The sequence below is a fragment of the Streptomyces sp. NPDC051136 genome (assembly GCF_044455745.1).
Taxonomy (GTDB): domain Bacteria; phylum Actinomycetota; class Actinomycetes; order Streptomycetales; family Streptomycetaceae; genus Streptomyces.
The window spans coordinates 434,293-491,963 of record NZ_JBITFE010000003.1; the positions used below are offsets into that span (position 1 = coordinate 434,293).

General features: G+C 71.2%; 50 protein-coding genes and 3 tRNA genes (2 of these 53 only partly in view). 30 read left to right on the forward strand and 23 right to left on the reverse strand.

Features of this window, described 5'->3' with window-relative positions:
* From ACIBCJ_RS11185 to ACIBCJ_RS11255, 15 genes are all read left to right on the forward strand, one after another.
* Nucleotides 1-133: the end of an FAD-dependent monooxygenase gene (locus tag ACIBCJ_RS11185; protein WP_362100441.1), read on the forward strand. It extends 1,334 nt beyond the left edge of the window; only the last 133 of its 1,467 coding nucleotides appear in the window; its start codon lies off the left edge, out of view; the stop codon is at nt 131-133.
* 42 nt (nt 134-175) lie between these two features.
* Nucleotides 176-505, forward strand: a complete 330-nt coding sequence (locus ACIBCJ_RS11190; RefSeq protein WP_362100438.1) for a TcmI family type II polyketide cyclase — start codon at nt 176-178, stop codon at nt 503-505.
* On the forward strand, nt 502-1,773 hold the full coding sequence (locus tag ACIBCJ_RS11195) for a beta-ketoacyl-[acyl-carrier-protein] synthase family protein (protein WP_362100435.1): 1,272 nt from the start codon (nt 502-504) through the stop codon (nt 1,771-1,773). Before ACIBCJ_RS11190 ends, ACIBCJ_RS11195 begins: the two co-directional genes overlap by 4 nt.
* Nucleotides 1,770-2,987, forward strand: a complete 1,218-nt coding sequence (locus ACIBCJ_RS11200) for a ketosynthase chain-length factor (protein ID WP_365979477.1) — start codon at nt 1,770-1,772, stop codon at nt 2,985-2,987. The genes ACIBCJ_RS11195 and ACIBCJ_RS11200 overlap by 4 nt, the downstream gene beginning before the upstream one ends.
* A gap of 295 nt (nt 2,988-3,282) precedes the next feature.
* Nucleotides 3,283-3,555: an acyl carrier protein gene (locus ACIBCJ_RS11205; protein WP_362511475.1), complete on the forward strand. Its 273-nt coding sequence runs from the start codon at nt 3,283-3,285 to the stop codon at nt 3,553-3,555.
* A 114-nt stretch (nt 3,556-3,669) separates the two neighbouring features.
* Nucleotides 3,670-4,455, forward strand: coding sequence for a 3-oxoacyl-ACP reductase FabG (fabG, locus tag ACIBCJ_RS11210; RefSeq protein ID WP_362100425.1), 786 nt, complete (start codon nt 3,670-3,672; stop codon nt 4,453-4,455).
* 39 nt (nt 4,456-4,494) lie between these two features.
* On the forward strand, nt 4,495-5,439 hold the full coding sequence (locus tag ACIBCJ_RS11215; protein ID WP_362100422.1) for an aromatase/cyclase: 945 nt from the start codon (nt 4,495-4,497) through the stop codon (nt 5,437-5,439).
* 75 nt (nt 5,440-5,514) lie between these two features.
* Nucleotides 5,515-7,806, forward strand: coding sequence for an SDR family oxidoreductase (locus ACIBCJ_RS11220; protein WP_399282346.1), 2,292 nt, complete (start codon nt 5,515-5,517; stop codon nt 7,804-7,806).
* Between the two features lie 4 nt (nt 7,807-7,810).
* Entirely contained in the window at nt 7,811-9,271 is a 1,461-nt protein-coding gene (locus ACIBCJ_RS11225) for an MFS transporter (RefSeq protein ID WP_365979479.1), read from the forward strand.
* Between the two features lie 36 nt (nt 9,272-9,307).
* The gene (locus tag ACIBCJ_RS11230; RefSeq protein WP_362100413.1) at nt 9,308-9,760 is read left to right on the forward strand and encodes an acyl carrier protein; all 453 of its coding nucleotides are present in this window, start codon (nt 9,308-9,310) and stop codon (nt 9,758-9,760) included.
* Nucleotides 9,757-10,566 carry a 4'-phosphopantetheinyl transferase superfamily protein gene (locus ACIBCJ_RS11235; RefSeq protein WP_365979480.1) on the forward strand — a complete coding sequence of 270 codons (810 nt, stop codon included), beginning with the start codon at nt 9,757-9,759 and terminating at the stop codon, nt 10,564-10,566. The genes ACIBCJ_RS11230 and ACIBCJ_RS11235 overlap by 4 nt, the downstream gene beginning before the upstream one ends.
* A gap of 7 nt (nt 10,567-10,573) precedes the next feature.
* Entirely contained in the window at nt 10,574-12,241 is a 1,668-nt protein-coding gene (locus ACIBCJ_RS11240) for an acyl-CoA carboxylase subunit beta (RefSeq protein ID WP_362100406.1), read from the forward strand.
* A 5-nt stretch (nt 12,242-12,246) separates the two neighbouring features.
* On the forward strand, nt 12,247-12,516 hold the full coding sequence (locus ACIBCJ_RS11245; RefSeq protein WP_365979642.1) for an acyl-CoA carboxylase epsilon subunit: 270 nt from the start codon (nt 12,247-12,249) through the stop codon (nt 12,514-12,516).
* Complete coding sequence (locus ACIBCJ_RS11250; protein WP_365979481.1) at nt 12,513-13,091, forward strand: nuclear transport factor 2 family protein; 579 nt, start codon at nt 12,513-12,515, stop codon at nt 13,089-13,091. Before ACIBCJ_RS11245 ends, ACIBCJ_RS11250 begins: the two co-directional genes overlap by 4 nt.
* A gap of 65 nt (nt 13,092-13,156) precedes the next feature.
* The gene (locus ACIBCJ_RS11255) at nt 13,157-13,483 is read left to right on the forward strand and encodes an acyl carrier protein (protein ID WP_365979482.1); all 327 of its coding nucleotides are present in this window, start codon (nt 13,157-13,159) and stop codon (nt 13,481-13,483) included.
* A gap of 149 nt (nt 13,484-13,632) precedes the next feature.
* Here the strand turns inward: ACIBCJ_RS11255 and ACIBCJ_RS11260 are convergent.
* Nucleotides 13,633-13,719: transfer RNA gene (locus ACIBCJ_RS11260), tRNA-Leu, on the reverse strand.
* 530 nt (nt 13,720-14,249) lie between these two features.
* Here ACIBCJ_RS11260 and fhaA point away from each other — a divergent pair.
* From fhaA to ACIBCJ_RS11295, 7 genes are all read left to right on the forward strand, one after another.
* Nucleotides 14,250-15,119: an antibiotic biosynthesis regulator FhaA gene (gene fhaA / locus ACIBCJ_RS11265; RefSeq protein ID WP_133890037.1), complete on the forward strand. Its 870-nt coding sequence runs from the start codon at nt 14,250-14,252 to the stop codon at nt 15,117-15,119.
* Between the two features lie 10 nt (nt 15,120-15,129).
* Complete coding sequence (fhaB, locus tag ACIBCJ_RS11270; RefSeq protein WP_003975090.1) at nt 15,130-15,648, forward strand: antibiotic biosynthesis regulator FhaB; 519 nt, start codon at nt 15,130-15,132, stop codon at nt 15,646-15,648.
* Between the two features lie 141 nt (nt 15,649-15,789).
* Nucleotides 15,790-17,328: a Stp1/IreP family PP2C-type Ser/Thr phosphatase gene (locus ACIBCJ_RS11275; protein WP_365979483.1), complete on the forward strand. Its 1,539-nt coding sequence runs from the start codon at nt 15,790-15,792 to the stop codon at nt 17,326-17,328.
* Nucleotides 17,329-17,355: 27 nt separating this feature from the next.
* A complete protein-coding gene (locus ACIBCJ_RS11280; RefSeq protein ID WP_362511490.1) occupies nt 17,356-18,792 on the forward strand; it encodes an FtsW/RodA/SpoVE family cell cycle protein in 1,437 nt (478 codons plus the stop codon).
* Nucleotides 18,789-20,261 (forward strand): penicillin-binding protein 2, encoded by a 1,473-nt coding sequence (locus tag ACIBCJ_RS11285; protein ID WP_362511494.1) that lies wholly within the window; start codon nt 18,789-18,791, stop codon nt 20,259-20,261. The genes ACIBCJ_RS11280 and ACIBCJ_RS11285 overlap by 4 nt, the downstream gene beginning before the upstream one ends.
* Before the next feature lie 189 nt (nt 20,262-20,450).
* Nucleotides 20,451-22,451 (forward strand): Stk1 family PASTA domain-containing Ser/Thr kinase, encoded by a 2,001-nt coding sequence (gene pknB, locus ACIBCJ_RS11290; protein ID WP_365979484.1) that lies wholly within the window; start codon nt 20,451-20,453, stop codon nt 22,449-22,451.
* Between the two features lie 1,438 nt (nt 22,452-23,889).
* The gene (locus ACIBCJ_RS11295; RefSeq protein ID WP_365979485.1) at nt 23,890-24,225 is read left to right on the forward strand and encodes a hypothetical protein; all 336 of its coding nucleotides are present in this window, start codon (nt 23,890-23,892) and stop codon (nt 24,223-24,225) included.
* A 289-nt stretch (nt 24,226-24,514) separates the two neighbouring features.
* Here ACIBCJ_RS11295 and ACIBCJ_RS11300 read toward each other — a convergent pair whose 3' ends face one another.
* Genes ACIBCJ_RS11300 through ACIBCJ_RS11320 form a run of 5 tightly spaced genes read right to left on the reverse strand, consistent with a single transcriptional unit; the run spans nt 24,515 to nt 28,020 of the window.
* Nucleotides 24,515-25,285 carry a class E sortase gene (locus tag ACIBCJ_RS11300; protein WP_365979486.1) on the reverse strand — a complete coding sequence of 257 codons (771 nt, stop codon included), beginning with the start codon at nt 25,283-25,285 and terminating at the stop codon, nt 24,515-24,517.
* A 13-nt stretch (nt 25,286-25,298) separates the two neighbouring features.
* On the reverse strand, nt 25,299-26,366 hold the full coding sequence (locus tag ACIBCJ_RS11305) for a class E sortase (RefSeq protein WP_365979487.1): 1,068 nt from the start codon (nt 26,364-26,366) through the stop codon (nt 25,299-25,301).
* A complete protein-coding gene (locus ACIBCJ_RS11310; protein WP_365979488.1) occupies nt 26,363-27,001 on the reverse strand; it encodes an aminodeoxychorismate/anthranilate synthase component II in 639 nt (212 codons plus the stop codon). The genes ACIBCJ_RS11305 and ACIBCJ_RS11310 overlap by 4 nt, the downstream gene beginning before the upstream one ends.
* Nucleotides 26,998-27,195 carry a hypothetical protein gene (locus ACIBCJ_RS11315; RefSeq protein ID WP_164883374.1) on the reverse strand — a complete coding sequence of 66 codons (198 nt, stop codon included), beginning with the start codon at nt 27,193-27,195 and terminating at the stop codon, nt 26,998-27,000. Before ACIBCJ_RS11315 ends, ACIBCJ_RS11310 begins: the two co-directional genes overlap by 4 nt.
* Before the next feature lie 45 nt (nt 27,196-27,240).
* Nucleotides 27,241-28,020: a DUF881 domain-containing protein gene (locus ACIBCJ_RS11320; protein WP_362100369.1), complete on the reverse strand. Its 780-nt coding sequence runs from the start codon at nt 28,018-28,020 to the stop codon at nt 27,241-27,243.
* A 154-nt stretch (nt 28,021-28,174) separates the two neighbouring features.
* Here ACIBCJ_RS11320 and crgA point away from each other — a divergent pair, with 154 nt between their 5' ends.
* Entirely contained in the window at nt 28,175-28,429 is a 255-nt protein-coding gene (crgA, locus tag ACIBCJ_RS11325) for a cell division protein CrgA (RefSeq protein ID WP_133890029.1), read from the forward strand.
* Nucleotides 28,430-28,691: 262 nt separating this feature from the next.
* Here crgA and ACIBCJ_RS11330 read toward each other — a convergent pair whose 3' ends face one another.
* Together ACIBCJ_RS11330 and ACIBCJ_RS11335 are read right to left on the reverse strand one after the other, a co-directional pair.
* Entirely contained in the window at nt 28,692-29,579 is an 888-nt protein-coding gene (locus ACIBCJ_RS11330) for a rhomboid family intramembrane serine protease (protein WP_362100365.1), read from the reverse strand.
* 103 nt (nt 29,580-29,682) lie between these two features.
* A complete protein-coding gene (locus ACIBCJ_RS11335) occupies nt 29,683-30,216 on the reverse strand; it encodes a peptidylprolyl isomerase (protein ID WP_362100363.1) in 534 nt (177 codons plus the stop codon).
* 319 nt (nt 30,217-30,535) lie between these two features.
* Between ACIBCJ_RS11335 and ACIBCJ_RS11340 the strand changes: the two genes are divergently transcribed.
* Complete coding sequence (locus tag ACIBCJ_RS11340) at nt 30,536-31,237, forward strand: DUF5324 family protein (RefSeq protein WP_362100361.1); 702 nt, start codon at nt 30,536-30,538, stop codon at nt 31,235-31,237.
* 107 nt (nt 31,238-31,344) lie between these two features.
* Here ACIBCJ_RS11340 and ACIBCJ_RS11345 read toward each other — a convergent pair whose 3' ends face one another.
* Both ACIBCJ_RS11345 and ACIBCJ_RS11350 read right to left on the reverse strand, forming a co-directional pair.
* Entirely contained in the window at nt 31,345-32,121 is a 777-nt protein-coding gene (locus tag ACIBCJ_RS11345; protein ID WP_133890025.1) for an isoprenyl transferase, read from the reverse strand.
* 405 nt (nt 32,122-32,526) lie between these two features.
* A tRNA-Ala gene (locus ACIBCJ_RS11350) sits at nt 32,527-32,599 on the reverse strand.
* 180 nt (nt 32,600-32,779) lie between these two features.
* On the opposite strand from ACIBCJ_RS11350, the gene ACIBCJ_RS11355 reads away from it, so the two are divergent.
* Together ACIBCJ_RS11355 and ACIBCJ_RS11360 are read left to right on the forward strand one after the other, a co-directional pair.
* Complete coding sequence (locus ACIBCJ_RS11355) at nt 32,780-33,328, forward strand: DNA-binding protein (protein ID WP_133890024.1); 549 nt, start codon at nt 32,780-32,782, stop codon at nt 33,326-33,328.
* A gap of 86 nt (nt 33,329-33,414) precedes the next feature.
* The gene (locus ACIBCJ_RS11360; protein WP_365979489.1) at nt 33,415-34,992 is read left to right on the forward strand and encodes a protein kinase; all 1,578 of its coding nucleotides are present in this window, start codon (nt 33,415-33,417) and stop codon (nt 34,990-34,992) included.
* A gap of 13 nt (nt 34,993-35,005) precedes the next feature.
* On the opposite strand, the gene ACIBCJ_RS11365 is transcribed toward ACIBCJ_RS11360, so the two are convergent.
* Nucleotides 35,006-36,355, reverse strand: a complete 1,350-nt coding sequence (locus ACIBCJ_RS11365) for a hypothetical protein (RefSeq protein ID WP_365979490.1) — start codon at nt 36,353-36,355, stop codon at nt 35,006-35,008.
* 216 nt (nt 36,356-36,571) lie between these two features.
* Nucleotides 36,572-36,700: a DLW-39 family protein gene (locus ACIBCJ_RS11370; RefSeq protein ID WP_003999697.1), complete on the reverse strand. Its 129-nt coding sequence runs from the start codon at nt 36,698-36,700 to the stop codon at nt 36,572-36,574.
* A gap of 338 nt (nt 36,701-37,038) precedes the next feature.
* On the opposite strand from ACIBCJ_RS11370, the gene ACIBCJ_RS11375 reads away from it, so the two are divergent.
* Together ACIBCJ_RS11375 and ACIBCJ_RS11380 are read left to right on the forward strand one after the other, a co-directional pair.
* Nucleotides 37,039-37,422 (forward strand): DUF6344 domain-containing protein, encoded by a 384-nt coding sequence (locus ACIBCJ_RS11375; RefSeq protein WP_362507930.1) that lies wholly within the window; start codon nt 37,039-37,041, stop codon nt 37,420-37,422.
* A 223-nt stretch (nt 37,423-37,645) separates the two neighbouring features.
* Nucleotides 37,646-38,434 (forward strand): glycosyltransferase family 2 protein, encoded by a 789-nt coding sequence (locus ACIBCJ_RS11380; protein ID WP_365979491.1) that lies wholly within the window; start codon nt 37,646-37,648, stop codon nt 38,432-38,434.
* A 25-nt stretch (nt 38,435-38,459) separates the two neighbouring features.
* Here ACIBCJ_RS11380 and ACIBCJ_RS11385 read toward each other — a convergent pair whose 3' ends face one another.
* The gene (locus ACIBCJ_RS11385; protein WP_362100344.1) at nt 38,460-39,335 is read right to left on the reverse strand and encodes an FkbM family methyltransferase; all 876 of its coding nucleotides are present in this window, start codon (nt 39,333-39,335) and stop codon (nt 38,460-38,462) included.
* Between the two features lie 62 nt (nt 39,336-39,397).
* Nucleotides 39,398-39,610, reverse strand: a complete 213-nt coding sequence (locus ACIBCJ_RS11390) for a ferredoxin (protein WP_362100340.1) — start codon at nt 39,608-39,610, stop codon at nt 39,398-39,400.
* 531 nt (nt 39,611-40,141) lie between these two features.
* On the opposite strand from ACIBCJ_RS11390, the gene ACIBCJ_RS11395 reads away from it, so the two are divergent.
* Nucleotides 40,142-44,266, forward strand: a complete 4,125-nt coding sequence (locus ACIBCJ_RS11395) for a hypothetical protein (RefSeq protein WP_365979492.1) — start codon at nt 40,142-40,144, stop codon at nt 44,264-44,266.
* Nucleotides 44,267-44,573: 307 nt separating this feature from the next.
* On the forward strand, nt 44,574-44,993 hold the full coding sequence (locus ACIBCJ_RS11400) for a hypothetical protein (protein WP_362507918.1): 420 nt from the start codon (nt 44,574-44,576) through the stop codon (nt 44,991-44,993).
* A gap of 68 nt (nt 44,994-45,061) precedes the next feature.
* On the opposite strand, the gene ACIBCJ_RS11405 is transcribed toward ACIBCJ_RS11400, so the two are convergent.
* From ACIBCJ_RS11405 to dnaA, 9 genes are all read right to left on the reverse strand, one after another.
* Nucleotides 45,062-45,138: transfer RNA gene (locus ACIBCJ_RS11405), tRNA-Ile, on the reverse strand.
* Between the two features lie 111 nt (nt 45,139-45,249).
* Entirely contained in the window at nt 45,250-45,975 is a 726-nt protein-coding gene (locus ACIBCJ_RS11410) for a DUF3566 domain-containing protein (protein WP_362100331.1), read from the reverse strand.
* Nucleotides 45,976-45,993: 18 nt separating this feature from the next.
* Nucleotides 45,994-48,588 carry a DNA gyrase subunit A gene (gyrA, locus tag ACIBCJ_RS11415; protein WP_362100328.1) on the reverse strand — a complete coding sequence of 865 codons (2,595 nt, stop codon included), beginning with the start codon at nt 48,586-48,588 and terminating at the stop codon, nt 45,994-45,996.
* A 42-nt stretch (nt 48,589-48,630) separates the two neighbouring features.
* Nucleotides 48,631-50,691, reverse strand: a complete 2,061-nt coding sequence (gyrB, locus tag ACIBCJ_RS11420; protein WP_362100325.1) for a DNA topoisomerase (ATP-hydrolyzing) subunit B — start codon at nt 50,689-50,691, stop codon at nt 48,631-48,633.
* A 434-nt stretch (nt 50,692-51,125) separates the two neighbouring features.
* The gene (locus ACIBCJ_RS11425; protein WP_365979493.1) at nt 51,126-51,716 is read right to left on the reverse strand and encodes a DUF721 domain-containing protein; all 591 of its coding nucleotides are present in this window, start codon (nt 51,714-51,716) and stop codon (nt 51,126-51,128) included.
* The gene (gene recF / locus ACIBCJ_RS11430) at nt 51,713-52,834 is read right to left on the reverse strand and encodes a DNA replication/repair protein RecF (protein WP_362100318.1); all 1,122 of its coding nucleotides are present in this window, start codon (nt 52,832-52,834) and stop codon (nt 51,713-51,715) included. The genes ACIBCJ_RS11425 and recF overlap by 4 nt, the downstream gene beginning before the upstream one ends.
* A 58-nt stretch (nt 52,835-52,892) precedes the next feature.
* A complete protein-coding gene (gnd, locus tag ACIBCJ_RS11435) occupies nt 52,893-53,768 on the reverse strand; it encodes a phosphogluconate dehydrogenase (NAD(+)-dependent, decarboxylating) (protein ID WP_133890011.1) in 876 nt (291 codons plus the stop codon).
* Nucleotides 53,769-53,976: 208 nt separating this feature from the next.
* The gene (dnaN, locus tag ACIBCJ_RS11440; protein ID WP_003975054.1) at nt 53,977-55,107 is read right to left on the reverse strand and encodes a DNA polymerase III subunit beta; all 1,131 of its coding nucleotides are present in this window, start codon (nt 55,105-55,107) and stop codon (nt 53,977-53,979) included.
* Between the two features lie 911 nt (nt 55,108-56,018).
* Nucleotides 56,019-57,671 carry the 3' portion of a chromosomal replication initiator protein DnaA gene (gene dnaA, locus ACIBCJ_RS11445; RefSeq protein WP_365979494.1) on the reverse strand. Its footprint extends 336 nt past the window's final position, so only the last 1,653 of its 1,989 coding nucleotides appear in the window; the start codon falls outside the window, past its right edge — the gene reads right to left on this strand; it ends in the stop codon at nt 56,019-56,021.

Genomic DNA, 57,671 nt, shown 5'->3' on the forward strand with positions numbered 1-57,671 from the left:
GCCCGGGGACAGCGCCCTGGCCCGCACCACCTCCGTACTCGTCCGCCCCGACGGCTACGTGGCCTGGGCGGCCCCCGGCAGCCACGCCGACCTGCCCATGGCCCTGGAGCGCTGGTTCGGACCGGCCCGCTGACCCGTCCGCCCGCACCCGCCCCACCCGCCCAGAGGAGAGACCATGCACAGCACGTTGATCGTCGCCCGGATGGACCCGGGCAGCAGCGCCGAGGTCGCCCGGCTCTTCGGCGAGTTCGACGGCACCGAGATGCCCCATCTGATGGGCACCCGGCGCCGTCAGCTCTTCGCCTACCGCGGCCTCTACTTCCACCTGCAGGACTTCGACGGCGACAACGGCGGCGAGCTGATCGAGCAGGCCAAGACCGACGACAGGTTCGTCCGGATCAGCGCGGACCTCAAGCCGTTCATCGAGGCGTACGACCCCGCGACCTGGCGTTCCCCCGCCGACGCGGTCGCCACCCGCTTCTACGACTGGGAGGGCCGGGCGTGAGCGCCAGACGAGTGGTCATCACGGGCGTCGGCGTCACCGCGCCCGGCGGGGTGGGCCGCAAGAACTTCTGGAGCCTGCTCAGCGAGGGCCGCACCGCCACCCGCGGGATCACCTTCTTCGACCCCTCCGCCTTCCGGTCCCGGGTCGCCGCCGAGATCGACTTCGATCCCGAGGAACACGGGCTGAGCCCCCAGGAGATCCGCCGGATGGACCGGGCGGCCCAGCTGGCGGTGGTCACCGCCCGCGAGGCACTCGCCGACAGCGGACTCGACCTGTCCGGCGCCGACCCGCACCGGGTCGGGGTCACCATCGGCAGCGCGGTCGGCGCGACCATGGGCCTCGACCAGGAGTACCGCGTCGTCAGCGACGGCGGCCGGCTCGACCTGGTGGACCACCGGTACGCGGTGCCGCACCTGTACAACTACCTCGTCCCCAGCTCCCTGGCCGCCGAGGTGGCGTGGGCGGCCGGCGCCGAGGGCCCGGCCACGGTCGTCTCCACCGGCTGCACCTCCGGGCTGGACTCCGTCGGCCACGCGGTGGAGCTGATCCGCGAGGGTTCGGCGTGCGCCATGGTGGCCGGCGCCACCGACGCGCCCATCTCACCGATCACCCTGGCCTGCTTCGACGCCATCAAGGCCACCACCCCCCGCAACGACGACCCGGAGCACGCCTCGCGGCCCTTCGACGGCACGCGCAACGGTTTCGTGCTCGGCGAGGGCTCGGCGGTGTTCGTGCTGGAGGAGCTGGAGGCCGCCCGGCGGCGCGGCGCGCACATCTACGCCGAGATCGCCGGCTACGCCTCGCGCTGCAACGCCTTCCACATGACGGGGCTGCGCCCGGACGGCGCCGAGATGGCCGAGGCCATCACGGTCGCGCTGGACGAGGCCCGGCTCAACCCGGAGGCCGTGGACTACGTCAACGCGCACGGTTCGGGCACGAAGCAGAACGACCGCCACGAGACCGCCGCCTTCAAGAAGAGCCTGGGGGAGCACGCCTACCGGACCCCGGTCTCCTCCATCAAGTCCATGGTCGGACACTCGCTCGGCGCGATCGGCTCGATCGAGATCGCCGCCTCGGTCCTCGCCATGGAGCACGGCGTGGTGCCGCCGACGGCCAACCTGCACACCCCCGACCCCGAGTGCGACCTCGACTACGTACCGCTGACGGCGCGCGAGCACCGCACCGACGCGGTGCTGACCGTCGGCAGCGGGTTCGGCGGCTTCCAGAGCGCGATGGTGCTCGCCCGACCGGAGAGGAGCGCCGCATGAGCACGGCCACCGCACGGACCGTGGTGACGGGGCTCGGCATCGCCGCGCCCAACGGCCTGGGCACGGCCGACTACTGGGCCGCCACCCGGGCCGGGAAGAGCGGCATCGCCCGCATCACCCGCTTCGACCCGTCGTCGTACCCGGCGCGGCTGGCCGGAGAGGTGCCCGGCTTCAACGCGGCCGACCATCTGCCCAACCGGCTGCTGGCGCAGACCGACCGGATGACCCGGCTCGCCCTGGTGGCGGCCGACTGGGCGCTGGCCGACGCCGGCACCGGACCGGCCGACCTGCCCGCCTACGACATGGGCGTGGTCACCGCGAGCTCCTCCGGCGGCTTCGAGTTCGGCCAGGGAGAGCTGCGCAACCTGTGGGGCCGGGGCAGTCAGTACGTGTCCGCCTACCAGTCCTTCGCGTGGTTCTACGCCGTCAACAGCGGTCAGATCTCCATCCGCAACGGCATGAAGGGACCGAGCGGCGTCCTCGTCTCCGACCAGGCGGGCGGGCTGGACGCGCTGGCGCACGCGCGGCGGCAGATCCGCAAGGGCACCCGGCTGATCATGTCCGGGTCGATCGACGCCTCGATCTGCCCCTGGGGCTGGGTGGCCCAGCTGGCCGGCGGCCGGCTGACCACCGAGCAGGAGCCCGAGCGCGCCTATCTGCCCTTCGACGCCGCGGCGAGCGGACACGTGCCCGCCGAGGGCGGCGCGCTGCTCGTCCTGGAGTCGGAACGGTCGGCGGCGGAGCGGGGCGTCCGGGTGTACGGCGAGATCGCGGGCTACGGAGCCACGTTCGACCCCGCTCCCGGCAGCGGCCGGCCTCCGGGCCTGCGCAAGGCGATCGAACTCGCCCTCGCTGACGCGGGCGTGGACGCGGGCGACGTCGACGTCGTCTTCGCGGACGCGGCCGCCGTGCCGGAGCTGGACCGGGCGGAGGCGGACGCGCTCAACGCCGTCTTCGGACCGCACGGCGTCCCGGTCACCGCGCCCAAGACGATGACCGGCCGCCTCTACTCGGGCGCCGCCCCGCTGGACGTGGCGACCGCCCTGCTCGCCGCCCGGGACGGCCTCGTACCCGCCACCACCAACGTCGACCCGGACACCTCCTACGACCTCGACCTGGTCACCGAGCCGCGCCCCGCGGACCTCCGCACCGCCCTGGTCCTCGCCCGGGGCGAGTGCGGCTTCAACTCGGCCCTGGTGGTCCGCACCCCCTGACGCCCCGCCCCACCGGCCTCCCGGGACGTCACCCCCCACCAGCACGGCAGGCCGCCGCCCCGGACGGGCGCCCCGGCGTCCCCCTCACCGGCCGGCATCCGTCCGCCCCGGCGCACGCCCCGCTCCGGCGGGGCCGGTCTCCCGTGCTCCCCCAGAACGCGCCCGCCCGCCCGGTCCACCATCCGTGTCCCCCACGCCGGACCGGGCGGGCGGGCGTCAGAGCTGCCCGCCCAAGCCCGTCCGCGTCCCCGGGGCCCGCCCGGGGACGCGGAGCACCGACAGAGAGGACCCACCCATGCCCACGCAGTCCTTCACCCTCGACGACCTCCGGCGCGTCCTGCTCGAGGCCGCCGGCGCCGACGAGAGCGTGGATCTCGACGGCGACATCCTCGACACCGACTTCGAGGAGCTCAGCTACGAGTCCCTGGCCATCCTCGAGACCTGCGGCCGCATAGAGCGGGAGTACGGCATCTCGCTGGACGACTCCGTGGTGACCGAGGCGAAGACGCCCCGCGCCCTGCTGAGCCTGGTCAACGCCCAGCTCGCCGGCGTGGCCGCCGCCGCCTGACCCGCCTGCCCCGGACCCCCCACTGTCCGCCGCGGCCGGGTTCCCCCCCTCGCCCGGCCGCGGCGGCCCCCCGGCCGCAGCCGCCCACCCAGTACCCACAAGGGAGTACCAGTCATGTCCGACAAGCATCAGCGGGTCGCCCTCGTCTCCGGGGCCACCAGCGGAATCGGCCGCGCCGCCGCGCGGCTGCTGGCCGAGCAGGGGCACCGGGTCTTCATCGGCTCCCGCGATCCCGAGAACGTCAGCAGCACCGTGAAGGAACTGCGCGCCGAGGGCCTGGAGGTCGACGGCTCCGTCCTCGACGTCCGCTCCGCGCTGTCGATCGAGACCTTCGTCCAGTCCGCCGTGGACCGCTACGCGACCGTGGACGTCCTGGTCAACAACGCGGGCCGGTCCGGCGGCGGCGTCACCGCCGACATCGACGACGAACTCTGGTACGACGTCGTCGAGACCAATCTGAACAGCGTCTTCCGGCTGACCCGCGCCGTCCTGACCACCGGCGGCATGCGCGGCAAGGACCGCGGCCGGATCATCAACATCGCCTCCACCGCCGGCAAGCAGGGCGTCGTCCTCGGTGCCCCGTACTCCGCCTCCAAGCACGGAGTGGTCGGTTTCACCAAGGCCCTCGGCAACGAACTCGCCCCCACCGGCATCACCGTCAACGCCGTCTGCCCCGGCTACGTGGAGACGCCGATGGCGCAGCGCGTGCGCGCCGGTTACGCCGCCGCCTACGACACCACCGAGGACGCCATCCTCGACAAGTTCACGGCGAAGATCCCGCTCGGGCGCTACTCCACCCCCGAGGAGGTCGCCGGCCTCGTCGGCTACCTCGCCTCCGACACCGCCGCGTCCATCACCGCACAGGCCCTGAACGTGTGCGGCGGCCTCGGCAACTTCTGAACCCGGCCGCCACCGATCACCCCGACGAGGAGACCCTCCATGTCCGCATCCGAGCCACGGGAAGTCGAGCACGAGATCACGGTCTCGGCTCCGGCCGGCGACGTCTACCGGCTGATCGCCGACGTGACGAACTGGCCGCGCGTCTTCCCGCCGACCATCTACGTCGACCACCTGGAGCGCTCCGGCGACGAGGAACTGATCAGGATCTGGGCCACCGCCAACGGCGAGGCCAAGAACTGGACCTCGCGCCGGGTCCTGGACCCCGGGAACCTGCGGATCACCTTCCGGCAGCAGGTCTCCACGCCCCCGGTCGCCGGCATGGGCGGCACCTGGATCGTCGAACCGGTCGACGGGGGCACCGCGCGCGTCCGGCTGCTCCACGACTACACGGCCGTCGACGACGACCCCGCCGGCCTGGCCTGGATCGAGGAGGCCGTCGACCGCAACTCCCGCACGGAACTCGCGGCGCTGAAGACCAACGTCGAACTCGCCACCGCCTCCGAGGAACTCACCTTCTCCTTCGAGGACACCGTCGCCATCGACGGCTCCGCCAAGGACGCCTACGACTTCGTCAACGAGGCGGACCGGTGGGCCGAACGGCTGCCGCACGTGGCGACCGTGCGCCTGACCGAGGACACCCCCGGTCTGCAGACCCTGGAGATGGACACCCGGGCCAAGGACGGCTCCACCCACACCACCCGGTCCTACCGGGTGTGCCTGGAGGGCCGGAAGATCGCCTACAAGCAGACCACGCTGCCGGCCCTGATGAGCCTGCACACCGGCTACTGGACCTTCCGCGACACGGACACCGGCGCCCTCGCGTCCTCGCAGCACACCGTCGTGCTGCGCCCCGAGAACATCGAGCGGATCCTGGGACCCGAGGCGGGGGTCGCCGAGGCCCGCGAGTACGTGCGCACCGCGCTGAGCACCAACAGCCGGGCCACGCTGGGCCATGCCCGCGACTACGCCGAGGCGAGGCGCTGACCCGTGTCCGGTGCCGACACGGCCGACACAGCCGATACGCAGGTCGTCGTGGTCGGCGCCGGCCCCGTCGGGCTGATGCTCGCCGGGGAACTGCGGCTCGGCGGCGTCGAGGTGACCGTGCTGGAACGGCTGGACAGCCCGACCACCGAGTCCCGGGCCTCCACGCTGCACGCCCGGACGATGGAGATCCTCCGGCAGCGCGGTCTGCTGGACGGCCCCGGCGGTTTCGCGGACCCGCTTCCGCCCCGCGAGCCCCGGGGCCACTTCGGCGGCCTCCCCCTGGACCTGACGCTGCCCAGCTCCCACCCGGGCCAGTGGAAGGTCCCGCAGGTGCGCACCGAGGCGATCCTCGGCGCCTGGGCGGAACGCCTCGGGGCGCGCGTGCTGCGCGGGCACCACGTCGTCTCGGTCGAGCAGGACGCGGACCGGGTGCGGGTGGTGGCCGAACACGCGGGGCGGCGCACCACGTTCACCGCCCGCTACGCCGTCGGCTGCGACGGCGAGCGGTCGGCCGTGCGCCGGCTGGCCGGCATCGGCTTCCCCGGCACCGACGCCGAACGGGAGCTCCTGCGCGCCGACGTCGACGGCATCGAGATCCCCGACCGGCGTTTCCAGCGGCTGCCGAACGGGCTGGCGATCGCGGCCCGGCGCGGCGACGGCGTCACCCGCGTGATGGTCCACCGCTTCGGCACCCCGCCGCGCGGGGCGGGCGAGCCGGACTTCGCGGACGTCGTGACGGCCTGGCGGGACGTCACCGGCGAGGACGTCTCCGGCGGCACCCCGCTGTGGGTGAACTCCTTCGGGGACGCGTCCCGGCAGGCCGAGCACTACCGCCGGGGGCGGATCCTGCTGGCCGGCGACGCCGCGCACCAGCAGATGCCGATCGGCGGCCAGGCACTCAACCTGGGCCTCCAGGACGCGGTCAACCTGGGCTGGAAACTCGCCGCCACCGTCTCGGGCCGGGCCCCCGAAGGCCTCCTGGACACGTACCACGAGGAACGGCACGCGGTCGGGCGGCGCGTGCTGTCCACCATCCGCGCGCAGGCCCGCCTGCTGCTCGGCGGACCCGAGGTGGAGGCCCTGCGCTCGGTGATCGGCGAGCTGATCCCGTACGAGCCGGTCCGGACGCACCTGGCCGGACTGATCAGCGGCCTCGACATCCGCTACGGCGCCGACGAGGAGCCCGGCCCGGTGGGCGCGCGGCTGCCCGGCCTGCCGCCCGGCGCCCACGGCGCCGCACCGGCAGCCCTGCGCCGGGCCCGCGGGCTCCTCCTGGTGGCGGAAGGCGCCGCGGAGACGGGCGAGTCCCTGGTGCGCGCCGCGCGCCCGTGGGCCGGCGCCGTCGACACCGCGACCGCTGCGCCGGCCGGGGACGGCCCCCTGCGGGACGCCGCCGCGGTCCTCGTACGCCCCGACGGCCACGTGGCCTGGGCGGGCGACGCACCGGACGGCCTCGCGACGGCGCTCGCCCGGTGGTTCGCCCCCGACGAGGAGGCCGGGACGGCCCCCCACCGCGTCGGCCGCACCGGCCCACAGCGGCACCGCCCCACGCGCCACCACGGCGCACGACACCAAGCCGCACGACCTCACGGCAGGAGAGAGAACATGGGCAATCTGACCGGACGCACGGCGCTCGTCACGGGTGCCAGCCGGGGCATGGGACGGGCCACCGCCGAGCGGCTGGCCCGCGACGGCGCGCTCGTCGCCGTGCACTACGGCACCAGCGAGGACGCGGCCGCCGAGGTCGTCGACGGCATCGAGCGGGACGGCGGACGGGCCTTCGCCGTACGGGCCGAACTCGGCGCCCCCGGCGACGTGCACGAACTCTTCCTCGCCCTGGAGGAGGGCCTGAAGGAGCGCACCGGCTCCACCGAACTGGACATCCTGGTCAACAACGCCGGGGTGATGGGCGGGGTCAAGCCCGAGGACACCACGCCGGAGCAGTTCGACCGGATCGTCGCCGTGAACGCCAAGGCGCCGTTCTTCCTCATCCAGCGGGCGCTCGCCAACATGCCCGACGGCGGCCGGATCGTGAACATCTCCTCGGGACTCACCCGGTTCGCCAACCCCGACGAGATCGCCTACGCGATGAGCAAGGGCGCCGTGGAGCAGCTCGCGCTGCACTACGCGAAGGCGCTCGGCCCGCGCCGCATCACGGTGAACAGCGTCGCCCCGGGCATCACCCGCAACGGCAACCCGGTGTTCGACGTGCCCGAGGCGGTCGAGGCGATGGCCGCGCTGTCCGCCTTCAACCGGGTCGGCGAACCGCAGGACGTCGCCGACGTCGTCGCCTTCCTGGTGTCCGACGACGCCCGCTGGATCACCGGCTCCTTCGTCGACGCCAGCGGCGGCACCCTTCTGGGCTGACGTCGTGACCAGGACCGTTCCAGGGCCCGTGGCCGACGCCGGGGCAGGACGCTGGAGCCCCCGGCTGTGGGGGCTGCTGCTGGTCCTCGCCGGCAACATGCTCATCGACGCGCTCGAGGTCTCCGTGGCGGTCGTGGCGCTGCCCTCGATCGGCGCGGACCTCGGGCTGCCCCTGACGAGCGCGCAGTGGGCGATGACCGGCTTCGCCGCCGGCTTCGGCGCCCTCATGCTCTTCGGCACCCGGCTGGTGGCCCTGCTGGGCCGCCGCCGGGTCTACCTGGTGGCGCTCCTCGCGTTCGCCGCCGCCTCCCTGCTCAGCGCCTTCGCCCAGGAGCCCGCGCTGCTCGTCGCGACCCGGCTGGTCAAGGGGTTCTGCGCCGCGCTGACGGCTCCCACCGGGCTGGCCATCATCTCCACCGCGTTCCCCGAGGGCCGCCCCCGCAGCCGCGCGGTGTCCGTCTACACCCTCTTCGGTGCCGGCGGGTTCACCGCGGGCCTGCTGCTGTCCGGCTGGCTGAGCACGTACAGCTGGCGGCTGGCCTTCGCCTTCCCGGCCCCCGTGGTCCTGCTGCTCTTCGCCGCCGCGCTGCGCCTGGTCCCGGGCGGCGACGCCCCTTCGGGCGGGCACCCGGCCCCACCCCGGCACTACGGCGTGCGGGGCGCGGCCGCCCTCACGGGCGCGCTGCTCGCCCTCGTGCACGGCGTCACCGCACTGCCCGGACACGGCTGGAGCGACGTCCGGTTCCTCGGGTCGATGACCGCGGCGGTCCTGCTGCTGACGTGGTTCCGGATGCTGGAACGCGCCGCGCCGGCCCCGCTGCTGCCCGTCCACCTGCTGCGCGGCGGGGCCCTGATCCGCTCGGCCCTCGGCGCGGCCTGCCTCAACGGCTCCTATCTCGGGCTGCTGTTCGTGCTGACGTACCAGACACAGACCCTCGCCGGCTGGTCACCGCCGGTGGCGGCGGCGGCCCTGCTGCCGGCCGCAGTGCCGCCCGCGATCACCGCGCTCGCCTCGGGGCGGCTGATCGCCCGGTTCGGTGCGCCGCGCCTCATCGCGGCCGGTGCCGCCAGCGCGTTCGCCGGCCTCCTGCTGCAACTGCGGTCCGGCTGGCCCCTGGACTACACCGGGCGGCTGCTGCCGACGCTGCTGCTGGTGGGGCTGGGCTTCGTGCTGTCCTTCGCCGCGCTCAACGTGCAGGCCACCTCCGAGCTGGCGCCCGCCGACCGCGCCGCGGGCAGCGGGCTCTACCAGACCGCGGTGCAGCTCGCCGCGGTCCTCGCGGTCGCGCTGGTCGCGGCGCTGCTCGCCGGCGCGGGCGGGGACGGCGGGCCCGCGGCGCGGCTCGCCGCCTGCCGGCCGGCCCTGGTCCTGGTGGCCGCGCTCGGCGGACTCGGCCTGCTCACCGCGCTCACCGGACTCGGCCGTCCCGGCGCCGCGGGCCGCCCGCCGGCACCCCGCACCTGACCTCCACTCCTTCCACTCCACGACGGGGGCACGATCATGGATCTGACGACGAAGAACTGGGTCTTCGACGACGACCTCGACGACCTCGCAGACCTCGACTACGAGTTCGAACGGGATCACGTCGCCGAACCGGAGCCGCCCGACCTGGCGCACCTGGCGGCGTGCTCCCCGGCCGAGCGCACCCGCCTCATCGACGTCTACGTACGGGACGAACTGGCCCGGGTGCTGCGGGTGCCGCCGGACACCATCGACACCGTGGGACGCCCGATGAACAGCCTGGGCATCGGGTCCATCAACGGCCTCGAACTGCAACGCCGGATGGAGGCCGTGCTGCGGGTCGACGTCAACCTCAACCGGCTGCTGCGGGCGCACAGCGCCGCCGAGCTGATCGACTGCCTGGCCGGGCAGCTCGGCCCCGGGGACAGCCCCCACAAGCACAACGGGCGCGACGACCACCTCGTCTCGCACGACGTGCTGGGCACGACGTGATCGGACAGCTCGCGCACCGGCCGGACACGGCGGCCGGCGCGCCGCGGCTGCCCGCGCCCGGACACCTCGACGTGTGGCTGGTGCGCCGCCCCCGGCTGGACACGGCGGCCGGGACGCTCGCCCTGGACGAGCTGAGCGAGGCGGAGCGCCGGCGCACGGCCTCCTTCGTGCGCCCGGCCGACGGGGTCACGTACGCGGCCGCGCACATCGCGCTGCGCCGCCTGCTCGGCGCCTACCTCGGACTGCCGGCGGCGGACGTCCCGTTCGTCCGCGAGCCCTGCCCCGGATGCGCCGGGCCGCACGGCAGGCCGGCCGTCCGCCACCCCGACCCGCCGCTGCACTTCTCCCTGGCGCACAGCCACGGCATGGCCGTGGTCGCCGTCTCCCGGGCCGTGCTCGGCGTGGACGTGGAGCGGCTGCCCCGGACGGAGACCGTCGAGGTGTGCGCCGCGGCGCTGCACCCGGGCGAACAGTCCGAGCTGGCGGAGCTGGGCACCGAGGAGCGGCGCCTGGCCTTCGGCCGGATCTGGACCCGCAAGGAGGCCTATCTCAAGGCGCTGGGCACCGGCCTGTCCCGCGACCCCGCCCGGGACTACCTGGGCGCCGACCGGGACCGCCGGCCGGCCGGCTGGGCGCTGCTCGACCTGGCGTCCGGACCCCGGCACAACGCCGCCGTCGCCGTGCGCGGCACGCCGCCCGAACGGGTCGCCGTGCGCTGGCTGCCGCCCACCGCGACACACGTCGACGGGTCGGTGGACCTGGCCGCCGGCGGTGTGACCACCCGCGTATCCGACTGGGGAGCGTGACACGACGATGTCGACCGACCAGAGAACCGAGCAGACGAGCCGGCAGCCGGGCCGGCAGACGCCCGAGCAGACGCCCGAGCAGACGGCGGATCGGCAGCCGCTGCACCGGCGCGAGCACCGGGGTCAGTGGAGCGCCGAGGAGCGCATCGAGGAACTCGGGCTGATCAAGCAGGCCGCCCGGCACGGCGACCCGACGGCCACCGAGCGGCAGCACGCCAAGGGAAAGCTCACCGCCCACGAACGCATCGAACTCCTGCTCGACGAGGGGTCGTTCACCGAGGTCGAGATGTTGCGCCGGCACCGGGCGACCGGCTTCGGACTGGAGAAGAAACGTCCCTACACCGACGGCGTGATCACCGGCTGGGGCACCGTCCACGGACGCACGGTCTTCGTGTACGCGCACGACTTCCGGGTCTTCGGCGGCGCCCTCGGCGAAGCGCACGCCCTGAAGATCCACAAGATCATGGACATGGCCATCGCGGCCGGCGCGCCCCTGGTGTCGCTCAACGACGGAGCGGGCGCCCGTATCCAGGAAGGCGTCTGCGCGCTGGCCGGGTACGGCGGCATCTTCCAGCGCAACACCAAGGCGTCCGGGGTCATCCCGCAGATCAGCGTGATGCTCGGCCCGTGCGCGGGCGGCGCCGCCTACTCGCCCGCCCTGACCGACTTCGTCTTCATGGTCCGCGACATCGCGCAGATGTTCATCACCGGCCCGGACGTGGTGAAGGCGGTGACGGGCGAGGAGATCAGCCAGAACGCCCTCGGCGGCGCCGACGTCCACGCCACCTCCTCCGGCGTCGCCCACTTCGCCTACGACGACGTGCGCAGCTGCCTGGAGGACGTGCGCCACCTGCTGTCCCTGCTGCCCTCCAACAACCGCGAACTGCCCCCGCCCGCGCCCGCCTCCGACCCGGCCGACCGGCGCACCGACCGGCTGCTGGAGATCGTCCCCGACGACCCGGGCCGGGTCTACGACATCCGCGCCGTCGTCGAGGAGATCGTGGACGACGGCGACTACTTCGAGGTGCACTCCGGCTGGGCGACCAACGTGGTGTGCGCCCTGTCCCGGCTCGACGGCGAGGTCGTGGGCATCGTCGCCAACCAGCCCACGTCGTACGCCGGCGTCCTGGACATCGACGCGAGCGAGAAGGCCGCCCGGTTCGTGCAGTTCTGCGACGCCTTCAACATCCCGCTGGTGACGCTGATCGACGTCCCGGGCTTCCTGCCGGGCGTCGACCAGGAGCACAACGGCATCATCCGGCGCGGGGCCAAGCTGCTGTACGCGTACTGCAACGCCACGGTGCCGCGTGTCTCCCTCGTGCTGCGCAAGGCGTACGGCGGCGCGTACATCGTGATGGACTCCCGCTCCATCGGCTCCGACCTGGCGCTGGCCTGGCCGTCCAACGAGATCGCGGTGATGGGCGCCGAGGGCGCCGCCAACGTCATCTTCCGCCGGGAGATCGCCGCGTCGGACGACCCCGAGGGCACCCGCGCACAGAAGATCAAGGAGTACCAGGCGGAGCTGATGCACCCGTATTACGCGGCCGAACGCGGCCTCATCGACGACGTGATCGACCCGCGGGAGACCCGGCGCGCCCTCGCCGGGGCCCTGGCGATGCTGCGCAGCAAACAGGCCGACCTGCCGTGCCGCAAGCACGGCAACCCCCCGCAGTGAGCGGGATGGACGGCGCGGACGCCACCGGCCCGGACGCGGTCGTACGCGTCCTGCGCGGCCGGCCCACCCCCGCCGAGATCGCCGCCCTCACCGCCGTCCTGCTCGCCCGCGCCGCCGCCCTCACCGCCGCCCCGTCCGGGCCGCCCCGGCCCCGGCCGACCGCGGGCTGGCGCCGGCCGGAACGCACCGCCGCACACCGCGACCCCCGCGGCTGGCACACCGCCGGCGCCCCAGGCGGCCGTCCGCCCACCGGAAAGGAGCACCCCATCCCATGACCCGCCCGCCCTTCGGCCCCGCCGCCGACACGGACACGGACACGGTCACCGTCTCCCGGACCGAACTCGACGCCCTGCGCGCCCAGGTCCGGGCGCTGAGCGACCGGACGGAGATCGCCGAACTGGTCGACCGGTACGTCACCCTGCTGGACACCCAGGACGAGCACGGTTTCGACGACGGCTGGCCGGCGGGGGTCTTCACCGAGGACTGCCTGCTCCAGTTCCCCGTCGGCACGCTGGAAGGACGGGAGGGGGCGGCCGCCTTCCACTTCGACCGCAAGTCCCGGTTCGCCCGCACCCATCACCTGGCGTCCAACTACGGCATCACCACGGACGGCGACACGGCCCGGATCCGCGTCCACCTCGTCGCCTCGCACGTGCACCACGACGACGGCCCCGACCCCGGCGGCCGCTTCGACATCGGCGGCCACAGCGAGGCCGAGGCGGTCCGCACCCCGGACGGCTGGCGCATCCACCGCTGGCGGTTCCACCTGACGTGGTCGGACGGGGCAGGCCCCCGGCCAGGCCCCGAAGCACGCGCCCTGCGCACCTCCCAGCCACGCCCCCGCACCTGACCGACCCGCACCGCACCGCACCGCACCGCACCGCACCGCACCGCACCCGACGAAAGGACACCACCGTGCCGGGCAACCCAGTCACCCTCGACACCGACGCACTGCGGGGCCTCCGCGGCGCGGCCCGCCTGCGGGCCTTCGAGACGTACCTGTGCCGCAGCCTGGCACCCCACCTCCACGTCCCGCCGGCCCACCGGGTCTCCCTGACCCGGCCGCTGTACGCCCAGGGCATCGACTCGCTGACCGCGCTGGCCCTCCAGCGCACCCTGGAGTCGGCGCTGGGGATCCCCGTCCCCTCGCACCAGCTGCTGCGGGAGCAGACCGTCGGGGAACTCGCCGCCGTCCTCAGCACCACGACGGAGCGGGAGGCCTCCGAGGACACCACCGCCTGATCACCGGCCGCCGAACGGCCCTGTGAGTAAAGTCTCAGATCACGGGAGCGGGACACCTGTGCCGTCCCGGAGCACAACAGAACGGGGCGGCATCGTCATCGACGATGCCGCCCCGTCTTTTGCGTATCCAGAGCACGTGACGTGCTCCGTGGTGCGCGAGGGGGGAGTTGAACCCCCACGCCCTTGCGGGCACTGGAACCTGAATCCAGCGCGTCTGCCTATTCCGCCACCCGCGCATTGGGTGTGTCTTCCGGGCTTTTCCTTGCGGTCCGGCGCCTTCCGACACGAGAACATTAGCACGCTGGAAGGGGTCGATTCACATCCCTTTCCCCCGGCGGACCGGGGCGCCCGCCCTCCTTCGGGCACTCGTCCCGGTCCTTGGCCGTTCACGTATCAACCTCGTACCGGTCATGCCCGTCTCCCCGGGAGCCGGTAGGGGACCGCGGCCAGGTGCGGGACACTGGTCTGCGGCCGCCTCTACGATCCTGGGCATGAGTACCCGAGGGAGCAATCCCGAGGGCCCGCGGGAGTTCGAAGAGGAGCCCCGGCGGGAACTCCGAGAGGCGTCGACACCCGTCGACCGGGCCGACAGGGGGAACCAGCCGATCGACCGGCGCGTGGATACGATCAGTAAGCAGTACCAGGTGGACAGTGCGCGCACGCACCGCACGGCGCGGAGCGGCACTGCGCGAGGCAGCAGTACGCAGCACAGCACTACGCAGGACAGTGGAAGCGGACAGGACGGCAGCGACGGAGGAGGTGCCCCATGGGAGTCCTGAAGAAGTTCGAGCAGCGGCTCGAAGGCCTGGTCAACGGCACCTTCGCGAAGGTGTTCAAGTCCGAGGTGCAGCCCGTGGAGATCGCGGGAGCGCTCCAGCGTGAATGCGACAACAACGCGACCATCTGGAACCGCGACCGCACCGTCGTACCCAACGACTTCATCGTGGAACTGAGCACGCCGGACTTCGAGCGCCTCAGCCCCTACTCCGGACAGCTCGGCGACGAGCTGGCCGGCATGGTCCGCGACTACGCCAAGCAGCAGCGCTACACCTTCATGGGACCGATCAAGGTCCACCTGGAGAAGGCCGACGACCTCGACACCGGTCTGTACCGGGTGCGCAGCCGCACCCTCGCCTCCTCCAGCAGCCACCAGGGCGGCCCGGCCCCCGCCGCGCCCCCGGCACCCCCCGCACGGCCCGCCGGTCCGGGCGGCGGCTACGGCTACCCGCCGGCCGCGGCCCCGGGCGCCCCGCCCATGCCCGCCGCGCCGCCGCCCGGCGGCCGTCCCGGCGGCTACGGCTACCCGCAGCCGGCCGGCGGCCAGCAGCCCCCGGCCGCGCCCGCTCCCGGCGGACGCACCCGCCACTGGATCGAGATCAACGGCACCCGCCACCAGATCTCCCGCGCGACGCTCGTGCTGGGCCGCAGCACCGAGGCCGACGTGCGGATCGACGACCCCGGCGTCTCCCGCCGGCACTGCGAGATCCGGACCGGAACGCCCTCGACGATCCAGGATCTCGGCTCCACCAACGGCATCGTGGTGGACGGGCAGCACACCACCCGCGCTACGCTCCGCGACGGCTCGCGGATCGTCGTGGGCAGCACCACCGTTATCTACAGGCAAGCCGAAGGGTGATCCGGGGGCAATGTCAGAGCTGACCCTCACGGTCATGCGGCTGGGTTTTCTCGCCGTACTGTGGCTGTTCGTGATCGTGGCCGTGCAGGTCATCCGCAGCGACCTCTTCGGTACGCGGGTCACCCAGCGCGGCGCGCGGCGCGACGCCGCCCGACCGCAGCAGACCGCCACGCGCCAGGGCCAGGCGCCTCCACCTCAGCGCCAGCAGTCCGGCGGCGGCCGCGGCCGCCGGGGCGCGCCCACCAAACTGGTCGTGACGGAGGGCACCCTCACCGGCACCACCGTCGCCCTCCAGGGCCAGACCATCACGCTCGGCCGGGCCCACGACTCGACGATCGTGCTGGACGACGACTACGCGTCCAGCCGCCATGCCAGGATCTATCCGGACCAGAACGGGCAGTGGATCGTCGAGGACCTGGGCTCCACCAACGGCACCTACCTGGACCGGGCCCGGCTGACGACCCCCACCCCCATCGGTCCGGGGGCGCCGATCCGCATCGGCAAGACCGTCATCGAGCTGCGGAAGTAGTGCTACACCAATGAATGAGCGCGAGCGGAGCGAGCACGCAGCGGCGGCCGGCACCCCGGGCCCCGGCGCGCTCCCGACCGGAGGGTGGGCAGTGTGGCTCGACACGACCGGCTGCAGTCGGAGCCGACGGGCGAGGTGCGCATGAGTCTGTCACTGCGCTTCGCCGCCGGTTCCCACAAGGGCATGATCCGGGAGGGCAACGAGGACTCCGGTTACGCCGGCCCCCGCCTGCTCGCCATCGCCGACGGCATGGGCGGCCAGGCCGCGGGCGAGGTCGCCTCCTCCGAGGTGATCTCCACCATCGTCGCCCTCGACGACGACGTGCCCGGCTCCGACGTCCTCACCTCGCTCGGCGCCGCCGTGCAGCGCGCCAACGACCAGCTGCGGCAGATGGTCGAGGAGGACCCCGCCCTGGAGGGCATGGGCACCACGCTCACCGCCCTGCTGTGGACCGGCCAGCGCCTGGGCATGGTCCACGTCGGCGACTCCCGCGCCTACCTCCTGCGCGACGGCGTCCTCACCCAGATCACGCAGGACCACACCTGGGTGCAGCGCCTCGTCGACGAGGGACGCATCACCGAGGAGGAGGCGGGCACCCACCCGCAGCGCTCCCTGCTGATGCGCGCCCTCGGCAGCGGCGACCACGTCGAACCCGACCTGTCCATCCGCGAGGTGCGGGCCGGCGACCGCTACCTGATCTGCTCCGACGGGCTCTCCGGCGTCGTCTCCCACCAGACGATGGAGGACACCCTCGCCAGCTACCAGGGCCCGCAGGAGACCGTCCAGGAGCTGATCCAGCTGGCCCTGCGCGGCGGCGGCCCGGACAACATCACCGTCATCGTCGCCGACGTCCTCGACCTGGACACCGGTGACACCCTCGCCGCCCAGCTCTCCGACACCCCCGTGGTCGTCGGCGCCGTCGCCGAGAACCAGGCGCAGACGGGCGACAACGGCATCATGCAGACCCCGGCCGGCCGCGCCGCCGGCCTCGGGCGGCCGCGCGGCGGCGGCGGCGGCGAGTTCGGCCCGCCCGGCAGCGGCGACGTCACCGGCTTCATCCCGACCGGCGGCTTCGACGACTACGGCCCGGACGACTTCGTCAAACCCCGCAAGAACCGCAAGTGGCTCAAGCGGTCCCTGTACACCGCCCTCGCCCTCGCCGTCATCGGCGGCGGCACCTACGGCGGCTGGCGCTGGACGCAGACCCAGTACTACGTCGGCACCAACGACGACCATCTCGCGCTCTACCGGGGCATCAGCCAGGACCTCGCCTGGGTCTCGCTCTCGAAGGTCCAGAAGGACCACCCCGAGATCGAACTCAAGTACCTGCCGCCCTACCAGCAGGAGCTGGTCGAGGCCACCATCCCCGAGGGCGACCTCAACGACGCCCGGGCCAAGATCGAGGAACTGGCGGTCCAGGCCTCCGCCTGCAAGAAGCAGGCCGAGAAGCGTTCCGCGGCGACCGAGAAGAACGCCAAGACGGGCGAGGGCGAGGCCGGAGGCACCACGGGAACCAGCCGCGCCTCCTTCACGTCCAAGGCCTCGCCGAGCCCGACCTCCTCGGGATCGCCGAAGACCCCCGAATCGTCCGAGTCCCCGACCGCACCCACTCCAGGCTCAGGCCCGACCCTCTCGGAGGAAGAGCAGAAGGTCGTCTCGCTGTGCGGTAAGCAGCAGTAGGCAAGCCGTGAGAGGCCCCGTCACACGATGAGCAGTACTACCAACCCGTCGACGCAGCACACGTCCACGATCGGCGCCATCGGCGCCCCGAGCCGGCGCAACACCGAGCTGGCTCTGCTCGTGTTCGCCGTGCTCATCCCGGTCTTCGCCTACGCCAACGTGGGTCTGGCGATCAATGACGAGGTCCCCGCCGGCCTGCTGAGCTACGGCCTCGGCCTCGGCCTGCTGGCCGGTGTCGGCCACCTCGTCGTACGCAAGTTCGCGCCCTACGCGGACCCGCTGCTGCTGCCGCTGGCCACGCTGCTCAACGGCCTGGGACTCGTCGCCATCTGGCGCCTGGACCAGTCCGAGCTGCTCCAGAGCATCGACCAGGCCGGCACCGCCGCGCCCCGCCAGCTGATCTACACCGCGATGGGCATCGCCCTGTTCGTCGCCGTGCTGGTCTTCCTCAAGGACCACCGCGTCCTTCAGCGCTACACCTACATCTCCATGGTCGGCGCCCTGTTCCTGCTGCTGCTCCCGCTCGTGCCGGGCCTCGGCAAGAACATCTACGGCGCCAAGATCTGGATCCAGGTCGGCTCCTTCTCCATCCAGCCCGGTGAGTTCGCCAAGATCGTCCTGGCGATCTTCTTCGCCGGCTACCTGATGGTGAAGCGGGACGCGCTCGCCCTGGCCAGCCGCCGCTTCATGGGCCTCTACCTGCCGCGCGGCCGCGACCTCGGCCCCATCCTGGTCGTCTGGATCGTCTCGATCCTCATCCTGGTCTTCGAGACCGACCTCGGCACCTCGCTGCTGTTCTTCGGCATGTTCGTGATCATGCTGTACGTCGCCACCGAGCGGACCAGCTGGATCGTCTTCGGTCTGATGATGTCCGCGGTCGGCGCCGTCGGCGTGGCCAGCTTCGAACCGCACATCCAGCAGCGTGTGGACGCCTGGCTCGACCCGATGAAGGAGTACACGCTCTCCCGCGCGGGCGTCGGCGGCCACTCCGAGCAGGCCATGCAGGCCCTGTGGGCCTTCGGCTCCGGCGGCACCCTCGGCACCGGCTGGGGCCAGGGCCACTCCGAGCTGATCCGCTTCGCCGCCAACTCCGACTTCGTCCTCGCCACCTTCGGCGAGGAACTGGGCCTCGCCGGCCTGATGGCGCTGCTCCTGCTCTACGCACTGATCGTGGAGCGCGGTGTGCGCACCGCCCTCGCCGCCCGCGACCCCTTCGGCAAGCTCCTCGCCATCGGCCTCTCCGGCGCCTTCGCCCTCCAGGTCTTCGTCGTCGCCGGCGGTGTCATGGGCCTCATCCCGCTCACCGGTATGACCATGCCCTTCCTGGCCTACGGCGGTTCCTCCGTCATCGCCAACTGGGCGTTGATCGGCATCCTGCTGCGCATCAGCGACACCGCGCGCAGACCGGCACCCGCCGCGCCCGCCAGCCCCGACGCCGAGATGACCCAGGTGGTCCGACCGTGAACAAGCCACTGCGCCGGATCGCGATCTTCTGCGGTCTGCTGGTCCTCACCCTGCTCGTCCGGGACAACTGGCTCCAGTACGTCCAGGCCGACGAGCTCAAGGAGGACGAGCACAACCGCCGCGTCGCCATCGAGCGGTACGCCAGCCCCCGCGGCGACATCATCGTCGACGGCAAGGCCATCACCGGACACGCCACCACCGAGGGCGACTTCAAGTACAAGCGCACCTACAAGGACGGCGCCATGTGGGCGCCCGTCACCGGTTACGTCTCCCAGGCCTTCGGCGCCACCCAGCTGGAGTCCATCGACGACGGCATCCTCACCGGCAACGACGACCGGCTCTTCTTCCGCAACACCCTGGACATGCTCACGGGCAAGAAGCGCGAGGGCGGCAACGTCGTCACCACGCTGAACGCCGCCGCGCAGAAGGCCGCCTACGACGGTCTGAAGAAGCAGGGCGCCAAGGGCGCCGTCGTCGCGCTGGAGCCGTCCACCGGCAAGATCCTCTCGATGGCCTCGTACCCGTCGTACGACCCCACCTCCATCGCGGGCAGCAACGAGGCGGCCGGCGAGGCCTGGAACAAGCTCCAGAAGAAGAACAACCAGGCCGACCCGATGCTCAACCGCGCCCTGCGCGAGGTCTACCCGCCCGGCTCCACCTTCAAGGTGCTCACCGCGGCGGCGGCCCTGGAGCACGGCCTGTACAAGTCCGCGGACGAGAAGACCGACTCCCCGCTGCCCTGGACCATGCCCGGCACCAGCACCGAGCTGAAGAACGAGGGCGACATCCCCTGCGAGAACGCCACCCTCCGCGAGGCCCTGCGCGTCTCCTGCAACACCGTCTTCGGCAAGGTCGGCTACGACCTCGGCAACGACGAGATGCTGGAGACCGCGAAGAAGTTCGGCTTCACCGAGGAGCAGTTCGTCCCGGTCCGTTCCAGCGCCTCGGTCTTCTCCGACGACATGAACGACTCGCAGGTCGCGCTCTCCTCCATCGGCCAGTTCAACACCGCGGCGACCCCGCTGCAGATGGCCATGGTCACCTCCGCCATCGCCAACAACGGCACGCTGATGAAGCCGTACATGGTCGACGAGTTGCAGGCGCCCAACCTCGACACCATCGAGAAGACGGACCCCGAGGAGATGAGCAAGCCGCTGTCCGCGGACAACGCCCAGATCCTCCAGTCCATGATGGAGACCGTCGTCCAGGACGGCACGGGAACCAACGCGCAGATCGACGGCGTCACGGTGGGCGGCAAGACCGGTACCGCACAGCACGGCGAGAACAACAGCAAGAACCCCTACGCCTGGTTCATCTCGTACGCCAAGGGTGAGGACGGCAGCTCGCCGGTCGCCGTGGCCGTGGTGATCGAGGACGACAACGCCGTGCGCGACGACATCTCCGGCGGCGGCCTCGCGGCACCGATCGCGAAGAACGTCATGGAGGCCGTCATCGACAGCAAGAAGTGACCGCGTCCTGAACGGGACGTGACTCCGGTCACGTCCCCTTCACATCGGCGCACGTTGCGATACCGGTCCTGTATCGGCTGTCCGGCTCGGCCAAGGGGCCCGGAGCAAGCCGGGTACGGTAGGCCGGACGGCAGCCTCCGACCGTACAAGCATGCCGGTCGGGACCGACGGAGAGGGCTGGTAGTAACCATGGAAGAGCCGCGTCGCCTCGGCGGCCGGTACGAGCTGGGCCCGGTGCTCGGCCGTGGTGGCATGGCGGAGGTCTATCACGCTCATGACACCCGGCTCGGACGCCAGGTGGCGGTGAAGACGCTGCGCGCGGACCTCGCGCGCGACCCGTCCTTCCAGGCCCGCTTCCGCCGGGAGGCCCAGTCGGCCGCCTCGCTCAACCACCCCGCGATCGTGGCGGTCTACGACACGGGCGAGGACTACATCGACAACGTGTCGATCCCGTACATCGTCATGGAGTACGTCGACGGCTCCACGCTCCGTGAGCTTCTTCACTCCGGCCGCAAGCTGCTGCCGGAGCGGACGCTGGAGATGACGATCGGCATCCTCCAGGCCCTGGAGTACTCGCACCGGGCCGGCATCGTCCACCGCGACATCAAGCCGGCCAACGTCATGCTCACCCGCAACGGCCAGGTCAAGGTCATGGACTTCGGCATCGCCCGCGCCATGGGCGACTCCGGCATGACGATGACCCAGACGGCAGCGGTGATCGGCACCGCCCAGTACCTCTCCCCGGAGCAGGCCAAGGGCGAGCAGGTCGACGCCCGCTCCGACCTGTACTCCACGGGCTGCCTGCTCTACGAGCTGCTCACGGTGCGTCCGCCGTTCGTCGGCGACTCCCCGGTGGCCGTCGCCTACCAGCACGTGCGTGAGGAACCGCAGGCGCCGAGCGTCTTCGACCCCGAGATCACGCCCGAGATGGACGCGATCGTGCTGAAGGCCCTGGTCAAGGACCCGGACTACCGTTACCAGTCGGCCGACGAGATGCGCGCCGACATCGAGGCGTGCCTCGACGGCCAGCCCGTCGGCGCCACCGCCGCGATGGGCGCCATGGCCGCCGGCGGTTACGGCGCCTACCCCGACGACCAGCAGACCACCGCGCTGCGCTCCGACGCGGGCGGTGGCGCCACGACCATGCTGCCGCCCATGAACCCGGACGACGGCGGCTACGGCTACGACGACCGCCCCGACCGGCGCCGCCAGCAGCCCCGCAAGAAGAACACCGCCACGATCCTCCTGGTCCTGGCCGGCATCCTCGTCCTGGTGGGCGCCATCCTGATCGGCAAGTACGCCTTCAGCGGGGACGGAGGACCGGGCGACGGCAAGGTCGACGTGCCGAACCTGGTGGGTCAGACCCAGGCCGACGCCAAGCAACTGCTCATCAACTCCGACCTCAAGCTGGGCACGGTCGAGCAGAAGCCCTGCGAGGACCAGAAGAAGGGCAGCATCTGCTCCCAGGACCCCGGGCAGGGCATCGAGGTCGACAAGGACTCCCCGGTCAACGTGGTCGTCTCGACGGGCGCGCCGAAGATCGAGATTCCGGACGTCGAGGGGCTCACCTTCAGCGAGGCCGAAGCCACACTGAAGGACAAGGGTTTCGAGGTCGAGAAGCAGTCGGAGGAGTCCACCCAGACTCCGGACACCGTGCTCACCCAGAACCCCAAGAGCGGCGCCTCGCGGGAGAAGGGCTCCACCGTCACCCTCACCGTCGCCAAGGAGACGTCGCAGGTGACCGTGCCGGACCTGAGCGGCATGAAGCCCGAGGACGCCAGGCAGCGCCTGGAGGAGAAGGGTTTCGTGCTCGGCACGCAGGAAGAGGCGGAGTCCACCGCACAGGCAGAGGGAACCATCTTCGAGCAGACGCCCCCCGGTGGGAGTGACGCCGACCGCGGCAGCACGATCAACGTGAAGATCGCCAAGGCTCCGGCCGAAGAGAAGATCGCGATGCCAAAGGTCACCCAGATGACGGTCGCCCAGGCCAAGCAGGTCCTCGCGCAGAACGGCCTTCAGCTCGACCGAGTCCAGGGTGGCGGTGACGACAACGCCGTGGTCGTGGCCAGCAACCCGGTCGAGGGCCAGGAGGTCAAGAAGGGCGACAAGGTCATCCTCTTCGCCCCCGCCCAGCAGGGTGGCAACAACGGCGGGGGCGCCATCGGCGGCCTTCCCGGCTTCGGCGGCTGACGCATCAACGTAATGGATCAGTCCAGAAACTCATGGAAAACCAGGAATGGCTGAATATGCATATCGCGGAGCGAACGATCACCCTATGATGTGATCATGCAGAAGAATATGAAGTACCTCTCCGCGGCAAGCGCCGTACTGGCAGCAGCCTTCGTCGCAACTTCAGCTGGTAGCGCTCAGGCCGCAGGTGCTCGAGGACTGGCAAGTTGCACCGCAACTGGTGTCGCCGCTTATGGCGACTTCAGGAACTGGACGAACAACTACACCGACATGCATATAAGTGTCTCTGATACAAAATCAGACGGCCACTCCGTTGCCATCCGTTTTATTTCGAAGGACGATAACGATAAGGTCAAGTACTGGCCTTGGCACTCAAACTCGAAGGGGTATAACACTCACGGTAGTTGGGACAGTTACGCTTCTACCGGGAGTGGCGGGCTTAGCTTTATAGGCGTCCAGGGTGCTGTGATGGAGGGCTCGACAGTGGTCAGGTCCTGCACGGACTGGGCCTCTTAGCCTGGGCTGGCTACTGACGAAGCGCTCCGCCGAACCCAGAGCGGAGCGTCTCAACGGCACACCCACTCGGCTACAACCCTGACCCACCACGGTCAAGGCTGTAGCCAGGTGCACGCCCCCATGCGGCCTACCTCGCGCGGCGCACGCAGCCGTGCCGGGAACGAGGAGGTACTCGGCGGGGGGGTGATCGGGCGATGACCGACGCCCGCTGGGCACCGGACCTGTCCGCATCGTCGCCGAGACGGACGCTGAGGCCTCACCGCGCACAGCCCGCCGCCGAATGCCTGCCTGCCGCCCCAGCAACCACAGAGTCGAGGGCCACGCCTCCCGCGGAGCGTCGCGCCCTCGGCGCTGGCCCTCACCAGACAACGAGCGGCCGGGCAGCGCCGGATCGGGCCGACGCGTAACCAGTTCGAGAGCGCTTGATCCCCCGCCGGGCCGACCTCGCCGACGCCCACCTGTCCTACATCACACCCGGCGTCACCTTCGAATGCGACGGCATCGGCACATGACGATGGCTGCAGCAGGAGCCGGGCACCTGGGCGCAGCTCCTCCCGAACAGGAGGAGCGACTGACCGCACTCGGCATCAAGGGTGCTGAGCCTCCAGAAGACTGGCAGTCCTCACGCAGTGGGTGGAACAGAAAGCGCCGACCGGCCAGTGCCGAGGAATCACAGCGAACAGACGACGGTCGACGACGAGGCCGACCCGGTGACCGTCAAGCTAGGGGTGCGGGGTCTCCATCACCAAATCGAGGCGGGACCGGCTTGTCCAGCACAGCTGGAGGCGCTGCAGGAACTCGGCATTGACTGGGCGGTGTAGGACCGCTGGGTGCCTGTAGGGCTGTCCTGGAGACGCTGAAACAGCGGACAGACCACGTCATCCAACGCCTACTACCGGTGGCGGCACCTTAGTGCCCACTCGTGAGCACACCATCGTCGAGCAGTCCAATCGAGAGCGACAAGATGTCACGCTCGCTGGGCAGTTATCCACAAGCCTGCCGAATCCTCACCGTCTACTCCAGGCGGGCCGTACTCAACATCGCCATGCTCCTGCGCGACAGAGCAATCACCCGCCACATACGCACGTACCTGCTCGACGTGGAGTATGGGACACGCACGCAGTCTGTGGACAACCGGGCCCCGCCAGACCCCACCGACCTCGACGCATGCATCGACCAGCGGATCACCCACATCCTCGGCAAGACGGTCGTACCGATGTTCAACGCCCTGATCGAAACATCGAGCGATCACCAGTGAGAACTCATCGCCCTCCGCACAGGCGTCCAGCGCATCGAGAAGCGACGCCACACTGCTTGGCCACGACGGATGCACCCACATCACCGCGCTCGCCTCGAACGGGCGAACGCTCGTCGCCCAGTGCAAGAGGGTCGCGCCTCTCCTCAGTATCACCAGTCATGAGATCCAGAGATTCATCGGGCAGTCGAAGTCCCGCCGCGGAGAGTGGCATCACCGCCGTTCATCGCGGGCTTCTGGACGTATGGAGCGCCGGTGCACCACTGAATGCGACCTCCCGCAAGGAGGTCAGTCAGCGCAGCTCCGCCGGCGGCGTCCGCTCCCCGTCCACCTTCTCCGTGCGGACCAGCTCGCCCCAGACCACGTACCGGTAGCGGCTCGTGTAGACCGGGGTGCAGGTCGTCAGGGTGATGTAGTGGCCGGCCTTCTTCTTGCCGGACTCCTTGGGGACGCCGTCGAGGACGTCGACGTTGAACTTCGAGGTCTCGGGGAGGACGGCGTACGTCTTGTACACGTACCAGGTGTCCTTCGTCTCGAAGACGATCGGATCACCCTTCTCGATCTTGTCGATGTTGTGGAACCTCGCGCCGTGCCCGTCGCGGTGGGCGGCGAGCGCGAAGTTGCCCTTCTCGTCCGAGGTGGGCAGCGTCGCCTTCACCGGGTCGGTGTAGTAGCCGGCCACGCCGTCGTTGAGGACCTTCATCGACGTGCCCTTCTCCACCAGGACGTCGCCCTCGCCCATCGCCGGGACGTGCAGGAAGCCGATGCCCGCCTTGGTGTCCAGCGCGCCCGGGCCGTCCGAGCCCACCCGGTCCTGGGCCCAGTCGTCCCGGACCTTCTCCGCCTGCCTGTCCGCCGCGCGGTCGGCGACCACGTTCGTCCACCACAGCGAGTAGACGACGAACAGGCCCATCACCAGGCCCCCGGTGATGAGCAGCTCGCCGAAGACGCCGACCGCCTGCGCGACCACCTGTCGGGGGCCCCGGCGGCGTGCTGCCCCGGGCTCCGCCGGGCCGTCCTCGCCGGCGTGCTCCTGCTGCTCCGTGTCGGTGGTCGCTGCCACTGGTCATCCGCCCTTAACTGACGAGCGCATCCGGCTTGCCCTTGCTGCGCGGCCGTTCCTCGACCATCTTGCCCCAGACGATCATGCGGTACTTGCTGGTGAACTCCGGCGTGCACGTGGTGAGGGTGATGTAGCGGCCGGGCCCCTTGAAGCCCGACTGCCGCGGCACCGGGTCCAGCACGGTGACGTTGCCCGGCGAGGTCACCGGCAGGATCGACGCCATCTTGTACACGAAGTACTTGTCCTGGGTCTCCACCACGATCGGGTCGCCCGGCTCCAGCTTGTTGATGTACCGGAACGGCTCGCCGTGCGTGTTGCGGTGGCCGGCCAGCCCGAAGTTGCCGGTCTTCGCGTCCGGCATGGCCGTCTTCAGCCCGTCCTCCGCGTAGTGCCCGACCATGCCCCGGTCCAGCACCTTCTTGCTGCTGATGCCCTCCGCGATCGGCACCACCACGTCGAGCTTGGGGATGTGCAGCAGCGCGAAGCCCTGGCCCGGTTCGAAGGTCCCCGGGTTGCGCTTTCCGTTCGCCCAGTCGTCCTGGAGGTTGCTCGCGGCCCGGTCGGCCTGGGCGTGCGCCCGTACGTTCGTCCACCAGAGCTGGTAGGTGACGAAGAGCAGCATCAGCACACCGGTCGTGATGAAGATCTCACCGATCGCCCGGCTGGCGATCACCGCGGCACCGGGCTTGCGCGCCCGCGCCTGCCGACGGGCCTCCACGCGCGACAGGGGCGCCTTCGCGGGCTCCTCGGCCTCCGCCTCCACGGACTGCCCCCGGGGGGCCGCACGGCGCCCGTGACGCCGTTTGGCGGCCTTCCTGCGGGCCGCGCGACCGCCGGACACGGGACCGTCCCCCGCCGACCCCGCCCCGGCGGCCGTCCGCCGCTCCGGCGGCTCCGGGATCCGCAGGGCCACCGTCTCGTCGTCGGCGACCGGCGGCCGGTACCCCTCCCCGGCCCGTCCGGACGCGGACTCCTCGTAGCGGCCGTCCCCGAACGCACCGGAATCCCCGTACGGCCGCCCGTACGAGGATCCCTGGTCACCGGCCGTGCCGGAGTCGCGCTCGGGGCGCAGCGCGGTCACGCCGTGGCCCTGCCCACCACCGGGGCGAGCCCCGCCGACCTCGCCACCGCGTCCCGGTCGCCGCACTCCGCGAGCCAGTTGGCCAGCATCCGGTGCCCGTGCTCGGTCAGCACCGACTCCGGATGGAACTGCACGCCCTCCACCGGCAGTTGCCGGTGGCGCAGGCCCATCACGATCCCGTCGGGCGTCCGGGCCGTCACCTCCAACTCCGCCGGCACCGTGGCCGGCTCCGCCGCCAGCGAGTGGTACCGGGTCGCCGTGAACGGCGAGGGCAGGCCCGCGAAGACGCCCCGGTTCCCGTGCTCGACCGGCGAGGTCTTGCCGTGCAGCAGCTCCGGAGCCCGGTCCACCACGCCTCCGTACGCCACCTGCATCGACTGCATGCCCAGGCAGACGCCGAAGACCGGCACCCCGGTCGCGGCGCAGTGCCGCACCATCTCGACGCACACCCCGGCCTGCTCCGGCGTGCCCGGGCCGGGCGAGAGCAGCACACCGTCGAAGCCGTCCTGGGCGTGGGCCGTCGACACCTCGTCGTTGCGCAGCACCTCGCACTCGGCGCCGAGTTGGTAGAGGTACTGGACCAGGTTGAAGACGAAGCTGTCGTAGTTGTCGACGACGAGGATGCGCGCGCTCACTGGTTGTCCACCGTCACATCGTTGAAGGGCAGCAGCGGTTCGGCCCAGGGGAAGACGTACTGGAAGAGGACGTAGACCACGATCATCGCCAGCATGAGCGAGAGCAGCGCCTTCACCCACGCGTTCCCCGGCAGATGCCGCCAGATCCAGCCGTACATGCCGTCCCTTCCGTCGCACCACGGCGCCACACTCACGCCGTACCGCACCAGACTAGCGGCGCCGGGCGCACCGGAACGGCGCTAATCCACAGGCTGGGCATACTGCAGGTCCGCCGTGCCGGAGTAGCCCGGCAGCGTCACCCGCCCGTCGTTCTCGACCTTCCAGCCGAGGCCGTACACGTTGACGTACACCATGTAGTTCTGGATCGTCGGCGACTTCGCCAGCGCGTTCTTCAGCCGCTCCGGGTCACCGACCGCCTGGATCTTGTACGGGGGCGAGTAGACGCGGCCCTGAAGGATCAGGGTGTTGCCGACGCAGCGCACGGCGCTGGTGGAGATCAGCCGCTGGTCCATCACCTTGATGCCCTCGGCACCCCCCTGCCACAGCGCGTTCACCACGGCTTGCAGGTCCTGCTGGTGGATCACCAGGTAGTCGGGCTGCGGCTCCGGATAGCCGGGAAGCTTCGCGGTGGCGTCCGGCGGGGCGTCGTCGAGGGTGACGGTGATCGCCTCGCCCTTCAGCTTCTGCGTACCGGCCTTCTCCTCCAGTGCCGCGAGCTTGTCGTCCTCCGACTTCGTCCGGCCGTCGTCGCGCTCGGCGAACGATTCGACCTCTTCGCGCAGGGTCCCGTTCGACTCCTCCAGATCGCCGTTCTCCCGGCTGCGTTCGTGGATGAGATCGGACAACTTGAGCAAAGAGGCGTCCGTACGGATATTGGTGCCCTTCGCGGTATTGAAGCTGGTGAAGAAAATAAGTCCCGCGAGCGCGAAGACGGCCGCCGTGAGGATCCGCGCGGGCCGGAAACGGCGTCGGCGGGCAGGGCTGGGTCCCGTTCCGGGGGAGTCGGCAGAATTGCTCAACGTACCCTTATCTCCTTCGGCGCCACGGAAGGACTACGCTAACGGACGCCCGGGGGAGCGCTCAGAGTCCCCTTGTCCCCCATGGACGCCGCCCCACCGAGACCGACCCCCGTTCCCTGCGCGGCCACGCAGCGCATCGACAGGAGAGACCCTCGTGCCGAAGTCACGTATCCGCAAGAAGGCCGATTACACGCCGCCGCCCTCGAAGCAGGCGACGAATATCAAGCTGACCAGCCGCGGCTGGGTCGCACCGGTCATGCTGGCCATGTTCGTCATCGGCCTGGCCTGGATCGTCGTCTTCTACGTCACCGACGGTTCACTGCCCATCGACTCCCTGGGCAACTGGAACATCGTGGTGGGCTTCGGTTTCATCGCCGCGGGGTTCGGCGTCTCGACGCAGTGGAAGTAGCCCGGCGGTAGTTCCCACAGCCCTGCCCAGGGCCGTCCACGGAGTTATCCACAGGCGTTATCCACATGGGGAAAAGAAAGACGATCTGTGGATAACCCACCGGGGATTGACGCCGGTGTGACGGAAGTACCGGCGGGGCCCCCGGTTCCGAAAACACGTTCGCCCCCTGCCTGACCTGCATAAACACTGGTCAGCGACAGGGGGCACATGTGTTCCCGCACGCTGTGCACAAGATCGGCCACCTACTGTGGACAACCGCTGCTCAGGTGAGCTGCGCGGTCCTCAACAGGGCCAGCCCGACGACGACCAGCACGACCAGCGCGCTGGTGCCGTACTGCACGAGCGTGCGCCGCTCACGCGGGGCGTGGAGCATGGCGAAGCCGGTCACGACGCCCGCGGCGAGGCCGCCGAGGTGCGCCTGCCAGGAGACGTTCCCCTGGGTGAAGGTGAAGATCAGACTGATCGCCAGCAGGACGACGACCGGCCGCATGTCGGCGTTGCGCCGGCGCGCGAGGGCGGCGGTGGCGCCGAAGAGACCGAAGATCGCGCCGGAGGCTCCGAGGGTGGCCGTGGTGGGCGAGGCGAGCAGATAGGCGAAGACGCTGCCGGCCAGACCCGAGACGAGGTAGAGCGTGAGGTAGCGGGCTCGGCCGAGGGCTTGTTCCAAGGGGGCCCCGAGGAACCAGAGGGTGATCATGTTGAAGCCGATGTGCCAGATCTCCTCGTGCGTGAACATCGTGGTCACCAGGCGGTACCACTCGCCCTCCGCGACGCCCTCCGTCGGGACGAAGGGGGCCGGGGGCCAGCGGCCGATGAGCACCATGTCGGCGAGGAAGGAGTCGCCCAGCGCCTGGACGGCGATGAACACCGCCACGTTGATCCCGATCAGGACCTTGGTGAGCAGGTGCGGGTCGGCGGCGACCGTGCCGCCGGCGAGGGTGCGGGGCCGAGAGGCGGACGGGGCCGGGCCGCTGCCACCGGTGCGGCCCGCGGCGCAGTCGGGGCAGTGGAAGCCGACGGACGCGTTGACCATGCAGTCCGGGCAGATGGGGCGCTCGCAGCGGGTGCAGCGGATGCCGGTCTCGCGACCGGGATGGCGGTAGCAACCGGGCGGGCTCTGGGCATCCGGTCGGCCGGCCGCGTGGTCCATGGCATCCCCTCGGTCGTCCCTGCGGGCGGTGTGTGCGGACGCACCGCCCCGCCCTGCTCTACGGATGAGCGGGACGTTTGGTTCCTGCCCGGTGTACGGGACGTCAGGCGTCGCGGGTCTCGACGACGACCGTCTCGACGACGATGTCGTCGACGGGGCGCTCGGTGCGGGGGTTGGTCCTGGTGGCGGCGATCGTGTCGACGACCTTCTGACTGGTCGTGTCGGTCACTTCGCCGAAGATCGTGTGCTTGCGGTTCAGCCAGGTCGTCGGGGAGACGGTGATGAAGAACTGCGAGCCGTTGGTGCCGGGGCCGGCGTTGGCCATGGCCAGCAGGTAGGGCCGGTCGAAGGCGAGGTCGGGGTGGAACTCGTCCGGGAACTGGTAGCCGGGGTCTCCGGTGCCGTTCCCCAGCGGGTCGCCGCCCTGGATCATGAAGCCGCTGAGCACCCGGTGGAAGACGGTGCCGTCGTAGAGCCTGGCCGTGGTCTTCTCACCGGTGACCGGGTGGGTCCACTCCCGTTCACCGCGCGCCAGCTCGACGAAGTTCCTGACCGTCGCGGGCGCGTGGTTCGGCAGCAGCCGGATCTCGATGTCGCCTCGGCTGGTCTTCAGAGTGGCGTAGAGCTGCTCGGCCACGGTGCGCCTTCCCTCGTCCTGCGATGCGGACCGATCCTCCCACGGTCGGGGCACGTTCGGCGTTCATCCCGCTGGGTCACGAGCATGGGACGCGGATCCGTGGCATGGTCGTGGGCAGGCTCGTGTTGCCCGGTATTCATCCCCTATTGACGTTGATCAGCTCTTGTTCGCAACTTCATCACCAGCTGTCCCGGAGGGCTCGGCGGCACCACCCGTGACCCGGATGCCCTCTCTCACATGCCTGGCAGTGCGTCCCCAGGCATGATCCGTAAAAGGGTGGAAAGTCGAATTACCGTACGCCACCGAGGAGGAGGAACCCGTGACCCGCATCGACAGCGTGCGCGCCGCGACCGGTTCGGCGAAGGACAGCGTGCTGCACGCCGCGGAAGTGGTGGCGCCCTACGCCGACACGGCCAAGGACAGGGCCGCCCACTATGCACAGGAGGCGCGCGTACGGCTGGCGCCCAAGGTGTCGCAGGCCGCAGATCAGGCCCGTCTCCAGTACGGCGCGCATGTGGCGCCGCGGCTGGAGCAGGCCCGTACGCATGTGCCGCCGAAGATGGACGCGGCCGCCCAGGAGGCCGCCGTCCGTACGCGTCTGGCCGCTCGGCAGGCGGCCGACTACTCACGCCCGAAGATCGAGCAGGCGGTGGCCGCGGCCGGCCCCGTGCGGGACGAGGCCACCGCGCGGGGTCTCGCCGCGCTGGCGGCGCTGCGCGGTCAGGTCACGGCCAAGGAGATCCAGAAGCTGACGCGCAAGCACCAGCGACGGGCCAGGGCCGGCCGTGTCGCCAAGGTGCTCGCGGTGGCGGGTGTCCTCGCGGGCGGTGCCTTCGCCGCCTGGAAGTGGTGGGACAAGCAGGCCAACCCGGAGTGGCTGGTGGAGCCGCCGGCGGCGACCGAGGTCCCCGAGCCGAGCCCGCTGACGTCGGTGGACGGTACCGGCGAGGCTGTCCTCGACCCGGAGGTGCAGGCGAAGCAGGCACAGGAGGAGGCGGCGGAGGGCGACGAGCCCCGCTGATCCTCGCGCCCGTACCGGCGTCGACTCGACTGTCTGCCTGATGACCGCTGTGGGGCGGGAGACCTGGAGTCTCCCGCCCCACAGCGATGTTTCACGTGAAACGGCGCTCAGCGGCCGTAGCGGCGTTCGCGCAGCGAGTAGGAGCGCAGGGCGCGGAGGAAGTCGATCTCACGGAAGTCCGGCCAGTAGGTCTCACAGAAGTGGACCTCGGCGTAGGCGGACTGCCAGAGCAGGAATCCGGAGAGCCGCTGCTCGCCGGAGGTGCGGATGATGAGGTCGGACTCGGACCGCGTCTTGGAGTACAGGTGCTTGGAGATGTGCTCCATGGTGAAGGTCTCGATGAACTCGTCGATGTCCCCGCCCTGGGAGCTGTGCTCGGTGAGGGCGGACCGGACGGCGTCGACGATCTCGCGCCTGCCGCCGTAGCCCACGGCGACGTCGACCTTGGTGCCGCCCTTGCGGTCCTGAGTGGAGGCGGTGGCGGTCTTGAGGCGGCTCGCGGATTCCGCGGGCAGCAGGTCCAGGGCGCCGACGGCCTCGACGGGCCAGGGATTGCCCGGTGCGGCCAACTGCTCGACGACCTCGGCGATGATGTCGATGAGGGGGTTCAGCTGCTCTTCGGGCCGGTGGAGGTTGTCGTCGGAGAGCATGAACAGGGTGACGTGCTCGATCTGTGCCGAATCGCACCAGCGCAGGAAGTCCAGCACCTTGGCCCCGCCGGCCCGGTAGCCCTCGCGGGGGTCGTCTATGCCCGACATCTTGGCCCACCGGCGGTTGCCGTCGAGCATGATGCCGATGTGCTGGGGGCGTGGGCGTCCTTCCAGCTCTCTGACCAGTCGCTTCATATAGAGCGCGTCGAGAGCGGCCCGTACCTTCGCCCGCATGGTCTACCCCTTCCACCTCGTCGGCAGCGAACGGACGGCTCCGACGGCGATGAGCCACGTGGCACCGCCCCGCGGGGCTGTGGCGCTGATGCCCTGTGGGGTGACGATATCAAGAGCAGACAGCTCCGCCCGGGCGCCGAGAAGGGCTCTTCCACGGACCCGTCCCGGCGGCGGCGCGACCGCCGAAACCGCGTTTCCCGTGGTCAACTGGCCTTTTCTGTCCGGTCGTTGCTGATCGCCCGGCCGAAGCGTGCCGTGTCGGACGCGAGGCGGGGGCGACAACGGTGAGGAACGTCTCCGCCCGCCGGGGCCGGAGGCGGGGCCGTGCGGGTCCGCCTGGTCGGCCCTGAAGCGCACAGAGCGCCTCCGACGCACGTTTCCGCAGGTCGAAGGCGCTCTTCACGGTGGAGCCTAGGGGAGTCGAACCCCTGACATCTGCCATGCAAAGACAGCGCTCTACCAACTGAGCTAAGGCCCCTCGGGAGGCGTCGCCGGACCTGAACCCGCGGACCGTCGGTCGCCGCAGACAAGAGTACCGGGTCGCCCCCCGTATCTCACAAATGATTGGGGCTCCCGGGGAACGACCACGCTCCGTAAGATGCTCGGCGTGGTTCGCTGGAGCGAACTGCGGTTTTCGGGGAAGCGATGGGGAGACGCAATGGACGCCGCACAGCAGGAAGCCACCGCAAGAGCGCGGGAACTGCAGCGGAACTGGTACGGGGAGCCGCTGGGGGCGCTCTTCCGCAGGCTTATCGACGATCTCGGTCTCAACCAGGCTCGTCTGGCGGGGGTCCTCGGGCTGTCCGCGCCGATGCTGTCGCAGCTGATGAGCGGCCAGCGGGCGAAGATCGGCAATCCCGCGGTGGTGCAGCGGGTGCAGCTGCTGCAGGACCTGGCGGGGCAGGTCGCCGACGGCAGTGCGAGCGCGGCCGAGGCGACGGAGCGCATGGACGAGATCCGCAAGTCGCAGGGGGGCTCGGTGCTCAACAACACCACGACGTCCACGACCAGTTCAGGCGCGCCCACGGTCAAGCGGGTGGTCCGTGAGATCCAGTCGCTGCTGCGCTCGGTGGCGGCCGCCGGGGACATCATCGACGCGGCGGACGCCCTCTCCTCCTCGCATCCGGAACTGGCGGAGTTCCTGCGGGTGTACGGCGCGGGCCGCACCTCGGACGCGGTCGCGCACTACCAGTCCCACCAGAACTGATTCCCGGGGTCCGGTCACCGAGGGGGTCGTCGGCCGGACCCGCGGGAAGGGCGCGACAGGTCCCAGGGGAGGAGCGGCGCACAGCCATGGGTGAGGTCTTCGCGGGCCGGTACGAGCTGGTCGATCCGATCGGCCGGGGCGGGGTGGGTGCCGTCTGGCGTGCCTGGGACCACCGGCGCAGGCGTTATGTGGCCGCGAAGGTGCTGCAGCAGCGGGACGCGCACTCGCTGCTGCGGTTCGTCCGCGAGCAGGCGCTGCGCATCGATCATCCCCATGTGCTCGCGCCCGCGAGCTGGGCCGCCGACGACGACCAGGTCCTGTTCACCATGGACCTGGTCACGGGTGGTTCGCTGGTCCATCTGGTCGGGGACTACGGGCCCCTGCCGCCCGATTTCGTGTGCACGTTGCTCGACCAGCTCCTCGCGGGCCTCGCCGCGGTGCACGGGGAGGGCGTGGTGCACCGTGACATCAAGCCCGCCAACCTGCTCCTCGAAGCGACCGGGACGGGCCGTCCGCGCCTCAGGCTGTCCGACTTCGGCATCGCGATGCGGTTGGGCGAGCCCCGGCTGACGGAGACCAACCTGGTCGTGGGGACGCCGGGTTACCTCGCGCCGGAGCAGATGATGGGCGCGGAGCCGGACTTCCCGGCGGACCTGTTCGCGGTGGGTCTGGTCGCCCTGTATCTGCTGGAGGGGGCCAAGCCGGACGCCAAGGCACTCGTGCAGCACTTCGCCGAGTACGGCACGCCGCCCGCGCCGCGGGGGATCCCCGAGCCGGTGTGGCAGGTCGTGGCGACGCTGGTGCAGCCGGATCCGGTGGCGAGGTTCCGTACCGCGACGGGGGCGCGCAAGGCGCTGGCCGCGGCGGTGGAGCTGCTGCCGGAGCCCGGTCCCGACGACGAGCTGATCGAGATCTTCGACCAAGTGGGCCCGCTGCCCGCGGGTTTCGACGCCGAGGGGCCGCTCAGGAGGGCGTCCGGCCTGGACGACGCGGCGACCGACCCACGGCAGCCGACGGCCCCGGGACCGTCCCCGCACACCACGCCGCCCATGCCTCCCCTGCCCTCCCCGCACACCACGCCGCCCGTGCCTCCCCGGCCGTCCACGTCTCCGTCCGGCACGTCTCCGATCCCGCCCGGGCCCTCTGCGGCCCCGAACGGCACCCCGCCCCCACCGCCGTCGGCGTCGGCGGCGGCGGCGACCGGCATGCCTCCCGCCCGGGACTGGACGCCTTCCGCGCCCGTCTCGTCGTCGGACACCGGGAGTTTCCGCCTGCCGCCGCCGCCGCCGTCGCAGCCGCAGCCGCAGCCGCAGCAACAGCAGCAGCAGCAGCAGCAACCGACCGTCACGCCGTCACCGGCCACGCCCTCGCCATTGCCCTCGCCTTCGATGGGCGATGCGGCGTCTCAAGCACCCGCGCCTTTCCCCGCGTTCCCAGCCGGACCGGAGCGCCGGGCGCCGGGGTGGACGCCGCACGCGCCGCAGTACGCCGACGTAGCCACCGCCCCGTACACCGCCCGGAACCCGCGGTCGGCGGCGCCCGCTCAGCACCGCGGGGCTCGGCGGCGGCGTCGGCCCGGCCCCCCGGCGAAGGTGGCGTGGCCGCTGCTGATGCTCGCGCTGGCCTGCTACGCCGTCGGTTTCTGGGCGCTGAGCCGTATCTGACGCGGGAGGCGGTCTAGGTTCTGCGCCGGGCCGCCGCCGTCCACACCGCCAGACCGAGGAGGAGCAGGCTGCCGGTTCCGATGCCGCCGACGGCCACCGCCTTCATGGCGCCGTCGTCGTCCGAGGCGGCGTCGGCTCCCGTGGCTCCGCCGCCGGGTGCGGCGATCCGGTCCTGTGCGGAGACCTCGAAGAGCCCCTTCGGCCGGGACTCCCCCGCGTAGTCGGGACCGGTCTCCGCCGCACCCCCGACGTGCAGGCGCAGCGTCAGTCCGAACGGGCCCTGTCCGAAGGAGTCGGCCACCTGGGCGGCGAGGTGGACGACGACGTAGTAGTCACCTGCGAACCGCAGCGCGCCGGTCTGCGCCTCACTCGCGTACCGGTTGGCGTACGCGACGGGCGGCAGCGGGGCGAGGCCGACGGTGGTCGCACGGCCGGTGTAGCTCTTGGCGGCGTCGTCGACCTCGCCGCGCACGGGGTTGTGCAGGGCCAGCCGCAGGGCGGCGGTGGCGTAGCCGGAGGCTCCCGTGGAACCGGCGAGTTCGGCGGTGGCGTACACCTGGCGGCCCCAGTCGACCGGCACCTTGTAGTAAAGGGTCTCCCCGGGCCGGATGTCGTCGCGCCAGGCCCCCTGGCCGACGAGGGCGGCGTGGGCGAACCCGTTGCCGCCCGGCCGGCGCTCCGGCTCGCCGGCCGGGGGTTCCGGCGAGGCGGAGTCCCAGGATCCGGGTGGCTCGGTCGCGCCGGTCCGGCGCGGGCGGGGTTCGCTCACGACACCGAGTTCCAGGTCCCAGTCGTCCGGCGGGGAGTCCTGGGGCCTGGTCCGCTCGACCGCTACGTAATAGGTGCCGGGCTGCTGGCACCGGCGGGATGCGGGGTCGATCTCGCGGGTGCCCCAGGCGGTGACCGGGCGGGGACTGTGCGCGGCACCGAAGGTCGCGCTGTGCACGGAGCAGGAGCCGCCGTCGGCGTCCCGAACGGAGACCCGGACACCGTCGACGGCGGTGACGTCGCCGTCGGTCCGGGGCACGGCGGTCACGGAGACGTAGGCGTCGGAGGCGGCGTCGAGTTCGAGGCGGTAGTAACGGGTGCCGTTCCTCGGCAGCGAACTGCGGTACGTGGACCCCGCCGTGAGCGTTTCGGCGCCCGCGGTGGCACTCGCGCCGGCGATGCGCACGGCGTCGTCGGCGAAGGCGTACCCGTCGGCCGCACCGGCCGCTCCCACCGAACCGGCCGCTTCCGCCGAGCCGGCCGCACCGGCCGCTCCCAGCGAACCGGCCGCACCGGCGGCGATCGCCGTGGGGCCGGGCAGCAGCGCGGCCGGGAGCGCCGCGGTCGTGGCCAGCACGGCGCCCAGCAGGGTCATCCGCGCGGGCACCCGCGGCCGCACGCGCCTCGTTCCGGCGCGCCGTCGAGCCGTACACCACCGTCCCATGACCCGCCACCCCTCGCGTCCACCGGCTCAGCGCTCAGTCGCCTCGTCCGTCGCCGCCCGCCCCGTGCGGACCTGCCCTCTCCGGGCAACACAAAACCCCGACCGTTTGACGGCCGGGGTCTGCTCAGGACCGGATGTCGGTCGTACTCACGAACCCGTGGGAACGGAGTCAGTCGCCTCCGTCCACAGATCCTGCTCGGCGCGATCCGCCTGGATCTGGCGGTACACGAGGAGCCCGCCGATGGCGGCCAGTGCGACCAGGAGAAGCTTCTTCACCGCGCGACCTCGTCTTTCCTTGACGTAGGGGACCTCTGGCGCCCGACTATACACACCGGCCGATACCGATCGGTGACCTGCGTCGGTGGTCAACTGCCCGTCGCCGGAACCCTCTAGAAGCGGACGAGACCATTCTGATCGGAGGGTGATCACACCCTCACGCGCGGTGACTTTTGCCCGTCTCTCTCCCGTCTGGACAGTCTTTCCACCCCCTTGCGGCTATTCGGGTGGTGTTCATCTGAACATCGACGCGCCACGGGCCCAGGTCCACCACTTCGCGATCCACATACACATCATGAGGAAAGTACGCAAATCGCCCAACCCGAAAGTGAGGGGCCATGGCCCGGAACAAGGTCCTGACGCTGTGGACCAGCGTCGTCACCGCCTTCCTCGCGCTGTGCACGGCGCTCGGATTCATCACGACGACGGCCGCCGCGGCCGTACCGCAGACCGGAACGCACAGCAACACCGAGAGCGCCTCCCCCGAGGCGGCACCCGCGGCCGCGGCCCCCAGGGCCCGGACCCGAACCGGCTCCCTGCCCCCCACGATGAAACAGCGCATCCGCGCCGAGGCCCACGGCGCGGCACCCAGTTGCCGCCACCACCCGCTCGCCGACGCCTCCGCCGCGGCGGCCGCCACCACCGCCACGACCACCGGTCTCCCGTGCGACGACACCGCAGCCGGGCCCCGGACCCAGCACACCATCCCGCTCCAGCGCTGAGCGGCCCGCACCACCCCCGACCCTGACGCAACGGCGATCTGCGTACGCACCACACGCGAGAAACGGCCCGGCCGCTCGACAGAGCAGCCGGGCCGCCGCCGTGTATGCCCTGTGCCCCGGGACACGGCGACGCCCCCGGCCGGCGCGTACCCGGACTCCTGCGGGCCGCGCGGGGAGTTGTACCCTGCGGCCGTACCCGTCCGGAAAGGTGGTGAGTGCCGCCGTGAACCGGCGCGTCGTCATCGTCACGGCCGTCCACGGCCCCTCGGCCCCCTTCCTCCCCGAGGCCCACGCCTCCCTGTGCGCCCAGGAGTTGCCCGACGGCTGGGAGTGGCGCTGGGTGATCCAGGAGGACGGCCGCACGCGGGACGTGCGGCCGTACGTGCCCGACGACCCGCGGGTCCGCTTCCATCAGGGGCGCCACGGCCGGCAGGGCGGACCCGGAGTGGCCCGCACCATGGCCCTGGCCCACGCGGACGGCGCGTACGTGAAGGTCCTGGACGCCGACGACCGGCTCACACCGGGCGCCCTGGCCCGCGACCTGGCCGCTCTGGAGGCCGACCCGTCCATCGGGTGGGCCACGTCACGGGCCCTGGACCTGCTGCCCGACGGTTCGACGGCCGGTTTCCCCGGCGACCCGTCGCACGGGCCGATCGAACGCGGCGCGGTGCTCGACTTCTGGGCGGCGAACGGCTTCCGCGCCCAGGTCCACCCGGCGACCCTCATGGTCCGGCGTGACCTGCTCCTCGCCCTCGGCGGCTGGATGGCCCTGCCGGCCTCGGAGGACACCGGCCTGCTGCTGGCCCTGGGCGGCGTGAGCCGGGGGTGGTTCTCCTCGGACGTGGGCCTCCTCTACCGCAAGTGGGAGGGCCAGGAGACCGGCCAGGCGACCCATGTGGAACCCGTCGAACGCGCTGCCCGGATGGCGGTGGTGGAGGCCAGGGCCCGGGCGCTGGCCTCCTTCGGGTGGCGCCCGTCCGACGGCACCGGCCCTTCGCACCCGCGCCCCTGAAGCGGACGCAGGGGGCGCCGGCCGGTCAGGGCAGCCGGTCCGCGTCCACCCGCGAGAAGATCAGGTCGCTCTCCTCCGTCACCGGCCCGCGCCGGCGCACCGGTGCCAGGGGCGCACCGTTCAACGCCGCGGGGTAGCTGCCGGGCGCGTAGTCGTTGGCGAGCCGGTACGCGTGGAACCCGGCGTCGCGCATCACCGCCAGCAGGTCCTCGACACGGTCCCCGAGCCGGGCCATGCGCTCGGGCGCCACCTCGACCGTGATCTCCGCGTCGGGCCGCAGGGCGTCCAGCATCGGCGCCAGTCCGCGCACGACGCTCCCCTCCGCACCCTCGACGTCGATCTTGATCACCCGGGCGGCCGCGATCTCCGCCGGTTCGAGGAGCTCCGGCAGCGGCCGCGCCTGCGCCTCGAAGCTGGACTCCACCGGGCCGTCGTACGGGACGATGCTGTTCGCGCCCGTGTTCCGGGAGCTGGCGAGCGCGAAGGTCAGCGTCCTGGCCCGGTCCGAGACGGCGGCGTTGAGCGCACGGACGTTGCCGAGGCCGTTGAGCCGGACGTGGCCCACCAGGCGGCGGTGGAGATCGGGGGACGCCTCGATCGCGACGACCCGGCCCGCGTCGCCGACGAGCCGGGCCGCCAGGACGCTGAAGGCGCCGATGTTGGCGCCGACGTCGATGAAACCGTCGCCCGGCCGCAGCCGGCGCCGCAGCCAGGCCGTCAGGTGCGGCTCCCAGGCCCCGAACAGGTACAGGTAGCGCTGGATGAGGTCCTGCGTGTCCACGGCGAACCGGCCGCCGGAACGCGCTTCGACGACGGCCCGGCGGGGGTGCTCGCGCAGGTGCGGATCGAGCCAGCGGGTGGCGAGGGTCGCCTTCCCGAGGGTGCCCGGGCCGTGGCGCACGTATCCGACCGCGAGGCCGACGAGGGCCTCCGTGACCGCACCGAGCGGTTCGCCCCGGCCGCTCAGCTCCCTGCCCCTTCCGGGTCCGCGCGGGTGAGGGTGATCGCGGCGGACGGGCATCCCTCGGCGGCCTCCCGCACCCTCGGGGCGTCGACGTCGTGTTCCCGGCCGGGTATGACGGCGCCTAGGCCGTCCACCTTGGTGAAGACGGCCGGGGCCCGGTGGACGCAGTCGCCGGAGCCGTAGCACTGCTCGGGGTCGAGGACGATCCTCATGCCTACTCCAGCGGCGGTCGGTGGCAAAGCCTTCCCGACCTGCCTTCCCAGCGAACGGCACGCTGAACCCGCCCTGTCCGGACACCTGTTGGCGCGGGCACCGGACGCCCGGTGCCCGGGCCGGGGCCGTTGCGTGCCGAGGCCGTCCCGTGCCGTGCCGCGGCGACCGGCCCGTCACACGTACGCGTCGGCATGGTTTGGCTCCGGTCCCTCCCCTCGTGGGGACCGGTGCCACACCATGCCGGCGCCGTTCTCGCGTGCGGTGGCGGGGCTCTGGCGGACCGGCAAGGGACGGGCTGCGGAAAGCTGGCCGAGAACATGCGGCCTCACGGGGCCTCACGGGGTAGCTGTCCGAGTACTGCGCCGCTGACCTGTCCGGGTGCCGCGGGGACGCTTCGCCACTGCGACGCGATCCTGCCATCCATGGTCGGCGCAGGGGAGGTTCCGGACCCGCGGAACCGATGTAGCCGCAGGTCAGGCGTATAGAGTGAGTTTTCCGGTCCGGACGTCCAGGTGCGGGGGAAGTAAGGAGTGGACACCTTGAGTTTCGACTCAGGGGCACGCACGGCCTTCGCGGAACGCCTCGCACTGCTGTACACGGAGGCGGGAAATCCTCCCCTCAAGCGCGTGTCCGAGGCTGTCGTCCGGCTCCAGCGGGTCGACGAACGGGGGCGGCCGGTACGCGTCTCCGCCCAGCGGATCAGCGACTGGCGACGGGCGAAGAACGTGCCCGCCCAGTTCCCCGCCCTCGCGGCCGTCCTGCACGTCCTCATACCGCAGGCGCGACGCGCGCGGCCCGTCCCCGTCTCCGCCGGCCTGTACGACCTGACCCAGTGGCAGCGCCTGTGGGAGCGGGCGCTGGCGGACCCGACCGGTGAACGTCCCGCGCCGCCCGCGGTCGAGGAACAGCCGGCCGCCGAGACCCCGGGCGCCCCCGGCGGGGTCTGCCCCTACCGGGGACTGGCCGCCTACCGTCGGCAGGACGCCGGCTGGTTCTTCGGGCGGGAGCGGAGCACGCGGGCTCTCGTCGCCCAGTTGCACGCGACCCGGGACACGGGCGGCCTGGTCATGCTCGTGGGCGCCTCGGGAGCGGGGAAGTCCTCGCTGCTCAACGCCGGCCTGGTGCCCGCCCTGCGCGCCGAGGCACCGGACGCCGGGGACGGAACGCTCAGGCGGGTGCTGCAACTCGTCCCCGGTGCCGACCCGCTCGGGGAACTGACCCGGCTGGTACCGGGCCTCGCGCCCGTCGTCGACGCCATGAGGCGTACGGCGGCGCGGAAGACGGCGGCACCGGAGCCGGGCACCCCCGGGCCCCCGGTCGCGGACGTTCCGCACCCCGAGGACGCCGTCAGAGCGGCCTTCGCGGCATGGGCGGCGTCCACCGACGGCGCCGAGGTGCCGGCCGGACGGGACGCACCGGACGGGCACCGCCAGGACGAGACTCCGCCGACCGCACCCCCCGCCCGACCCGTCGTCATCGTGGACCAGTTCGAGGAGCTCTTCACACTCTGCCCCGACGACGCGGACCGGCGGCTGTTCATCCGGCTGCTGCAGGCCGCCTGCGTGCCCGGGGCCGCCGGAGAGCCGGCACCGGTGCTCGTGACGCTGGGCGTCCGCGCCGACTTCTACGACCGCTGCCTGCGCTATCCCGAGCTGGCCGACGCGCTCCAGCACCGGCACATGGTGCTCGGCCCGCTCACCACCGCCGAACTGCGCGAGGCGGTGATCGCCCCCGCCAGGGCCGTCGGCATGGAACTCGAACCGGGACTCGCCGAGCTGATCATCCGCGAGGTGAGCAGCGACGGCCCGCAGGGCGCCCACGACGCGGGCGTGCTGCCCCTCCTCTCCCACGCCCTGCTCGCCACCTGGCAGCGGCGCAAGGCGGGGCGGCTGACCCTGGCCGGGTACCGCGCGGCCGGCGGCATCCAGGGCGCGGTGGCCGCGACCGCCGAGCGTGCCTGGTCCCGGCTGGACCCGGCGGCCCGCACGGCCGCGAGGCTGCTGCTGCTCAGGCTGGTCCGGCTGAGCGAGGACACCCAGGCCACCCGCAGGCGCAGCACCCGGCGCCGGCTGGCCGAGGAGTCCGGGGACCCCGGGAAGACGGAGGAGTCCCTCGAAGAGCTGGTGCGGGCTCGGCTGGTGACCCTCGACGCGGACACCGTGGAGATCACCCACGAGGCCCTGCTGCACGCCTGGCCCCGGTTGCGCGACTGGATCGACGAGGACCGCGCCGGAAACCTGCTGCGTCAGCGGCTGGAGGAGGACGGCCTGGCCTGGGAGGAGTCGGACCGCGACTCCGCGCTGCTCTACCGGGGCTCCCGGCTGGAGCAGGCGAGCGGCTGGGCGAAGTCGGCCGACGACACCTTCCTGACCCGCGGTGCGGTGGAGTTCCTGGCCGCCGCGGTCAGGCTGCGCAGGCGCACCGTCATGATCAGGCGTGCCGCGGTGGCGGCGTTGGTCGTCCTCTCCCTCGTGGCCGTCGGCTCGGCGGTGCTCGCCTGGCAGCAGCGCAACGACGCCGTGTTCGAACAGGTGGTCGCCGAGGCGGACCGGGTCCAGGACACGGACCCGTCGCTCTCCGCCCAGCTGGACCTGGCGGCCCACCGCCTGCGACCGGACGACGAGAACGTCAGGAACCGCCTGATCTCGATCGTGAACGCGCCCCTGGCCACCTCGCTGCTCGGGCACACCGGCGCCGTCTACCTCACCTCCTTCAGCCCGGACGGGCGCGTCCTGGCGACGGCCAGCTACGACCGGACCGTCCGGCTGTGGGACGTCTCGGAGCCCGGCCGCCCCCAGCCGCTCGGCAAGCCGCTCACCGGGCACACCAGCTGGGTGAGCACCGCGGTCTTCAGTCCCGACGGCCGTACGCTGGCCAGCGCCTCGGACGACGGCACGATCCGGCTGTGGGACGTGCGCGACCCCGGCCGTCCGCGCCCGCTCGGCGCTCCCCTGGCCGGCCACGACGGCACCGTCTACCTGCTCGCCTTCAGCCCGGACGGGCACACCCTCGCCTCCGCCCACGACGACCACGCCGTGCGCCTGTGGGACGTGGCCGACCCGCGCGCCCCCGAGGCGCTCGACACCCTGACCGGCCCCACCGCCGCGGTGCGCTCGGTCGCCTTCAGTCCCGACGGACACACGCTCGCGGCCGGCGGTGACGACGACAAGGTCCGGCTCTGGGACGTCACCGACCCCGAGCGGCCGACCGCCGTCGGTGAACCGCTCACCGGCCACAGCGGCCTGGTGCACTCCGTGGCCTTCAGCCCCGACGGCCGCACCCTCGCCAGCGGCAGCGCGGACGACACCGTCCGGCTCTGGGACGTCACCGACCCGGCCCGCGCGAAACCCGTCGGCGCCCCGCTCACCGGCCACACCGGCCCCGTCTGGGCGGTGGCCTTCAGTCCCGACGGGGCCATGCTCGCCGTGAGCAGCGCGGACAGCACGGCGAGCCTGTGGAACGTCAGCGACCCCTCGTACCCCTCCCAGGTCGGCGTGCCCCTCGCCGGGGGCAGCGGGGAGATGTACGCCCTGGGCTTCAGCCCCGACGGCCACACCCTCGCCACCGGCAGCGGCGACAGCAAGGTCCGCCTGTGGTCGCTGCCGACGTCGGACGTGATCGGCCGCATCGGTGCCTTCCGCCCGGACGGGCACGTCCTGGCCACGGCGGCCCGCGACGGCAGGGTCCGGCTGTGGAACGTGACGGATCCCGCCCGGCCGGTGTCGCTGAGCGCCCCCTTCGCACCGGGGGGCCCGGGGGAGAGCGACCTCCGCTCGCTGGTGTTCTCGCCGGACGGCGGCACGCTCGCGGTTCTCGAGGCGGACGCGCTGCGGTTGTGGGACGTCACGGACCCGGCCCGGCCCACCGCCCACGGACCTCCGGTGGCGCTGAACACCCGCTACGCGGGCCCCGACACCCTGGCGTACAGCCCCGACGGCCGCACCCTGGCCACGGCGTACGACGACCGCACCGTCCAGTTGTGGAACACCGGCGACCCCTCAAGCCCGCGCCGCCTGGGCCGGCCGCTCACCGGCCACACGGGCTACGTCAACACCCTCGCCTTCAGCCCGGACGGCCGCACCCTCGCCAGCGGCGGCGCGGACGACGCCGTACGCCTCTGGGACGTCACCGACCCGGCGCACGCCACCCGGCTCGGCACACCCCGCACCGGACACCTCGGACCGGTCAACGTCCTCGCCTACAGCCCCGACGGCCGCACCCTGGCCAGCGGCAGCGACGACGGCACCGTCCGGCTGTGGAACGTCACCGAGCCCGGCGAGACCTCCGGGGCCGCGACCACGCTCGCCGGACACACCGACTCGGTGACGTCGCTGACGTTCGGTCAGGACGGCTCCACCCTGGCCAGCGGCGCCAACGACAACACGGTCCGCCTGTGGAACGTCACCGGCCCCGCCGAGGCCACCCCCGTCGGCCAGGCGATGAGCCCCAACGCGAAGACCGGCAGCTTCCTCTCCTTCAGCCCCGTACGGCGCATGCTCGGGGTCTCCAGCGGCACGGACACCGTCCGCCTGTGGAGCCTCGGCGTGGACGACGCCATCGACCGCATCTGCTCCGCCACCCGGGGCGTGCTGACCGAGGAGAAGTGGCACGAGTACCTGCCGCGCCTGGACTACGAGTCACCGTGCGACCACTGACCACACCCGCTGCGCGTGATCCGCATCACATCACCCGCGCCCGACCGACCAGTCGGCACCCACCGGACACCCGGCCTTGTTAGCCTTGGCCACAGCCCGACCGCTGGCGCATCCCCCGTCGCCAGCGGTCGGGTTTTTTCGCGCCCTCGCCCCATGGGCCCCCTTCCGAGGCGGGCAGACCCGTATGCCCCGGTGCGGTCGCCGTGCGACGACTCCGGGGTGACGCTGTGACCGTGACGGACGCACTCGCCTCCGTCGCGCCGCGAGGTGGAGTGACGACCGCGCCAGGACGAAGGGGCGACAGGCCATGGCGGACATGCCGCACGGAGCACGGCAGGAGACCCGGGGCGGCCGGGACGACGACGGGCCGGCCGGGCCGCTGAGGTACTTCGGTGTGCCGCTCCTCGTCAGCGGAGTCCTGAGCATCCTGCAAGGCATCGCGGGCATCGCCACGGACCGCCTGTTCGGCGCCCCGCGACACTACGAGTACCGGTTCGACCTCACCAGCTGGGGCTGGATCCACCTCGTCGTGGGCGTCGCGCTAGTCGTCGTCGGCGCGGGAGTGCTGCGGGCGATGTCCTGGGGCCGCGCGGCCGCGGTGACGACCGCCGCGATCAGCCTGGTGACCCAGTTCATGTTCATCCCCTACTACCCCCTGTGGTCGATCAGCGTGATGGCGCTCGACCTGATCATCCTGTGGGGCATGGCCAGGCTCGCCCACACATGAGCGAAGCGAAGCGGACCGGACCGTGAACGCCGAAGACCCCCGGCCGTACCGGCCGGGGGTCTTCGTGCTGGTGGGGCTAACAGGATTTGAACCTGTGGCCTCATCCTTATCAGGGATGCGCTCTAACCAACTGAGCTATAGCCCCGCCGCGCTCTGCGGTGTATGTCCCGCGCGCTGACCCCTGAAGATTAGCGCACGAGGCGGGCAGTCCCAAAATCGGTTGTCGCGCGGCCCGGGAGCGCGGACGCCCCGCGGATCACTCGTCCTCGGCGAGCGTCAGCTCCACGCCGCCGACGAAGCCGGCGGACAGGTTGTAGATGAACGCGCCGAGCGTCGCCAGGGCCGTCGCGAGGACGACATCGATGACCGCGATGATCGTCGTGAACATCAGCACGTTGGGCAGCGACAGGAAGGACTGCAGGTCGAAGCCGTTGGACTCGTTGGAGCCGGTGGCCTCGGAGATCGTGCCGCCGACGGTCGAGAAGACCCCCATGGCGTCCATGACCATCCACAGCACGGCGGACGCCACGATGGTGCAGATGCCGAGCGCGATGGAGAGCAGGAAGCTGACCTTCATCACCGACCACGGGTCGGCCTTCGACACCCGCAGGCGCGCCTTGCGCACCCGGGGAGTGGTGCGGGCGCCGGTGCGCGGGCGGCGCACGGCGGACGCGGTGCCGCCCTGGGCCTGGTAGGCCTGCGGCGGGTGGTAGGGCCCGCCCGGCTGCTGAGGCCGCCGTTCCCCCGGCAGCGGCGAGGCCGCCGCCTGCGTCTGCTGGCCTCGGGTGTCCGTCACAGTTCCCCCCTGGGATCCATGCGTTGTGGACGAGCTCCCCGAGTGCGAGTCGGTCGCTCCGTCGTCGATCTTGCGCAGCTGAGTCGTGTGCGAATCCGTCGCACGCGCGGCGGAGCCACGGCCGCCGCCGCCCGTTTCCGTACCCGAAGGGGTACCGGCCGATCCGGCGCCCGTGGCTCCGCTCACGATGACTCTCTCCTCGTGCTACTCGGCCGAGGGCGCCTCACCCTCGTCCGTGCCGGTGGTCGCGGCACCCTCGGCGGTCTCGTCGACGGCCACATCGCCGTCGACCTCCTCCGCCTCGCGTCCCGCCTCGGCGTTGCGCGCGATACCGACGACGGCATCGCGCTTGCCCAGGTTGATCAGTTGAACGCCCATGGTGTCACGGCCGGTCTCCCTGACCCCGTTGACTCGCGTGCGAATCACACCGCCCGAGAGCGTGATGGCGAGGATCTCGTCGTGCTCCTCGACCACCAGCGCACCCACGAGCGACCCGCGGTCCTCGACGATCTTGGCGGCCTTGATGCCGAGGCCACCGCGACCCTGGACGCGGTACTCGTCGACGGAGGTCCGCTTCGCGTAACCGCCGTCGGTGGCAGTGAACACGAACGTACCGGCTCGAACAACATTCATCGAGAGCAGCTCGTCCCCTTCGCGGAAACTCATGCCCTTGACGCCCGAGGTGGCACGGCCCATCGGACGCAGCGTGTCGTCCGACGCCGTGAACCTGATCGACTGCGCCTTCTTGCTGATCAGCAGCAGATCGTCCTCGGCCGAGACGAGTTCGGCTCCGATCAGTTCGTCGTCGCTGCCGTCCGCCTGCTCCCGCAGGTTGATGGCGATGACACCGCCCGAACGCGGCGAGTCGTAGTCCTTCAGCGGCGTCTTCTTCACCAGGCCGGCCTTGGTGGCCAGGACCAGGTAGGGAACCGCCTCGTAGTCGCGGATCGCGCGGATCTGGGCGATCGTCTCGTCCGGCTGGAAGGCCAGCAGGTTCGCCACGTGCTGGCCGCGCGCGTCCCGGCCGGCGTCCGGCAGCTCGTAGGCCTTGGCCCGGTAGACCCGGCCCTTGTTGGTGAAGAACAGCAGCCAGTGGTGCGTGGTGGACACGAAGAAGTGGTTGACGATGTCGTCTTCCTTGAGCTTCGCGCCGCGCACGCCCTTGCCGCCGCGCTTCTGCGCCCGGTAGTCGTCGGTCTTGGTGCGCTTGATGTAGCCGCCCCGCGTGACCGTGACGACGATGTCCTCCTCGGCGATCAGGTCCTCGATGGACATGTCGCCCTCGTAGGGGATCAGCTTCGTCTTGCGGTCGTCGCCGTACTTCTCGACGATCGCGGTCAGCTCCTCGCTGACGATCCCGCGCTGACGGACCGGGGAGGCGAGGATCCCGTTGTACTCGTTGATCTTCGCCTGCAGCTCGTCGTGCTCCCGGACGATCTTCTGGCGCTCCAGGGCCGCGAGGCGGCGCAGCTGCATCTCCAGGATCGCGTTGGCCTGGATCTCGTCGATCTCCAGGAGGTCCATCAGGCCCCCGCGCGCGATCTCGACGGTCTCACTGCGCCGGATCAGCGCGATGACCTCGTCGATGGCGTCCAGCGCCTTGAGCAGGCCGCGCAGGATGTGCGCCCGCTCCTCGGCCTTGCGCAGCCGGAAGCGCGTACGGCGGACGATGACCTCGATCTGGTGGTTCACCCAGTGGCGGATGAACGCGTCCAGGGACAGGGTGCGCGGCACGCCGTCGACCAGGGCCAGCATGTTGGCGCCGAAGTTGGTCTGCAGGTCGGTGTGCTTGTACAGGTTGTTCAGGACGACCTTGGCGACCGCGTCCCGCTTGAGGACGATCACCAGGCGCTGGCCGGTACGGGACGACGTCTCGTCGCGGACGTCGGCGATGCCGCCGATCTTGCCGTCCTTCACCAGGTCGGCGATCTTCTGCGCCAGGTTGTCCGGGTTGACCTGGTAGGGCAGCTCCGTGACCACCAGGCACTGGCGGTTCTGGATCTCCTCGACCTCGACGACCGCGCGCATGGTGATCGAGCCGCGCCCGGTGCGGTACGCCTCCTCGATGCCCTTGCGGCCCACCACCAGGGCGCCGGTCGGGAAGTCAGGGCCCTTGATGCGCTCGATGAGCGCGTCGAGCAGCTCCTCGTGCGAGGCCTCGTAGTTCTCCAGGTACCACTGGGCGCCGGCCGCGACCTCGCGCAGGTTGTGCGGCGGGATGTTGGTCGCCATGCCGACCGCGATGCCCGCCGAGCCGTTGATCAGCAGGTTCGGGAAGCGGGCGGGCAGGACGGTCGGCTCCTGGGAGCGGCCGTCGTAGTTGTCCGTGAAGTCGACGGTCTCCTCGTCGATGTCGCGGACCATCTCCATCGACAGCGGCGCCATCTTGCACTCGGTGTAGCGCATGGCCGCGGCCGGGTCGTTGCCCGGCGAGCCGAAGTTGCCGTTGGAGTCGACGAGCGGCATGCGCATCGACCAGGGCTGGGCGAGGCGGACCAGGGCGTCGTAGATGGAGCTGTCGCCGTGCGGGTGGTAGTTGCCCATGACGTCGCCGACGACGCGGGCGCACTTGTAGAAGCCGCGCTCGGGACGGTAGCCGCCGTCGTACATGGCGTACAGCACGCGCCGGTGCACCGGCTTGAGGCCGTCGCGGACGTCGGGCAGCGCGCGCGAGACGATCACGGACATCGCGTAGTCGAGGTACGAGCGCTGCATCTCCGTCTCGAGCCCGACGGGCTCGACACGCATCGCCAGGGCGTCACCCTCGGGCGCCGTCACAGGAGTGTTCTCGTCGGTCATTGCTGGTGAAGATCCTTCCTGGTGCGGTCAGCTGAGACCGACTCAGATGTCGAGGAAGCGGACGTCCTTGGCGTTGCGCTGGATGAACGCGCGCCGGGCTTCGACGTCCTCGCCCATCAGCACCGAGAACAGGTCGTCGGCCTGCGCGGCGTCGTCGAGCGTGACCTGGCCGAGCACCCGGTGCTCCTGGTCCATGGTCGTGATGCGCAGCTCCTCGGCGTTCATCTCGCCGAGGCCCTTGAAGCGCTGGACCGAGTCCTCCCGGATGCGCTTGCCGGCCTGACGGCCCATCTCGATCAGCGCGTCGCGCTCACGGTCGGAGTACGCGTACTCGAAGTCGTCCCGGCCCCACTTGATCTTGTACAGCGGCGGACGGGAGAGGTACACGTGCCCGGACTCCACCAGCGGCCGCATGAAGCGGAACAGGAAGGTCAGCAGCAGGGTGTTGATGTGCTGGCCGTCGACATCGGCGTCCGCCATCAGGATGATCTTGTGATAGCGGAGCTTCTCGATGTCGAAGTCCTCGTGCACACCGGTGCCGAACGCGGAGATCATGGCCTGGATCTCCTGGTTCTGCAGGATCCGGTCGATGCGCGCCTTCTCGACGTTGAGGATCTTGCCCCGGATCGGGAGGATCGCCTGGTACTGCGGGTTGCGGCCGGACTTGGCCGAACCGCCGGCGGAGTCACCCTCGACGATGAAGATCTCGCACTTGGTCGGGTCGTTCGACTGGCAGTCGGACAGCTTGCCCGGCAGCGAGGCCGACTCCAGCAGGCCCTTGCGACGGGTCAGGTCACGGGCCTTGCGGGCCGCCACGCGCGCGTGGGCCGCCTGGATGCCCTTGCGGATGATGTCCGCGGCCTCGTTCGGATTGCGATCGAGCCAGTCGGTCAAGTGCTCGTAGACGACCTTCTGGACGAAGGTCTTCACCTCGGTGTTGCCCAGCTTCGTCTTGGTCTGGCCCTCGAACTGCGGCTCGCTCAGCTTCACCGAGATGATCGCGGTCAGACCCTCGCGGATGTCGTCACCCGTGAGGTTGTCGTCCTTCTCGCGCAGCAGCTTCTTGTCGCGCGCGTACTTGTTGATCAGCGAGGTGAGCGCCGCGCGGAAGCCCTCCTCGTGCGTGCCGCCCTCGTGCGTGTGGATGATGTTGGCGAAGGAGTACACGCCCTCGGTGTAGCCGCCGTTCCACTGCATGGCGACCTCAAGGGACAGGTTCTTGTCCTTGTCCTCCGCCTCGAGGTCGATCACGGTGGGGTGCACCAGTTCTCCCTTGCGGGAGTTGAGGTACTTCACGAAGTCGACGATGCCGCCCTCGTAGTGGTACGAGACGCTCTTGACCTCGTGCTTCTCGTCCTCGCCCGCCTCGTCCGCGCCGGCGGTGGCCTTCGCCGACTCACGCTCGTCGGTGAGGTTGATCCGCAGGCCCTTGTTGAGGAAGGCCATCTCCTGGAAGCGCCGGGAGAGCGTCTCGAAGGAGTAGTCGGTGGTCTCGAAGATGTCACCGTCGGCCCAGAAGGTGACCGAGGTGCCGGTCTCCTCGGTGGCCTCGTGCCGGGCGAGCGACGCCGTGGGGACGCCCAGCTTGTACTCCTGCGTCCAGCGGTGGCCGTCCGTCTTGACCTCCACCGCGACCCTCGTGGAGAGGGCGTTGACGACGGAGACACCCACACCGTGCAGACCACCGGAGACCGCGTAGCCGCCGCCGCCGAACTTGCCGCCCGCGTGCAGCACGGTCAGCACGACCTCGACGGCGGGCTTCCCCTCGGAGGGGACGATGCCCACCGGGATGCCACGGCCGTTGTCGACGACCCGGACACCGCCGTCGGCGAGGATCGTGACGTCGATCGTGTCCGCGTGGCCGGCCAGCGCCTCGTCGACGGAGTTGTCCACGACCTCCTGCACCAGGTGGTGCAGGCCTCGTTCACCGGTCGAGCCGATGTACATACCGGGTCGCTTGCGGACCGCGTCCAGACCCTCGAGGACGGTGATGGCACTGGCGTCGTACGAGGTGGGAGCCTCGCCGGGCGAGGTGCTCACCGCGTCGTTCACGCCGGTGTCGGTGGACGGGTTGTTCTCGTTGGGGTTGCCGGAATCGGCCACGAAGCGCCCTTTCTGGCACAGCACGAGCCGGGCTCGTCGGCAGGTTGCCGGAGCGGCTGCGGCATGTTGCGTTGGTAAGCCTTGATCAGCGTTGCTCAGCTAGTCCCGGACGGTCCCCACGTTCGGGGCGGGATTCTCTCTCATTCTACCGGTACCACTGACACTGATGGGGGTTTGCCGGTACCTGAGTCCGCATGTGCCGCCCTGAACGAGCCTTGTCCGACTCCCGATATACGGAAGGGGGCCTCAAGAGGCTCACAACGGCACTCAGCGCTTCGAGGCGTCAACCCTTTGCTACTTGGCAGTCAGAACCCGGAACGCGCCCGCTCCCGGGGGCGCGAGGCGGCGTGCGCCGACGGTTCACGCCGACCGTCGGCACCGATTTTTGTGAGGTACGTCACGCAGGCCTGACGGGGCGCCAGACCGCCCGCCGGTCACCCGTAGGTGTCACCCGGGCCCTGGCTGCCGGGCGCCCGCAGCGGCCCGTAGCGCCGCCCCTGACCCGCCGGGCCGCCGGGCCCGAGAACCTTGATCATCCGAACCGACCCGTGCCCCAGGTCCTCGTTGAGACGGGCCACCAGCGTCGGGGCGAGCAACCGCAGGTTCGTCGCCCAGGCCGTCGAGTCGCAGCGCACGACCAGCACCCGCTCGTCCTCGTCGTACCGCTCCGGTACGCAGTGCTTCGCCACGTCCTCACCGACGATCTCCGGCCAGCGGCCCATCACCCCGCCCACCGCGGCCGGGGTCTCCCAGCCGCGCTCGGTGATCAGCCGGTTGATCGCCGAACCCAGCGCCATGGGGTCGCGGCCGTCGGCCCGCGCCCCGGAGCGCAGGCCCCCGCGACGCGCCTGCTTCTTCTGCTGGGCCGCGTCCCCCCGCGCGCGTGCCGCCTCCCGCGCCGCCCTGAGCGCCACGCGCGCGAGGTCGACGCCGGACGGCTCCGGGCCGCTCTTCCCGCGGTTCTCGTCGTGGCCCTTGTCGCGATCGCCCGAAGGGCCCCCGGTGGCCGGCCCTTCGGCGCTCATACGCGCTCCACCGTGCCCTCCGCCACCGCGTACCGCGCCCCCGCCAGCACGTGCGGCACGTCGTCGTCGACGGCGGCCGTCACCAGCACCTGCTCACCGGGCGCCACCAGTTCGGCCAGCCGCTCCCGGCGCCGCGCGTCCAGCTCGGCGAAGACGTCGTCCAGGACCAGCACCGGCTCGTTGCCCTCCGCCCGCAGCAGGTCGAACGAGGCCAGCCGCAGCGCCAGGGCGTACGACCAGGACTCGCCGTGCGAGGCGTACCCCTTGGCGGGCAGCGAGCCGAGCTTGAGCAGCAGGTCGTCCCGGTGCGGGCCCACCAGGGTGACGCCCCGCTCGATCTCCTGCTTGCGCGCATCGGCGAGCGCCGCCATCAGCTGCTCGTACAGGTCCTCACGCCGGTGCGCCTCACCGGGCGCCGACGGCTTGTACTCCAGGGCCACGGGGCCACCGCCCGGGGCCAGCTGCTCGTAGGCCTTGTCGGCCAGCGGCTGCACGGCCGCGATCAGGTCCAGGCGCTGGGCGAGCAGCTCGGCACCCGCGCGCGCGAGGTGCTGGTCCCAGACGTCGAGCGTGGACAGGTCCATCGTGCGGCCGCCGTGCCGGCGGGCGAGCGCGGCCGACTTCAGCAGGGTGTTGCGCTGCTTGAGCACCCGGTCGTAGTCGGAGCGCACCCCGGCCATCCGCGGGGAACGGGCGGTGATCAGCTCGTCCAGGAAGCGGCGCCGCTCACCGGGGTCGCCCTTCACCAGCGCGAGGTCCTCCGGCGCGAACAGCACGGTGCGCACGATGCCGAGCACGTCACGCGGCTTGACCTGCGAGGACCTGTTGATGCGGGCGCGGTTGGCCTTGCCCGGGTTCAGCTCGAGCTCGATCAGCTGCTGCCGCTCGCCCTGCCTCACCTGGGCGCGGATCACGGCGCGCTCGGCGCCCATGCGCACCAGGGGGGCGTCCGAGGAGACCCGGTGGCTGCCGAGGGTGGCCAGGTAGCCGACCGCCTCGACGAGGTTGGTCTTCCCCTGCCCGTTGGGGCCGACGAAGGCGGTGACGCCCGGGTCGAGGGGCACCTCGACCCGGGCGTACGAGCGGAAGTCGGCCAGCGACAGATGCGTGACGTGCATGATCGTGCGCCGACCTTCCGGGTGTTCGTCCCTCGGGCGCCCGGCCCTCGGGTACTGCCTACTTCTTCTCGACCGCGTGTCCGCCGAACTGGTTGCGCAGCGCGGCGATCATCTTCATCTGCGGCGAGTCGTCCTGGCGGGACGCGAACCGCGCGAAGAGGGAAGCCGTGATCGCGGGCAGCGGCACCGCGTTGTCGATCGCCGCCTCCACAGTCCAGCGTCCCTCACCGGAGTCCTGTGCATAACCCCGGAGCCCGTCCAGGTGCTCGTCGTCGTCGAGCGCGTTGACCGCCAGGTCGAGCAGCCAGGAACGGATCACCGTGCCCTCCTGCCAGGACCGGAAGACCTCGCGGACGTTCTCCACGGAGTCGACCTTCTCCAGCAGCTCCCAGCCCTCGGCGTAGGCCTGCATCATCGCGTACTCGATGCCGTTGTGGACCATCTTCGCGAAGTGGCCCGCGCCCACCTTGCCGGCGTGCACGGCACCGAAGTCGCCCTCCGGCTTGAGGGCGTCGAAGACCGGCTGCACCTTGGCGACGTCGTCCGCGTCGCCGCCGTACATCAGCGCGTAGCCGTTCTCCAGGCCCCACACGCCGCCGGAGACACCGCAGTCCACGAAGCCTATGCCCTTGGCGGCCAGCTCCCCGGCGTGCTTCTCGTCGTCCGTCCAGCGGGAGTTGCCGCCGTCCACGACGACGTCACCGGGCTCCAGCAGCTCGCCGAGCCGGTCGACGGTGGCCTGGGTGGCCTCGCCGGCCGGGACCATCACCCACACCACGCGCGGTGCGCTGAGCTTGCCCACAAGCTCTTCCAGGCTGTGGACGTCGGCGAGGTCCGGATTGCGGTCGTATCCGACGACGGTGTGGCCCGCGCGGCGGATCCGCTCGCGCATGTTGCCGCCCATCTTGCCGAGGCCGACGAGACCGAGCTCCATCAGTTGCGTTCCTTAGGTGTGCGAGGTGGCAAGGCGGCACCTCCGTACCCGCCGGATGCGTGCCGCGGCACTTTCGTACCCGAGCCGAGCCTAAACCCGGACGGCCGTGCACAGCTGTGGGCATACGCGCTCAGACGTACGCCCCCACCTGCACATTCGTCCCCAGCCTGTGGACGGCCACCGACTCCGCCACCTCCGGACGCCCGGCTCAGCCGCTCAGTCGCACCGGCATGATCAGGTACTTGTACGCCTCGTCCGCCTCGGCGTCCACCGCGGGCCTGCCGCTGAGCAGCGCCGGCTTCGTGGACGTCGTGAAGGACAGCTGGGCGACCGGGGAGTCGATGGCGCTCAGACCGTCCAGCAGGAAGGTCGGGTTGAAGGCGATCGAGATGTCGTCGCCCTCCAGCTGGGCGTCGACCCTTTCCACAGCCTGTGCGTCGTCGCTGGAACCGGCCTCCAGGATCAGCACGCCCTGCTCGAAGCTGAGCCGCACCGGGGTGTTCCGCTCGGCGACCAGGGCGACGCGCTTGACGGCCTCCACGAAGGGGGCGGTCTCGATCACGGCGACGCTGTTGAACTCGGTCGGGAACAGCGTCTTGTACTTCGGGAGGTCACCCTCCAGCAGACGCGTCGTCGTCCGGCGGCCCGCGCCCTCGAAGCCGATCAGACCCTCGCCCGCGCCGGAGCCGGACAGCGCCAGGATCACCTGGTCACCGCTGGTCAGCGCCTTGGCGGTGTCCTGGAGCGTCTTGGCGGGCACCAGGGCGACCGCGGAGATGTCCGGGTTCTCCGGCTTCCACAGGAACTCGCGGACCGCGAAGCGGTAGCGGTCGGTGGACGCCAGCGTCACCGAGTCGCCCTCGATCTCGATGCGCACACCGGTCAGCACGGGCAGCGTGTCGTCACGGCCCGCGGCGATCGCCACCTGCTGCACGGCCGAGGCGAAGACCTCGCCGGGGACCGTGCCGGTGGCCTCCGGCATCTGCGGCAGCGCCGGGTACTCCTCCACCGGCAGGGTGTGGAGGGTGAACCGCGAGGATCCACACACCACCGTCGCCCGTACACCGTCTGTGGAAATCTCCACCGGCCGGTTGGGCAGGGCGCGGGAGATGTCGGCGAGCAGACGGCCCGAGACGAGGACGGTGCCCTCCTCCTCGATCTCCGCCTCCACGGACACCCGCGCCGAGACCTCGTAGTCGAAGCTGGACAGGCTCAGCTGCCCCTCCTCGGCCTTCAGCAGCAGGCCCGCGAGGACCGGCGCCGGCGGACGGGCCGGGAGGCTGCGGGCCGCCCAGGCCACTGCCTCCGCGAGTACGTCGCGTTCCACCCGGATCTTCACTGTTGCCGCCTCCTGCTGTTGCCGGCGCTGCTCGCCCTGCTTCGCCTTCGTCGTCTGACCGGTGTCGTGTGCCGCTGTGGGGGGCAGAACACCGGGGACCAGTCTGACGCACCCCACTGACAGTAGGTGCCGTTCGGGGTCAAGTCGTGACGGGGTGCGGTCGGGCTCGAGAGGGCGAGTTGTGCACAGGACCCACTTCGAAACGGATTCCGCTCTCTCTCTAGTCGTCAGTAGTAGTAGGGCCTGTGGATACCGTGGATAACCTCGTTTGCCCAGGTCAGAGCAGGAATTTTGTCCACGGGTCCTGTGGGCGGAGCCGGTGGACAACCGGGCGTATCTGTGGAGAACAGAAAGTTCTGCACACACCGTGCACAGGAAGAGGCGACTTCTCCCCAGAGCCGTCCCCAGCTTTGGCCCCGTTTCCCACAGCCCCACCCGGCAGCCCGGTGTGACGCCTTTCACTCGACGCGGTGACAGGGCGCGTCACGTTGCCGAACAGTGGACAGGCATGTGGAGAAGCTGGGGATCACTGGGGACAACCGCCTCCAGCCTGTGGGTTGCCCGTGGACAACTGCATGCACAGCCTGTGGATCATTTTTTCGTCCACAGCCTGTGGAGATCGTTCGTCCACGAATCCACAGGGAGCTGACCTGCCCTGATGATCCCTCACCAGCCTGGCCTGTGGACAGGATCGGGACAACTTCCCAGTCCCCAAGGTGTGGACGGAAAAAATCCGCCGAATCTGTGGAGGAAGCCCGTAACCCGGCAGGTATTCGAACATCGGCCAGGACAGCCGTACGAGCCCGGGAGCGGGTGTGAGCCCGCGAGGCCATGCGAAAGGCGCCCCCGGGGAGTCCGGAGGCGCCTCGTGGCCGGTGCCGACGGCGGCCGGCCCTTCTTGATGCGGTTGCTCAGCCGTTCTTGATGCGGTTGGTCAGCTCGGTCACCTGGTTGTAGATGGACCGCCGCTCCGCCATCAGATTGCGGATCTTGCGGTCGGCGTGCATCACCGTGGTGTGGTCCCGGCCGCCGAACAGCGCGCCGATCTTCGGCAGCGAGAGGTCCGTCAGCTCGCGGCACAGGTACATGGCGATCTGCCGGGCCGTGACCAGCGCCCGGCCGCGCGAGGTGCCGCACAGGTCCTCGACGGTGAGGCCGAAGTAGTCGGCGGTCGCGCCCATGATGGCCGTGGACGTGATCTCGGGAGCCGAGTCCTCGCCGCCGGGAATCAGGTCCTTCAGGACGATCTCGGTCAGGCCCAGGTCGACCGGCTGCCGGTTGAGCGACGCGAACGCCGTCACCCGGATCAGGGCCCCCTCCAGCTCGCGGATGTTGCGCGAGATCCGGGAGGCGATGAACTCCAGCACCTCGGGCGGGGCGTTGAGCTGTTCCTGCACCGCCTTCTTGCGCAGGATCGCGATGCGCGTCTCCAGCTCCGGCGGCTGGACGTCGGTGATCAGCCCCCACTCGAAGCGGTTGCGGAGCCGGTCCTCCAGCGTCACCAGCTGCTTGGGCGGCCGGTCGCTGGAGAGCACGATCTGCTTGTTGGCGTTGTGGAGGGTGTTGAAGGTGTGGAAGAACTCCTCCTGCGTCGACTCCTTGTCCGCGAGGAACTGGATGTCGTCGACGAGCAGGATGTCCATCTCGCGGTACCGCTTGCGGAAGCTGTCGCCCTTGCCGTCGCGGATGGAGTTGATGAACTCGTTGGTGAACTCCTCCGAGCTCACGTAGCGCACCCGGGTGCCCGGGTAGAGACTGCGCGCGTAGTGCCCGATGGCGTGCAGCAGGTGGGTCTTGCCCAGTCCCGACTCCCCGTAGATGAAGAGGGGGTTGTAGGCCTTCGCGGGTGCCTCGGCGACGGCGACGGCCGCCGCGTGGGCGAAGCGGTTCGAGGCGCCGATGACGAAGGTGTCGAAGAGGTACTTCGGGTTCAGGCGCGCGGTCGGCTCGCCGGGGCCGGTGGCCGGCGCGGGCTGTGCGGCCAGCGGGCCGGGCGCTCCGGTGGCGGGTCCGGGACCGACAGGACCGCCGCGGTGGACGTGCCCGGATCCGGCCGGCGGCTCGGGCAGCTCACGGCGCGGGCCGCGCTGCTCGTACTCCCCGCGCTGCTGGTCGTAGTCGCCCCGCTGCTGCTCGTACTCGCCGCGTGGAGGGTCGTAGTCGCCGCGCTGCTGCTCGTAGTCGTTCCGCTGCTGGTCGTACTCCCCGCGCGGGGATTCGTACGACGGGCGTTCCGGGGGCTTCGGGCGGTAGTCCTGCTGGTAGGCGTTGTGCGACTCGTGGGGGTACGGCGAGGACTCCTGGCCGTACGGCTCCTGCGCCGGCGAGGCGTAGGGGTCCCGTTCCGGGAAGCCGAGGCGCTGCTGCTGCCAGCCGTAGTCGTCCTGCTGCGGGGGACGGGGCCAGGAGCCGGGCTCGGGGCGCTGGTACTCCTGCGGATAGGCGGGCCGGGCGGTGGGCAGCTGGTCGCCGCGGTTGCGGCCGTACCCCTCGTACTCGTCGCGGTACTCCTCGCGGCCGCCCTGTCCCTGCCCCTGGGCGGGGAGCTCGGGCTCCTCGTAGCG

Coding starts and splice junctions, on each gene's coding strand:
- ACIBCJ_RS11190 (WP_362100438.1), top strand. CDS start 176: ATGCACAGCACGTTGATCGTCGCCCGGATGGACCCGGGCAGCAGCGCC.
- ACIBCJ_RS11200 (WP_365979477.1), top strand. CDS start 1,770: ATGAGCACGGCCACCGCACGGACCGTGGTGACGGGGCTCGGCATCGCC.
- ACIBCJ_RS11205 (WP_362511475.1), top strand. CDS start 3,283: ATGCCCACGCAGTCCTTCACCCTCGACGACCTCCGGCGCGTCCTGCTC.
- fabG (WP_362100425.1), top strand. CDS start 3,670: ATGTCCGACAAGCATCAGCGGGTCGCCCTCGTCTCCGGGGCCACCAGC.
- ACIBCJ_RS11215 (WP_362100422.1), top strand. CDS start 4,495: ATGTCCGCATCCGAGCCACGGGAAGTCGAGCACGAGATCACGGTCTCG.
- ACIBCJ_RS11220 (WP_399282346.1), top strand. CDS start 5,515: ATGCTCGCCGGGGAACTGCGGCTCGGCGGCGTCGAGGTGACCGTGCTG.
- ACIBCJ_RS11230 (WP_362100413.1), top strand. CDS start 9,308: ATGGATCTGACGACGAAGAACTGGGTCTTCGACGACGACCTCGACGAC.
- ACIBCJ_RS11240 (WP_362100406.1), top strand. CDS start 10,574: ATGTCGACCGACCAGAGAACCGAGCAGACGAGCCGGCAGCCGGGCCGG.
- ACIBCJ_RS11245 (WP_365979642.1), top strand. CDS start 12,247: ATGGACGGCGCGGACGCCACCGGCCCGGACGCGGTCGTACGCGTCCTG.
- ACIBCJ_RS11250 (WP_365979481.1), top strand. CDS start 12,513: ATGACCCGCCCGCCCTTCGGCCCCGCCGCCGACACGGACACGGACACG.
- fhaA (WP_133890037.1), top strand. CDS start 14,250: ATGGGAGTCCTGAAGAAGTTCGAGCAGCGGCTCGAAGGCCTGGTCAAC.
- fhaB (WP_003975090.1), top strand. CDS start 15,130: ATGTCAGAGCTGACCCTCACGGTCATGCGGCTGGGTTTTCTCGCCGTA.
- ACIBCJ_RS11275 (WP_365979483.1), top strand. CDS start 15,790: ATGAGTCTGTCACTGCGCTTCGCCGCCGGTTCCCACAAGGGCATGATC.
- ACIBCJ_RS11280 (WP_362511490.1), top strand. CDS start 17,356: ATGAGCAGTACTACCAACCCGTCGACGCAGCACACGTCCACGATCGGC.
- pknB (WP_365979484.1), top strand. CDS start 20,451: ATGGAAGAGCCGCGTCGCCTCGGCGGCCGGTACGAGCTGGGCCCGGTG.
- ACIBCJ_RS11330 (WP_362100365.1), bottom strand. CDS start 29,579: ATGGACCACGCGGCCGGCCGACCGGATGCCCAGAGCCCGCCCGGTTGC.
- ACIBCJ_RS11345 (WP_133890025.1), bottom strand. CDS start 32,121: ATGCGGGCGAAGGTACGGGCCGCTCTCGACGCGCTCTATATGAAGCGA.
- ACIBCJ_RS11355 (WP_133890024.1), top strand. CDS start 32,780: ATGGACGCCGCACAGCAGGAAGCCACCGCAAGAGCGCGGGAACTGCAG.
- ACIBCJ_RS11360 (WP_365979489.1), top strand. CDS start 33,415: ATGGGTGAGGTCTTCGCGGGCCGGTACGAGCTGGTCGATCCGATCGGC.
- ACIBCJ_RS11365 (WP_365979490.1), bottom strand. CDS start 36,355: ATGACCCTGCTGGGCGCCGTGCTGGCCACGACCGCGGCGCTCCCGGCC.
- ACIBCJ_RS11375 (WP_362507930.1), top strand. CDS start 37,039: ATGGCCCGGAACAAGGTCCTGACGCTGTGGACCAGCGTCGTCACCGCC.
- ACIBCJ_RS11390 (WP_362100340.1), bottom strand. CDS start 39,610: ATGAGGATCGTCCTCGACCCCGAGCAGTGCTACGGCTCCGGCGACTGC.
- ACIBCJ_RS11400 (WP_362507918.1), top strand. CDS start 44,574: ATGGCGGACATGCCGCACGGAGCACGGCAGGAGACCCGGGGCGGCCGG.
- gyrA (WP_362100328.1), bottom strand. CDS start 48,588: ATGACCGACGAGAACACTCCTGTGACGGCGCCCGAGGGTGACGCCCTG.
- ACIBCJ_RS11425 (WP_365979493.1), bottom strand. CDS start 51,716: ATGAGCGCCGAAGGGCCGGCCACCGGGGGCCCTTCGGGCGATCGCGAC.
- recF (WP_362100318.1), bottom strand. CDS start 52,834: ATGCACGTCACGCATCTGTCGCTGGCCGACTTCCGCTCGTACGCCCGG.
- gnd (WP_133890011.1), bottom strand. CDS start 53,768: ATGGAGCTCGGTCTCGTCGGCCTCGGCAAGATGGGCGGCAACATGCGC.